The sequence below is a fragment of the Mariniphaga anaerophila genome (genome assembly GCF_900129025.1).
Taxonomy (GTDB): Bacteria; Bacteroidota; Bacteroidia; order Bacteroidales; family Prolixibacteraceae; genus Mariniphaga; species Mariniphaga anaerophila.
Window position 1 is genome coordinate 1 of the sequence record NZ_FQUM01000007.1, and the last position, 57,671, is coordinate 57,671.

Genomic DNA, 57,671 nt, shown 5'->3' on the forward strand with positions numbered 1-57,671 from the left:
GCTGGAACAGCCAGTTGACGACCTACTCGATCAAAATCAAAATGTCAATGAACTTAGTTTATTTTAAGAGTAAAAAATTTATTGCATCAGTAATAAATTAAGTTCAATTAAAAAAGAAATGCTATGAGAAAATCATTTACTTGGTTCTTGAGTTTAATGGTACTCCTTACCGCCTTTGCGACCCACGGGTATGCTCAGGAAACACAGGAGACTGTTGAGCTTTTTGCAGAAGGAAATGCCTCGTATTGTTACGATGAGGCGAACGATTACACGGTAACAATCTCAGTACGGGATTTTATTAATTTAAGCGAGTTCGATCTGAACCTGGAATTCAACGACGAAGTTTTTGAGTTTGAAGGGGCTACTGATGCTCACGCTTCTCTTGCTAGTGGAATTTCAGTTTCCGAAGCTGCGGGAGTTGTTAATATTACCTGGTCGGATGATGCTACCACTATAGGAGACAATGTAAGAACAGATGTACTTGTTCTTCATTTTTCTGTTTTGGGCTTTCCTGCTAATGTTGCTACTTCTTTTAGTAGTAATATGGCATGGGGCACAACCGAATTTTGGTATGATATTCCTGGAGATCAGGATTTAGTTAATACAGATATTTCAGTAGGTGGTTCTCTTACGGTTACTGTAGGAATGACCGGTATTGAAACTGTTGTTACTACAGAAACTTGTGCCGGAGGCGATGTTACTTTGTCTGTAACTGCACCTGATGCAGCATATTACCTGTTTAATGAAGATCCTAATCCTACAAACTGGACAGGTGCTTGGTCAACTTCACCTGATTATGATGTTGAAGCAGGAGACGTTGTTACTGTTCGCGTAAAAGACGCCAACGGTTGCATTTCTTTGCCTGTTTCGGTAAATGTTCCGGAAACAGTTGAGCCAGTATCTTTTACTGTTGAAACACAAAACCCGACATGCTACGGAGCAAAAGGTTCTGTTGTTTTCAGTGCAATGGGAGGAACTGCTCCTTATACTTATTATATATCTGAAAATGCTGACGGTTCTGACGCTGTAGAAAAATCTAATTTCCAGTTCAATCAGGAACCCGGAACTTATTACGTTGCAGTTCAGGATGCTAACGGTTGTGCTAATTTGGCCGACGTTGATTATTGGCAGGAAGTTACAATAACAGACGAAAATACAGTTATTACCGGAACTGTTACGGTTACAAATGTTGCTTGTAATGGTGACAATAATGGAGAAATTGACGTTGAAATTTTAGAAGACGGTAGTGCAGCAGTAGATGTATACCAGGTTTCTATTGACGGAGGAACTACTTGGGGAACTGCCGGAGACTATACATTTGAAGATCTTTCTGCAGATGATTATTCTGTATTTGTAAAAAATAGCAATGGTTGTGTTGTTGAAATCGACACAGATGTTGAAATAACAGAACCGGATGCTATAACATTCGATATGGAGATTACAGATACATCCTGTGGTGGTACTCCTGACGGGCAAATAGCTGTTACAAATATTGTAGGAGGAACTGCGCCATACTATGTAGCCATTGTAGAATCCGGAACCGGAATTGAAACTGGCTTGGGTGGTATTCCAACTGCCGGGATTACTTTTAGTGATCTTAACCCTACTTATTACAGCCTGACTATTACTGACGCAGCTGGCTGTGTTAAAGAATACGAAAACCCGAATTTGACAGGAAACGTCATTGCTGTGATGTCACCTGATAATATTCAGTTTAAAGTTGAAGTTACAGATCCTTTATGTGCCGACGGTGATGCAATGGTTGAAGTTGTTAACATAACTGGTGGAACTGGAAGTTATGAAATTCTGTTTAATGGTGTTGCTTCTACTGAAGATGAAGTAAACACCTTCGTTTGGGCATATCCTTATGATGCATTGACTGTTACTGTACAGAATACAGAAGGAGATGCTTGTCCTGTTCCTCAGGATTTTGATGCTGACGATGTTGAAAATCCGCTAGAATTGACTGCTTCAGTTTCAGATGTTTTTGCACCTACTTGTATCGAAGGAAATGATGGTAATATTTACCTGAACATTTCAGGGGGCACAGAACCATACTATTATTCAATTAATGGAAGTTCCTGGAAAGAAAATACAGATGGTCTTGCCATTATTCGCGTGGGAGTTGGAACTCACACCATTACAGTAAAGGATGCCAACAATTGTGAAATTGAACAAGAGATTTCACAGGAAGTTACTATGGAAGAAAATGTAATAGATGCAGTTTCTGATAGCAACATCGCTTGTTTTGGTGATAAAGAAGGAACAATTTCTGTAAACTTCACCAGCTGGGCTGATGGTTTGGATGGAATCGATCCTTTGCGCGGAGTTCAGTACTTTGTTGAAAACGAAGCTGGTCAGGTTAGTTCATTTGGCCCGTCCAATATCGTTGCTGCAGCTAATGTTACTAAGTTTAACGCAGGAACATACATTGTTTGGGTTGTTGATCAATATACATGTGAATCAAATCGCGTTGAAGTAGAAGTAACTGAAAATCCTGAATTGTTGATTGACGTTGTTTATACTACAGCTGCATCGTGCTTCAATACATTTGAAGGTACTATCACTGTTCACGCAACAGGTGGAAATGTTCCTGAAGGAACAATGCTTGAGTATGCTGTTGTAAATAATGAAGCTGCTCTCGGAAATATTGCAGACAATCTTTGGTTGGATTTTGAAACATATAATGATGTAGATTATGACCCGGCATTGAGCACTGTAAGTTTTAATGTTGATGGTGGAACATATTGGATTGCAGTTCGTGACGAAGATTGCGACGAAAAATGGTACGGCCCAATCGAAGTTGAAGGTTACAAAGAATTGTTGGTTGATGAAGATCAGATTACAACAACAGATCCTCTTTGCTTTGAAGGAGAAAACGGTTCTATTACTGTGCCAATGAGCGCAGTATCTGGTGGCGCTGGTTCTTATATGTTCACTCTTTTACAGTGGGTTGCCGACGAATGGGTTGCCTTGGAAGATTATACTGATCAGGCAACTGGTGAATTCTCTAATTTGCCTGCTGGTACTTACGCTGTAATGGTTGAAGATTCGGAAGAGTGCCCGTCTTACACAACTGAAGACGATATTGAATTGGTAGAACCTGATGAATTAGAATTTGCAACTGAGTTCCAGCACATGAGGTGTGAAGGAACTAACGATGGTTTAATTACTGTTACAGTTACAGGTGGTACTCCCGGATACAGTTACGCAATAAATAATACCAATTCATGGATTCCGTTTGGAAAAGATGCGCTTGGCGATGACTTAACTGTTAAAACTCACATTGCAACAGAAGTAGGTACATTTGATGTTTACATTAAAGATGCCAATGGATGTATGGCTGGGCCAACTACCGTAACCATTCGTCAGCCAGAAGCATTAGGTGTTAATTTCCTTGATAATATAGACGCTACTTGCTACGGAACTCCTAATGGAATAATTAATGTTGAAGGAACAGGCGGTTGGGAAGATTACACTTTCTACGGATTTAAAGTAGATGACGGCTCTTGGAGTTCTTCTACAACCTTTGGTGGCTTAGCCGCAGGTGAGCATACATTATATGTAGCTGATTTCTTTAATTACGATTCTGTTGATACTTTGCAAGACTTGAACTGTGAATATGCTATTCCGTTTGTAATCGGTTCTCCCGATCCAATAACTTACGACGTTGTAGTAGAAGACGTAAGTTGTAAAGACGGAGCCGATGGTTCATTAACTGTAACTGTTTTGAGTGGCGGAACTCCGTTTGTTGACGAAGATGGAGATGATGACGGATATCTTGTTCGTGTAACAGGTAATGCTTACGACGAAACAGTTTATACAGGAGAAGATTTTACACATACTTTTGCTGACCTTGCACATTCTCACTATACAGTTTACATTGAAGATGCAAACGGTTGTACTCTTGCTCCTACAGTTGGAGATAAAGAAAGTCCATATGTTACAATTGAATCATGGGAAGTTCAGGAACCTGCTACTTACCTGACTTTGGATCCGGAATGGGTATCAGACGTTACCTGCTTTGACGGAACCGATGGTAAGTTTGTACTTATCGCTGATGGCGGTACCGCTCCTTATAAATACTGGGCTGGTTTGTCAGTAGAACCTGACGGTCACGTTCTTGTTCCTGAAGCACCTGCTGAAGATTCAGAAGAATGGCAGGAAAGCAATGAATTTAATGTTGGCGCCGGTACCTGGGTAACCTGGGTAATGGATGCAAACGGATGTATCGTTGGCGGTGAATACGAAAATGGCGTTCCTGTTAACAAATGGCGTGTTAAAGTTAAACAGCCTGATGCAATCGAATGGGATTTCCTTGCTGGTGAAGGCGGCGTTATTTTCCAAGAACCTACTTGCTTCGGCGAATCAGATGGTAAAATCTATTTGACCAACATTTCTGGTGGTTCTGGTACATACAACGCACACGTTTGGGGTACTGATGCTGCCGGTGAAGATGTTGATATGACATTCATGGATATTGAGTCTGTAGAAGGTTTCTATATTTTGGCAGGTATCCCTGCAAGTGATGCGGCTGGATTCTCTGTTACTGTTACAGATGACAATGATTGTATCTCTGAAATTGACGAAATTGTTATTACTCAACCTGAACAGGTTACTGTAAGCCTCGAAATCGTAGACGGAACATCTTGCTACGGTTCAGTTGATGCAGTTATCGAAGCTGTTGCTAACGGCGGAACAGGAGCAGGAACATACGAATATCAGTTATTGAAAAATGGTGTTGTTCATACTCCATGGCAGGCTGTAGCCAGCTCTTTTATTGTTGAAGTTGGAAATACTTTCACCGTACAGGTTAGAGACGGAAACGGTTGCGAAGCTTCAGATGAAGAATATCTTGAAACTCCTGAAAAGGTAGAATTCACTTGGCAAAATCTGGCATGTGCAGGTACTGAGTTTGCAAAAGTAGGCTTTACTGCTACTGCAACAGAAGGACGCACACTGACTCTTTATTACAAAGAATACGAACAGGTAGATACTTATACTGCATATCCTGTTGCATTCGCCGGTGAAGACGTAATGACTCTTATCGTTGACGATGTTTTCCATTTCGATAACGAAGAACTGTTAGACAGACACTATGCAGTTTATGTTATGGATAGCGAAGGTTGTGTATCTGGAATGGATACTTTAACTATCGACGCAATTCAAAGTGAAGTTGCTGCAGACTTTGTCCTTACTGAAAGCACTGAATGCAGTGAAACATACACTGTAACTGTTTCTGGCGGTGTTGGGCCTTATATGCTTACAGCTGCTGATACTTTAGTTAGCGGATGGAGTAATGGAATGACTATTACATTGCCACGCGGACAGCACATGCTGAAAGCTATGGATTCACATATGTGTGCCGTAGATTTTAACCCTGAAGTTGTAGGCGAATATGTAACACGTCAGGTTGATGCTGAAGCGTTCATCGGTGGATACGAAACTCATTTCGTTGATGAAGAAGCCGGAGTTGACGAAATGTTGACTGCTAGTGAAGATCCTTACGTATATACATATATGTTCGGCGACTGTGAAAGAACATTGGAAGTAACAGTTGTTGAAGTTCCAAGACCGTTGACAATTGCTGAAGTACAGGGAACTGGTTCAGAATCTGAATGGATTGATGAAGTTATCACTGTTACTGGTACTGTTACCGGAGTTGTAGAAGGTGAAGGTTTCTTCATGCAGGATGCTAATGCTGCGTGGAGCGGTGTTTGGGTTGCATATGCTAATGCAGCAGACCTGGCCATCGGCGACGGTGTTGCAGTTGCAGGTACAGTTGGTGAAGTATCTTCTGTTACTACTATCTCTGCTTCTTCTGTTGAAATGGTTGATGCACCGATTGTTGTTGAAGCTGTTGAAGTTGATGCTCCAACCGATGTTGAAAACGAAATGTACGAAAGTGTACTCGTTAAAGTAGCTGGTGGCCGTGCTACCGCAGCAAACGAAGCTAACGGCGAATGGACAATTTACTACGAAGCTACAGACGACGTTGTTGTTAATGATTGGCTTTATGTATTTGTTCCTGCCGAAGGTACATACTACAACGTTACAGGTATTGTTAATACCCGTATGGAAGAATTCAAAATGGAACCAAGAATGGAATCTGATATCGTTGACCTCGGTCTGACACCGTCTCCAATTGTTCCTGATGGAGCTGTTGAATTCAGTGTTTACCCGAATCCGTTTAACGAAAGGATTTTCATTGATAATAATGAAAAAGTGGCCAGAGTTGTTATTAACAACATTGCTGGTCAGCAAGTAATGGACATCGAACATCCAAATCGTGAGATCCGTACTGCTAATCTGGTTAGCGGCGTTTACGTAATCAGTTTATATACTGAAGACGGCGTGAGGGCCAAATCAGTTAGGATTGTTAAAAGGTAATACCGAATTGATTGATTAAAAAAGGGGGGAAGCCACAGCTTTCCCCTTTTTTTATGCTTTTTTTTCGAGTAGAAGTAGTCTTAAGAGTTTTTCCAGACCACGAGTTTTGGTTAGTTTTGCTTTCAGTTACTTTTGAAAATAGATTATCATGGAATTATTAAATCAACACGCAAGTATCCGTAAATTTGAAGATCGAGCGGTAGATCCCAAAATTCTTGAAAGTATTGTTTATTCAGGGAGTCGTGCTTCTACAACCGGTAATATGCAGCTGTACAGCGTTGTGGCTACACAGGATAAAGAAAATAGGCAAAGGCTGGCTCCGCTCCACTTTAATCAAAAGGTGGCGTTAGAAGCTCCTGTATTGCTTACGTTTGTTGCCGATTTTAATCGGTTTTCTAAATGGTGCACGCAGAATTCGGCTGAGCCCGGATATTCCAATTTTCATTCCTTTTTTTCTGCGGCAATAGATGCTTTGCTTGTAGCACAAAATGCCTGTATTGCTGCTGAAAATTACGGCTTAGGTATTTGTTACCTGGGAACAACAACTTACAATGCTAAAGAGATTATTGATGTTTTAAAGCTTCCTAAGCTGACTTTCCCGGTAACTACTGTTGCGATAGGGTATCCGGCAGAAAAGCCCGAATTGACAGACAGAATTCCGCTGAAGGGAATACTGCATAACGAAACTTACCACGATTTTAACGAGGCTGAAATTGACGAGCTGTATGCGTACAAAGAAAACCTCGAATCGATGAAGCAGTTTGTTCTTGAAAATGGGAAAGAGACGTTAGCGCAGGTTTTTACAGATATTAGGTACAAAAAGTCTGATAACGAATTTTTTTCTGCAAAGATGTTGCAGACGATTAAGGAGCAGGGTTTTTCCTTTTGATTACATGTTTTCGCTAATGAATTCCATAAATTCCTGACGGTAGCTGCTTCCTATCGGCAGTCGTTTTTTGTTTACAACAACCGAATTCCCTTCAATGAGCTCAATATTATCCAGAGAAATAATGAATGATTTGTGAATTCGGTAAAACTTGTCGGCGGGTAGCATCTCAACTATTTTCTTCATGGAAAGGTTAGCCACTATTTTTTGGGAAGTAAGGTGTATCTGGATGTAATCGCCCAGACCTTCGATGAAGCAAATTTCAGCAAAATTGACTTTGTATGTTTTTTTATTCGATTTAATAAAAATGAAGTCAGGTGAATCAGCTTTCGTTAGCGCTGTCCCTTTTTCCAGATTTTTTAAGCGGAGCAGCTCTTCTGCTTTATAAAAAGCTTTGCAGAACCGTTCGAACCCAAATGGTTTTTTCAGGTAATCAACCGCGTCCAGTTCAAACCCTTCCAGCGCGTATTCTGAGTAAGCCGTTGTAAATATTACAAGTGGAGCATTTTTTAGATTTTTCAGAAATGAAATACCTGAAAGTTTAGGCATGTTAATGTCTAAAAAAATCAGGTCGATTTGTTGATTTTGCAACACCTGGTGCGCACAAATTGCGTCGTTGCATTTTGCTTCTACTTGTAAATTTGGCAATTTCTTTGCGTATTGTTCAATCACGTTCTGAGCCAGAGGTTCGTCATCCACAACTAAAGCTTTTATTTCCATTTTATTTCAGTTTTAAATGAAGCTTTACCGAATGTATCCGGTTTTGATGTTCGATATTGAGCTGGTAGTCGGACGAAGCATATAAATGCTTCAGTCGTTGTTTTACGTTCTCAAGCCCTATTCCACTGTTCCTGTTGTTTTTGTTGGGGACAGGTTCGTAGTTGTTCTTAATACTGAACGTTATCCAGTTATCCGACTTAAAATCGAAATTGATTTTTATAAAATCGTTGCCCTCTGTTCCGGGTAGTCCATGTTTGAAGGCATTATCAATAAACGGTTCAAAAATCAGGGGGGCGATTTTTCCGTTTGGTATGGCGCCGAGCGTGGTAATCTGAATGTCGACATCATCGGCAGCACGTATTTTCTGAAGCGCTATGAAGTTATTAACAAACTCGATTTCCTTGTCAAGTTCAATAAAATTCGCCCTCGATTCGTAAATAATGTGGCGCATTAAATCGGCCAGTTGTAATAGTAGCCCCGGCACTTTTTCTGAATTTGTTAGTGCAAGAGAGTAAATATTATTCAGGGAGTTAAAAAGAAAGTGTGGATTGAGCTGTCCTTTCAATGTTTTTAGCTCAGCTTCCAGTTTTTGTTGTTCAATTTTCGCGAGCTTCAGGTTTAAATCCTGCATGGTCAGCCAATCCTTAATAAACTTAAGAAATGATGTAGTTACCACGTAGATAAGTGTCGCCGAAAAAAAGGCGGCGTGCAGGTTCACATCAAATGAACTAAACCTGATTCCCACGTCCAGAATATTTCGAAGCGGGAATATTAACAGGAAATGGATAAACAGGCTCGAGAAAGAGAGCAATACAATCAACCAGAAAACGTAAAAAATGTAATTCTTTCGTTTTAGAAATTTCGGAATCAGTACCCAAAGGTTGACGTAAACAGCCAATGCAAAGCCTACGTTTGTTATGAATGCTTTTGAAAGAATAACCAAATCGAAATGAACCCTGTTTTCGTTGTAGTAAAACAACAACAGGGTCAGGAGCATACTCACAAACCAGAACCCAATATGAATTGCCGGTTTGATAAGTTTATTTCGTTTGGTATTCGGCATCAGATTCGGTCACGTTTGTGTATTAGTTTCCTGTAGTAATAAAGCAGCGGGTTAGTGTATTTTAAATTTTTCCACGGCCTGCTGGAGTGGGGCAGGTGAAGCACTTCTATTCCTTTTGCCAGGTAATTTATATATCCTGCCTTTTTCGATTGCCGGCTGATTGTTACATCAAACCAGTCTTTGTTTGCCGATAATTCTTTAAAACTGAATTTTTCCAGAAACTGCAGAGAAATGCACGTGCAGCAAAAACTCAGGCTATGTGAAGTCTCGATTGTTTTATCGCTTTTGGTTTTCTCAAAAGTATACGGAAAATTGTAGTTCCCTTGTTTGTCAACGGTAATTGCGCCCACCATGCCGGCATCTTTTTTCGTGTTAACCAACTGAATTAGCTGCCTCAGCGTATCTGGCTTTACAACAACGTCCGACTCTACAATAATCAGCGGTTTTCGTTTTTCGATGGCCATGGTTTGTGCCATTTCAAGCACCAGCTTATAGTTGGGCGAAGGCGTGTTGGTAATGTCCTCCAGGTGAATCAGGTTGAAGTTCAACTGTTGTTGCGCTTCAACCAGCATCTGCCTGGTTTCCTTCTGGCTAAAATCATTGTACACATAATACTCAATGTTGTAGTCCGACTGGCAAATTGCATCAATGGTTTCTATTGTGGTTGTCGGGGAGTCCTTTACCGGAGTTATTACAATTGCTTCTGTCATTTCAATTTATTCATGATTGCAAAGTTAGGCTGTCCTTCCGAATAATTTGATTTTTGCCCGATCTTTCTTGAAACGGCTTACGCTTTTCGATTGAAATCTCTCGAAAACGCCTGATCGGTAGGCATCACCAAAATGTCGTCAATGTTGACGTGTTTCGGGCGGGTAACCACAAACAGAATGGTGTCTGCGATATCCTTTGCCGCAAGTGGTGTAATTCCTTCGTAAACTTTATTTGCACGTTCGCTGTCGCCGGCAAACCGCACCAGCGAAAACTCAGTTTCTACAGCTCCTGGTGAAACCGAAGAAACTTTAATGCCGTGTTTCAGAAAGTCCAGCCGCATTCCTTTGGTAATTGCCTGCACCGCATGCTTTGTCGCACAGTAAACATTTCCCATGGGGTACGTTTCTCTTCCGGCAATCGACGAAATATTTACAATGTGGCCTTCTCCTTTTTCAATCATCCGGGCAGAAACCAGACGCGAAATGTACAGCAATCCTTTAATGTTTGTGTCAATCATGCGTTCCCAGTCATCAACGTTTCCGTTGTCGATTCCGCTTAGTCCGGCAGCAAGCCCTGCGTTGTTAATTAAAACATCAACCGTTTGCCATTCTTCCGGCAAGCTTTGAATCGCTTTTTCTGTCTCTTGCTGGTTCCTGATGTCAAAGTTCAAAACATGTACTTTGCTATCGGTTTCATTTTCAATTTTTTCTTTCAGGGCGTTCAGCCTTTCGTTTCTCCTTCCGGTAATTATCAGATTGAAATTGTTCTGAGCCAGCAGAGTTGAAGTGGCTTCGCCAATGCCGGATGTTGCGCCGGTAATTAATGCTGTTTTTTTCATTGTATTACGACTTTTTGTAGTTCCGCCGAAATTAAAAAAAATAGCTAATCTTATGGATAAATCACTTACTTAATTACCTTTGCTTTGGCTTTAATTACCAGAAAAACCATGTAAATATGAAAGAAGCGATGCAGCAAAAAGAGGAATTTACTTTAGACTCAATTCCTGAACCAACAGATATTGAGAATATTATTTATTCACTCATGGTTAACCCCAATTTGTCGAGCATTAATTATTTTAATGATTTTAGTGAAGCCGGGATTTCTCCCGAATCTATCGGAGACGGGGACAACGACGAGATTGGTTTGTTTGATATTGATAGCACCGGCACGAGTTTGGCCATGAGCACTCATGCGTTTCATCATCATCTTGAAAACGACCCGCAAAAAGCCACCGAAATTCTAATTGCCAGGGCGGCTCGCAAAATGCTTTGTCTGGGTGCGCAGCCAACTGCAGTGAGCGCTTTTTTATATCATATTGATTTTGCCGATCCAAACGGGCAGTACATTGCATCGGGAGCGAAAAAAGGGCTGGAGAATGCTGCAGAAAAATTTAACCTGAAAGTTTCTGATAAGAAAATACGTTTTGACCATTTTTCCGGGCATGGGCCGGTTCCGCCTACAATCATAATAAGCATGGTGGGCGTGGTTGAAGACAAAGAAAAGCTTACGACTCACGCATTTAAACAAAAAGGAGGAAATATATTTTTGATTGGCCGTTCGGTAGAAGATATTGGTTCGTCCGAGTACCTCGAGTTTTACCACGGCATTTCAGACTCTCCGCTGCCGGCTTTTAACATGGAAGATGAACTTAGAATTCAGGCGGCCATGCGCGAGTTGCATAAACTGGGCTTGTTGCAAAGCGCCAGTCCGGTCGGTAAAGGAGGTTTGTTTTTTACGCTTCTGCGTGCCGCCATTCCCAACGGACTTGGCTTTGATATTACCACCGATGCGGAAACACGAATGGATTCTTTTCTTTTTGGAGAAGCAATGGGCCGAATTTTGCTTGAGGTAGAGTCGGAAAAAGAGGACGATTTTGTGGATTTCATGACCGGAAAGAATATCCCGTTTTTTACGCTGGGGCACATAACTAAAGGGGAATTAAGAATCGACGACAATTCGTTAGGATACATCGATAAAATGACCCCGGGCGTGTAGTCGCACCCTCATAATTTATTCGCTTTTATGGCAGCTGTTCCCTATAAAAATTCCAACCTGAGCAAAAAAGTACAGGTTGAGGAAATGTTTGACCAAATCTCACACCGGTATGATTTGCTAAATCACCTTCTTTCTGTAAACATTGATAAAATTTGGCGTGGAAGGGCTATTAAAATGTTGCGCCCGCATCAACCCGAAACAATTTTGGATATTGCCACCGGAACTGCGGATTTTGCCGTGGCAGCAAAAAAGTTGAATCCGAAAAAAATTACAGGGATTGATCTTTCGGAGGGGATGCTGAAAATTGGCCGTCAGAAGGTGAAGAAGAAAGGATTGTCGTACATGATTGAACTGCAAAAAGCAGATTCAGAAGCGCTTCCTTTTGACAGCGAGTCGTTTGACGCTGCAACAGTTGGTTTTGGTGTCCGGAACTTTGAGAATCTCGAAAAAGGACTGGCAGAGATATACAGGGTGCTTCAGCCCGGAGGTGTATTTATTGTGCTGGAGTTTTCGTTGCCACGTAATAAAGTTTTTCGGAGTTTGTACTTTTTCTATTTTTTGAAAGTGCTGCCGTGGTTAGGCAGATTTGTTTCGAAAGACGAAAGGGCGTACACTTATCTTCCCGAATCGGTGCGGGAGTTTCCGTGCGGAGAAGACTTTGCCCGCATTTTGGAAAAAACAGGTTTCGAAAAATGTAAATGGGTGCCCCAAACCATGGGAATTGCCACCATTTATGAAGCGCAAAAACCTAAAATTTAGGAAAGAAAACAATAAAAAATCGCTTTATTTGTTTGTTTTATGAATTGAACGAAATCAGGTGAAAAAGAATTTTTTGATCATATTGATTGTCCTTATTTCTTTTCAGGCTTTTTCTCAAAAGCAGAAAGTTAATCACATGACCACTTTTGATGATAAACTCATTCATTTTGGTTTTTCGCTGGGCATTAATACACTTGATTTTGGAGTGACACATTATAATCCCATTGGAACTAATCCGGAGTTTTCTCCAACCACCTGGCCGTTGGACAAGAAACAGATTGCCGTAGGAGACTACGTTCGGGCAGATGTTTCGCAACTTATTCCGGGTTTTACCGTGGGGATAATTTCGAGCCTGCGACTGACAAAAGATCTGGATTTGCGCTTTCTTCCAGGGCTTTCGTTCGGGGAGCGTCAGCTATTTTACAATATTCCTGTTTGGGAAAAAGACAGTTATCAGCCTTTACAATACTATTCGATTAAATCTACCTTTTTGGATTTTCCGCTGTTGCTGAAATACAAAGCTCGCCGAATTAATAACGACCGGCCTTACATCGTTTTCGGACCTGCTTACAGACAGGATATCAGCCGGACTGGGAAAGAGGATTTGGTACGATTGAAAAACGGTGGTTTTTATGCAGAAATAGGAGCCGGCTGGGATCATTATTTTGCGTTTTTCCGGTTTTCGGTAGAAGCAAAAATGAGTCTCGGGCTGAATAATATTCTTGGAGATCCTCCGGGCGTAAGTCAGCGGCAGTACTATTCGCAAGCAATAAAAGAGTTACGGTCGAATATTTTTACCCTTAGTTTTCACTTCGAATAAAGAGCCTTATTCCGCGAAAATTCGCTGCAAATAATTCCTGATGTTACAGCCACATTTAGTGACTCGGCTTTCTCTTTTCCCTGTCCGAACGAAGGAATGTTTAATTTAAATGTTACGTGTTTGGCTACTTCCTCTCTAATTCCTTTTCCCTCGTTTCCTAAAATAATTATTGCGTTGCCTGGCAGGGGTGTACTGTAAATGTTCTCTCCTTCCAGAAACGTACCGAAAACCGGCAGTTGCTGTTCGTTTGCAAGTAGAGCAAGGGCATCGAACGGTGTGTAAATTACTTTAACCCTTGTGAACGACCCCATTGTTGCCTGAATTACTTTGGGGTTAAACACATCGGCAGTATCCGGAGAACAAAACAGGTATTTTACCCCAAACCAGTCGCAGGTTCTGATTATCGTCCCCAAATTTCCCGGGTCCTGCACCCCGTCTAAGAAAAAGCAAAAGCCATCAAGATTCTGCGGAAGCGTTGTTTGGTGCGGAAGCTCGCAAACAGCAAGGCAGTTTTGTGGCTGTTTTAACAAGCTTGCTTTTTTTATTTCGGCAGCACTGGTTTCGGTTACTTTTTCTGCCTTGGGCAAAAGACTTTTGTTTTCCGAAATGAACTCAGCGGTGGCAAATAACTCCTTTACCCGAAAATGCGATTTTAGCACTTCCCGGATATTTTTGTCTCCCTCCACCAGGAAACTTTCCTCCTTTAGCCTGAACTTTTTCTGGGTAAGCGATTTTATCTGCTTTATCTTATTTTTTCCAATCATTAAAATGGTTGTATTCTGAATAATAAATGTTTCAAATTTACTGTTTCCATCTAAAACACTTCATTATTTTTGTTGAAATTAAAAATGTGGCATTGATTAGAAGAGCAATTAAATACTTGATTAACTACCGGAAACTGACTGTTGTTGCACTTGCAGCCTTTTTATTTTCCTGTTCGCCAGTGAAGTTTGTTCCCGAGGACAGGTATTTATTGAATAAAGTAGAGGTTGAGGTTGATAATTCTACAATTAACAAAGAAGAAGCAAAACTGCAAATCAGGCAGAAAGAGAACTACAAAATTCTGGGTTTTGCCAAGTTTTATTTGTGGATGTATAATTTGTCTTCGAAAAAGAAAGCAAACAGTTGGCTGAAGAAAATAGGCGAACCGCCTGAAGTTTTTGACGAGTCGCTGGTTGGTGCATCGGAGGCTCGCTTGAAACAATACCTCGGAAACAAAGGTTTCTTCAGAGCCAATGTGAATACCGATGTGATGGTGAACGAAAATCGGAGGAAAGCAAATGTCAGGTATAAAGTTGAAACGGGAGAGCAATATAAAATCAGAAAGGTAAATTACCACATCAGCGATTCTACGCTCAAAGTGCTGTTTTTTAATGATTCAGCAAAAGCTTTTATCCGGCCGGGTACACCGTTCGATTTCAGCCTGCTGGAGCAGCAACGGTCAAAAATTGTCAATCTGTTTAAAAATGAGGGGTATTATTACTTTTCTAAAGACGAAGTAAGTTATTTGGCAGACAGTAGTTTGTACGAAAAAGAAGTTGTGCTCGACCTCTATATCGGCAGTTCGCCCGAACAAAGTTCTGAAAAGAAATTTGAGCCGTATTCTCTGAATCATTTTTATATTTCGGTGTTACCGGGGTCTGTGCCGGTTTCTGCTGAGTCGAGCAGGTTTTGGCAATTTTCCGATACCATTCGTTGGGAAAACCATACACTTTTTTCCAACCCTGAAATAAGGTACCGGCCCAGGCTTTTTGACAGTATGCTTCAAATGAAAAACGGCTCGCTCTATCGGCTCGACGATGCCCGCCATACTTTCGATGCATTCAACCGGTTGCGGCAATTCCGGTTTATTGATATTCAGTTTAGTGAGCCGGAAATGCCGGTAGACACAAATTTGCTCGATTGCCACATTCGGTTGGCTCCTCTGAGCAAACAGGCTGTTTCTTTTGATGTTGAAGGAACAAACACTTCGGGGAACCTGGGGATGGCCGGCAATGTGAATTTTCAGCACCGCAACATGTTTCGGGGTGCCGAAGTGTTGCAGTTGAACCTGAAAGGCGCCATTGAACGTCAACAGCGAACAAATAAAAATGTAACAGAATATTTTAATACGCGCGAGCTTGGTTCGGAAATGAGCCTTACAATCCCAAAAATTTTGGGAACCAGAAAGCTGGTCGATGCATTTTGGAATTTGCTTCCCAAAACAATTTTCACAGTGGGGTACAATTACCAGCGCCGGCCCGAATACACCCGTACAATTTCGAGTTTAAAGTTTGGGTACGACTGGATGACTTCGGAATACCGCAAACACACCTGGAATCTTCTTGATTTTAACATGGTCACCCTGTATCAGTTCGATCCAAGCTTTATCGAAATGATAAAAGATTTGTATATAAAAAGCAGTTTTACCGATCACCTTATTTTTGCGATGAACTATTCTTTTGTGCACAACACTCACAAACTGGGAACATTTCAGAATTACTTTTATTTGCGGTTCAACGTAGAGTCTGCCGGGAATTTACTCTATTTGCTTTCGGAAACATTAGACCGTAAGCAAACGCAGGTGGTCGATTCGTCCGGGCCCGGAACTTCGGAATTTTATACGCTTTTTAAAACGCGATTTGCGCAGTATATAAAGTCTGATTTGGAATTCCGTTACGGATACATTATCGATAAATACAATGCAATAGTAGGAAGGGCTTTTTTTGGGGCCGGGCTGCCATACGGAAATTTCGATGTTTTGCCTTTCGAGAAAAAGTACTTTACCGGAGGCGCTAACGGAATTAGGGCTTGGCAGGTTCGCGCGTTGGGCCCCGGAACATACAAGGCGCCCGAAAATGAATATCCCAACCAGTCGTCTGACATTAAACTGGAAGCCAATTTGGAGTACCGGTTTAAATTGATGAGCTTTTTAGAAGGCGCCCTGTTTTTTGACGCAGGTAACATTTGGGCAATTAACGAAAAAGATAATCGTCCGGGTGCACAGTTTAAGCTGAATGAGTTTTACAAGCAACTTGCGCTTGGCACAGGAACTGGATTCAGGTTCGATTTTAATTACTTTATTTTCCGGCTTGACTTGGGAATGAAACTGCGCGACCCTTCCCAGGAAGCTGATAATGGTTGGATTATTGGTCATCGAAAATATACCGGCGACGATTTTAATATTTCGTTTGCTATCGGCTATCCATTCTAGAATTTTTAGTTTTCATCCAATTTTTCCTTAATGTTGGATATTTTTTGCATTTTTAGCCCGGTTTTAGCGAGAGTTTGAAACGAAAAAGGAGCATTTGCAAACAATTTAATACCGCGTAATTTATGTCTGGACATAACACTGAACGTGATTCCTTTGGTTCAAGGTTTGGGGTAATCGCTGCTACGGCAGGTTCTGCAATCGGTCTTGGAAATATCTGGCGCTTCCCTTATGTGGCAGGAGAAAATGGAGGAGGAGCTTTTCTAATTATTTATCTGGGATTCATCCTTGTAATCGGCATTCCTGTTATGTTGTCCGAATTTGCGATAGGACGCAGTGCTCAGCGAAACGTTTTTCGGTCGTTCCGAATGCTGGCTCCAGGCAAGCATTGGTATCTGATCGGTTTAATGGGGGTTGGCGCGGCTTTTATGATTCTGGCCTTTTACACAGCTGTTGCCGGCTGGACACTTGAATATATTTTTCAATCGATAATTAATGGTTTCGACGGACTTAGTTCGCAGGAGTTAAACGAGATGTATTTTTCGTTTATCGGAAGTCCCTGGCGGCCGTTGCTTTGGTTCTTTGTTTTTATGGGACTAACCGCTGCTATTATTATGGCAGGCGTTCAAAAGGGAATCGAGAAGTACACGAAAATTCTGATGCCTATGTTGCTCGTGCTGCTGCTCGTTTTGGTAGTACGATCGGTTACTTTGCCCGGTGCAGAAAAAGGAATTTCGTTTTTGTTTAAGCCCGATTTTAGTAAAATTACTCCTTCTACTGTTCTAGAGGCGCTGGGACAGGCTTTTTTTTCGTTGAGTATCGGGATGGGAACGCTTATTACTTACGCATCCTATATTAAAAAAAGCGACAACCTAGGGATGACTTCGGTTTCGGTTGCTTTTGCCGATACTTTTATTGCAGTGCTTGCCGGGCTTGCCATTTTTCCTGCGGTTTTCGCGTTCAATATTGAACCCGGCTCCGGCGAAGGACTGGTTTATATTACACTTCCCAATATTTTTCAGCAGATGCCGGGAGGTTATTATTTCTCGTTGATGTTTTTCATCTTACTGGGGGTTGCGGCATTAACATCAACCATTTCGGTGCTGGAAGTAATTGTCGCTTTTTTTTCCGAAGAGTTGGGGCTAAAACGAAAAGCTGCTACCTGGCTTGCTACTTCTTCGGTTTCAATTTTAGGGGTTTTATGTGTGCTGTCGACCAGTTCGCTGGCAGATGCAAAATTGTTTGGATTTACTGTCTTCGGGTTGATGAACTTCACCTCTGCAAATATTTTGCTACCCCTCGGCGGGTTTTTTATCGTAATTTTTGTAGCATGGTTTCTCGGGCGCGATAAGGCAAAAGAAGAGTTGTCAAACAATGGCGAATTGAAGGTGAGGTATATCCCGTTTTTTATGTTTGTTGTGAAATTTCTTGCCCCGTTGGCAATCGCTTTTATTTTCCTGCAGGGAGTGGGGCTGATCAATTTTTCTTAATCCGAAAGTTGAGACGGATTTTTTGGTCTCCAGTCTGAATCTGTTTCAGTACAAAAGAGTAGAGTTGCATTTTTGGATGTAAAGCTTTATATTAAAGCTTGTTATTTCGGTACCCAAAAATGCAGCAAAATGACAGAACCCTTCAGACAAATACTAAGAGAGTATTTTAGCTTTTCGAAAAAAGACCGCCGGGCAATTTTGGCGCTCTGTGCAATTATTCTCTTTTTTATTTCTGGAAATTTGGTTCTTAAATACATCGAACCAAAGCCAGACTCTGCCTCTGCAGAAATTATTGCGGTTTTTGAAAAATGGGATGCGGAGTCTGAAAATACGTTAGGGTTTAAAAGCTTGTTTCATTTTAATCCGAATACGGTCTCTGCCCAAAAGTTTGACTCATTGGATTTGCCGGCGTTTGTCAAAAAGAATATGCTGAGTTATCGGGCAGCCGGGGGAAGTTTTAAGAATGCAGCAGCTGTTCGCAAAATATACGGGATGAATGACAGCATTTATGCCGCAATAGAAAAGTATATTGATATTCCTTCTGAAATAACAGCAGAGCCCAACGTACACTCCAAAAGTAAAGGAGAACGTGCTTTTAGGCATTTTGACCCAAACACTGCGGGCGCAGACGAATTGCTAAATCTTGGATTCAACTCGTTTCAGATTTCTAATCTGATTAAATACAGAAAAAGCGGCGGCACTTTTTCCGAAGCAAATGATTTGCTGAAGATTTATGGAATTGATTCGGCCTTTTTTAACTCCCTGAAAAATTACATTGAGATCGACGAGAAACCTGTTCAAGTTTCAGAAGAAGACGTTGAAGAACCAGCTCTGTTCGTAGTTGATATTAATACTGCCGACGCTACCGAGCTGCAAAAACTGAGGGGAATTGGAGCTGTTTTTTCCGGCCGTATAATTAAGTACCGAAATCTACTTGGCGGATTTTACGACAAGCACCAATTGCTCGAGGTTTACGGTTTCCCCGAAGAAACGTTTCATTCAATAAAAGGAAACATTGTTGCTGATTCACTACAAGTAAAAAAGTTGCGGTTGAATTTTGCAGACTATTCAGAGCTCCTTCGTCATCCTTATTTGAGAAAGGAGCAGGTTGAAGCAATATTAAATTATCGTGACGAGAACGGACCTTTTCGCTCGGTTGAATATCTACTCTCTGAAAACCTGCTGGATACTGCTTCTTTTAAGGCGTTAGTCCCCTATTTAACCTGCCGTTAAAATTGATTAAAAGGTTTGTTACAGGTAGGAATAATTATTTTTTTCCTTTAAATTTGATTTGCTGTGAATAATTTCTAAATTTGCGCCTCAATTTAAAATACGGTATCAAAATGATTGTTATTCCGGTAAAAGAAGGCGAAAATATAGAAAGGGCTTTAAAAAGATTCAAACGGAAGTTTGAAAAAACTGGCGTAGTTAAGGAATTGCGTGATCGTCAGAAGTTTACAAAACCTTCAATCAGAAGAAGGGAAGAAGTAAAAAAGGCCATTTACATTGAACAATTACAGCGCCAGGAAGACTGATGTAATTTGGTTCCTGGTGTTAGCAGGAAGATGAATGAACTATCAGGAATCGTTTGTTAATTATTTGAGGTATGAGAAGAGAGACTCTTCGCATACTGTGACAGCATACAGAAAAGACCTCGATCAATTCGTGCTATATTGCACAGAAATGATCGGGGAATTTGATGTTAAAAGGGTAGATGCAAAGTTGGTGAGGGGCTGGGTTATCGAACTGATGGAAGAGCATTACATGCCACAATCAGTAAATCGGAAAATTTCAACCCTAAAAGCCTTTTTTCGGTTTTTGATGAAGAATGAGGTTGTTGATAACAACCCGGCATTGAATATACCGCTGCCTAAAATCAGAAAAAAACTACCCGGTTTTGTCGAGGAAAATAGTTTGATTCATTTGCTTGACGACGGATTTTTTTCGAATGATTTTAGGGGAGTAAGGGATAAATTAATAATTACCTTATTATATGGTACCGGAATAAGGCTTGCAGAACTGTTGAACCTTAAGGAACGTGATTTCGATACCGCCGGTTGTTTAATAAAGGTGTTGGGCAAGCGGCAAAAAGAAAGAGTAATTCCTTATCCCAAAAACATAAATCAGCTATTGCAGCAGTATATCGAAATTAGAAACAGAGAAGTTGGAAACAGTCCGGATGTTTTGCTCGTAACAGAAAAAGGAAAGCCGGTTTACGAAAAATTAACATACAGGGTTGTGAAAAAATATCTGGAACAGGTAACTTCGCTGGAAAAGAAAAGCCCTCATGTTTTGAGGCACTCGTATGCTACCCACTTATTAAACCGGGGAGCAGACCTGAATGCGGTTAAAGAGTTGTTGGGGCATTCAAATTTGTCCGCAACTCAGATATATACGCACACAACATTTGAGAAATTGCAACGTGTTTATAAACAAGCCCACCCAAGGGGTTAACTATTAAAAAGTGTTACTATGGAAATTACAATTAATTCAGTTCATTTCACCGCAGACAAGAAGCTGGTGGATTTCGTTAATAAGAAAGTGAATAAGCTTGATACCTTTTTTGATGGTATTATTAATGCTGAAGTAACATTGAAAGTATTAAGGCCTGAAGCAGCGAAAAACAAAGTTTCAGAAATTAAGGTTTCCATCCCCGGCAACGACTATCTATTTGCAAAGAAAGAAGCCGATACATTTGAAGAAGCAACTGATTTAGCCATCGATGCACTGCGCAGACAACTCGTAAAATTTAAAGATAAACTCAAGAGTAAATAAAAATCTAAAAATTGATCATCAAATCCTAGATTTTTAAAATAATATTTTTACATTTGCACACCCTTTTTAGGGGCGTTCCAGAAACTGTTGAAATTAAAGTACTTTCACCTAGTTTATTGCTGTTGCAGCAGATTTAGGTGAATGAGTAGAAGAGTCATTTTGTTGTGAATTTTCTGCTAAATAAGAAAGAAAGGCTTTGAGCTTGTCTTCAGTTCTGATAAAATTTTGTAATTTTGCATCGCATTTTACGTGCAATATATTGCGGGAGTAGCTCAGTCGATAGAGCATTAGCCTTCCAAGCTAAGGGTCGCGGGTTTGAATCCCGTCTCCCGCTCAAAAACGAGACCAGAGTTTTAAGCAGAAGCTTTTAACTCTTGTCTCTTTGTGTGTTAATGGCCGGAGTAGCTCAGGGGTAGAGCGCATCCTTGGTAAGGATGAGGTCACGAGTTCAATTCTCGTCTTCGGCTCAATGAATTTAGATAATAATTAAAAATTTGGAGTTATGGCTAAACAAACATTTGTAAGGGACAAAGACCACGTCAATATTGGTACAATTGGCCACGTTGACCATGGTAAAACTACCCTGACAGCTGCTATCACAACTGTATTGGCCAAGAGAGGCCTTTCTGAAATTAAATCATTTGATTCAATTGATAATGCACCTGAAGAAAAAGAAAGGGGTATTACAATTAATACTTCTCACGTAGAGTATCAGACTGAAAAACGTCACTATGCTCACGTTGACTGTCCCGGTCACGCCGACTATGTTAAGAACATGGTTACTGGTGCTGCCCAGATGGACGGTGCAATTATCGTAGTAGCGGCAACTGATGGTCCTATGCCACAAACACGTGAGCATATTCTTTTGGCTCGTCAGGTAAACGTTCCTAGGCTTGTTGTTTTTATGAACAAAGTAGACATGGTTGACGACGAAGAGTTGTTGGAACTGGTTGAAATGGAAATTCGTGAATTGCTCGATTTCTATGACTTCGACGGTGACAATACTCCTGTTATCAAAGGTTCTGCATTGGGTGCATTGAATGGCGAACCACAATGGGAAGATAAAATTATGGAACTGATGGATGCAGTTGATACTTGGATTCCGCTGCCTCCCCGTGAAGTTGACAAACCATTCCTGATGCCTGTTGAAGACGTATTCTCTATTACAGGACGTGGAACAGTTGCTACCGGACGTATTGAAACCGGTATCGTTCATACTGGTGATGAATTGCAGTTGATTGGTTTGGGAGCTGAAGGACGTAAAACTGTTTGTACAGGTGTTGAAATGTTCCGTAAAATCCTCGACGAAGGTCAGGCAGGTGATAACGTAGGTTTGTTGCTTCGTGGTGTTGATAAAAAAGAAATCAAACGTGGACAGATTCTTGCGAAACCAGGTTCAATTACTCCTCATACTAAATTTAAAGCTGAGGTTTACGTATTGAAAAAAGAAGAAGGTGGTCGTCATACTCCGTTCCACAATAAATATCGTCCTCAATTCTACGTACGTACACTTGATGTAACCGGCGAAATTCAATTACCTGAAGGTCGCGAAATGGTTATGCCTGGTGATAACGTAACAATTGAAGTGGATTTGATTTACCCTGTTGCACTTAACATTGGTTTGCGTTTTGCAATCCGTGAAGGTGGTCGTACCGTAGGTGCAGGTCAGGTTACTGAAATTTTGAGTTAGTCTATTACAATCTTATATAAATAAGTTCCGGGCCATTGGCCCGGAACTGTTTACGGAAGAAACTCATCCAGGGAGTTTTGTTTTTGTGTAAGTTCGATTCTTACCTTCCGTTCGAAAATAACCACAGTTGAAATGAAGTTAAAAATCTATTTGCAGGAGGCTTACGATGAACTTATTCATAAGGTAACATGGCCTACCTGGAAAGAACTGCAAAGCAGTGCATTGGTTGTAATGGTTGCTTCCTTTATTATATCACTCTTAATCTTCGTTATGGATCTGTCATTCAGAAACATAATGAGTTTTATTTATGGATTATTTTATTAATTGAAATCCTTGGGTCAGAAAATGAGCGACAATACAAAAAAATGGTATGTTCTTCGAGCTATAGGAGGTAAGGAGAAGAAAGCGAAAGAATATATCGAAAACGAAATCGCAGTTGGAGATCTGAAGGGTTTTGTTGAACAGGTTTTAATACCTACGGAAAAGGTATATCAAATCCGAAACGGTAAAAAAATCAGTAAGGAACGAAACTTTTTCCCAGGCTATGTGCTCATTGAAGCAACGTTGGTAGGAGAGGTAGCACATATTCTTAGGAATGTGCCGAACATTATTGGATTTCTTGGCGACACCAAAGGTGGGGATCCTGTACCAATGAGGCAAAATGAAGTCAATAGAATTTTGGGAAGGGTGGATGAACTTGCTGAAACTGATGAGGAATTGAACAACCCATTCGTGGTTGGAGAAACCGTGAAAGTGATCGACGGACCATTTAACGGCTTTAACGGAACCATTGAGGCAATCAATGAAGAGAAGAAGAAGCTGCAGGTAATGGTGAAGATTTTTGGACGTAAAACGCCTTTGGAACTTAGCTTCATGCAGGTTGAAAAGGAATAGTAACGCTTTATTATTTTATTATGGCGAAAGAAGTTGCTGGATTAATTAAATTACAAATCAAAGGTGGGGCGGCAAACCCGTCACCGCCGGTGGGACCAGCATTAGGTGCCAAGGGAGTTAATATAATGCAGTTCTGCAAACAGTTTAATGCGCGTACTCAAGACCAAGCAGGTAAAGTATTGCCGGTAATTATAACTGTTTACGGCGACAAGTCGTTTGACTTCATTATTAAACAACCTCCCGTAGCCGTTCAGTTGCTCGAAGCAGCAAAAGTAAAGAAAGGTTCAGCAGAACCACATGTCAGCAAAGTAGCCGCTATCTCCTGGGATCAGGTAAAACAGATAGCTGAAGGCAAAATGGTTGACCTGAATTGCTTTACTGTTGAATCGGCGATGAGAATGGTAGCTGGAACTGCCAGAAGTATGGGAATCACTGTAAAAGGTGCTTCACCATTCAAATAACAAAAATTAAATCTTTTAAGATGGGCAGAATTACGAAAAATAAAAAAGCTTCTCTTGGTAAACTCGAAAAAGGAAAAGCTTACTCAATTGATGAAGCAGCTCAACTGGTAAAAGAAGTTACTTATACCAAGTTCGATGCTTCAATTGATATTGATGTGAGGTTAGGAGTTGACCCGAGAAAAGCTAACCAGATGGTTAGAGGCGTAGTTTCTTTACCCCATGGAACAGGAAAAGAGATTCGTGTGCTCGCATTGGTTACTCCCGATAGGGAAGAAGAAGCCAAAGCAGCCGGAGCGGATTATGTAGGTTTAGATGAATATATCGACAAAATCAAAGGCGGTTGGACTGACATTGACGTAATAATTACCATGCCTCCAGTAATGGGGAAAGTTGGCCAGTTAGGACGTATATTAGGTCCCCGTGGTTTAATGCCAAACCCAAAAAGCGGCACTGTTACCATGGAAGTGGGAAAAGCAGTGAGCGAAGTTAAACAGGGTAAAATTGATTTTAAGGTTGACAAATTTGGGATCGTTCATACTTCAATAGGTAAGGTATCCTTTACTCCAGAAAAGATAAGGGATAACGCTGTTGAGTTCATGAAAACAATTCTAAAATTAAAGCCAATAGCCGCAAAAGGTACATATGTAAAGAGCATTTATCTGTCCAGTACCATGAGCCCTGGTATTAAAGTTGAACTAAAGTCAGTTGCTGACAAAACAGAGTAGAAATGAAAAGTACAGAAAAGAAAGTTATTATAGATAACCTAAAGGATCAGATTGATTCGTACAGCCATTTTTACCTTACTGACATTAGTGGTTTAAATGCTGAAGATACCAGTAGTTTAAGAAGACTATGTTTTAAGCAAGACGTAAAACTGGTTGTTGCGAAAAACACCCTTCTGCGTAAAGCACTTGAAGGTTCTTCCAAGAACGCCGAAGAGCTTTACGATGCACTCAAGGGAAATACATCAATAATGTTTACAGAAACTGGTAACGTTCCTGCAAAACTGATTAAAGACTTCAGCAAAAAATATAAAAAGCCAGTATTGAAGGCTGCTTATGTTGAAGAATCAGTTTACATGGGCGAAAACCAGCTCGATGCGCTAATTGCAGTGAAATCGAAAAACGAACTTATTGGCGATGTTGTTGCCTTGTTACAATCACCAATGCAAACATTACTCTCACAATTGCAATCAGGTGGTAATACAATACACGGTGTTCTTGAAACACTGAAAGAGAGAGAATAATTTTTTTTAGAAATCTTTAATAAAAACAAATAGAAATGGCAGATTTAAAACAGCTTGCAGAAGAGTTGGTAAACTTAACTGTTAAAGAGGTTAACGAATTAGCTGGAATTCTTAAAGAAGAATACGGTATTGAACCAGCCGCAGCTGCAGTAGCAGTAGCAGGTCCGGCTGCAGGTGGCGCAGAAGGCGAAGCCGCAGCAGAACAGACTGAATTCGACGTAATTCTGAAGGCTGCTGGTCAGTCTAAACTGGCAGTAGTTAAACTCGTAAAAGAATTGACCGGTCTTGGTCTGAAAGAAGCCAAAGCAGTGGTTGATGAAGCTCCGAAAGCAATTAAAGAAAAAATTTCCAAGGATGAAGCAGAATCGCTTAAAAGTCAGTTGGAAGAAGCAGGAGCCGAAGTTGAAGTTAAATAATCGCAATTCAGACCTTATTAAATAGAGGTTGTATGGTTTAGAGTCTTGTCAGGCAGGATTCTAAACCTTTTTGTGTATTTATATTTTATATAATTAACCTGTATAAATACATGTCAGTAAATACAAAAATCGAGAGGATAAATTTTTCCTCAACACAAACCAGGTTTGATTACCCTGACTTCCTAGAAGTACAAATTAAATCATTCAAAGAATTTTTTCAGTTAGACTCTACGCCCGAAAAGCGGAAGGAGGAAGGACTGTGGCGTGTATTCGAAGAGAATTTCCCGATTACGGACACTCGGAACAATTTCGTTCTTGAGTTTCTCGACTATCAGGTAGATCCGCCCAGGTATTCCATTCCGGAATGTATTGAGCGTGGATTAACTTTTAGCGTGCCGGTAAAAGCAAGGTTGAAACTCTACTGTACCGACCCTGAGCACGAAGATTTCGACACCGTGGTTCAGGACGTGTATTTAGGTACAGTTCCGTACATGACCGGGAAAGGAACCTTCATCATTAACGGGGCCGAAAGGGTTATTGTTTCTCAATTGCACAGGTCGCCTGGCGTTTTCTTCGGGCAAAGTTTGCATGCCAATGGTACCAAACTTTATTCCGCAAGAATTATCCCTTTTAAAGGGTCATGGATCGAATTTGCAACAGACATTAACAGTGTCATGTTCGCTTATATCGACCGTAAGAAAAAATTGCCGGTTACCACACTGCTGAGAGCTATTGGTTACGAAAGTGATAAAGAGATCCTCGGTATTTTTGATTTGGCCGATGAAATCAAAGTTTCAAAAACAGGCCTCAAAAAACTAGTTGGTCGCAAGCTGGCAGCCCGCGTGTTAAAATCGTGGGTTGAAGACTTTGTTGATGAAGATACCGGTGAAGTAGTTTCTATTGAGCGTAACGAAGTTATTATAGACAGGGAGACTGTTCTGGAGGAAGATCATATAGAGGAAATTCTCGATTCGGGAGTAAAAACTATCTTGATTCACAAAGACGATCAGAGACAGCAGGATTTTGCGATTATTTACAACACGCTCCAGAAAGATCCATGTAACTCTGAAAAAGAAGCAGTTCTTCACATTTATCGTCAGCTAAGGAATGCCGAACCGCCAGATGAAGCTACCGCACGCGACGTGATTGATAAACTGTTTTTCTCTGATAAACGATACGATCTGGGTGAAGTTGGCCGCTACAGGATCAACAAAAAACTTGGCCTCGAGGTGGATGCCGAAAATCGTGTTCTTACTAAAGAAGACATTATCGAAATTATCCGGTATCTTATTCAGTTGGTAAACTCTAAAACCGACGTGGATGATATCGACCACCTGAGCAACCGTCGTGTTCGTACAGTTGGAGAACAAATGTACAACCAATTTGGTATAGGATTGGCTCGTATGGCACGTACTATTCGTGAACGAATGAATGTGCGCGACAACGAAGTATTTACGCCAATCGACCTGATTAACTCCAAAACACTATCCTCGGTTATTAATTCATTTTTTGGAACCAATGCATTATCGCAGTTCATGGATCAGACCAACCCGTTGGCCGAAATGACCCATAAACGTCGTATGTCTGCTTTGGGACCAGGAGGTTTGTCTCGGGAAAGGGCAGGGTTCGAAGTACGTGACGTACACTATACCCACTACGGAAGGTTGTGTCCGATTGAAACACCGGAAGGACCAAACATCGGTTTGATTTCTTCGCTGTGTGTTTTTGCAAAAATTACTGACCTTGGATTTATTTCAACTCCTTATAGAAAGGTTGCCGACGGAAAAGTTGACCTTTCGGATGAAGGAGCAGTTTATCTGACTGCAGAAGAAGAAGAAGGGAAAGTTATAGCGCAGGCCAACGCACCAATCGATGCGGATGGTTATTTCTTAAACCAGAAGGTAAAATCGAGACTGGATGGTGATTATCCGTTGGTAGATAAAGAAGAAGTAAATTTGATGGACGTTGGTCCGAACCAGATTGCTTCGCTTGCTGCTTCTCTTATTACCTTTTTGGAACACGATGATGCCAACCGTGCTTTGATGGGATCAAACATGATGCGTCAGGCAGTTCCGTTGCTTCGTCCCGAAGCCCCAATTGTGGGAACCGGGTTGGAGGCAAGAGCTGCTGCCGACTCTAATGTGCTTGTTCAGGCAGAAGCCGACGGCGTTATTGAATTTGTTGATGCTACACAAATTATAGTTCGGTACGACGTTACTGAAGACGAACGTTTTGTTAGCTTCGACCCCGAGGTAGTAACTTATCCGCTTCAAAAATATACGAAAACCAACCAGGGAACTACCGTCGATTTAAAACCGATTGTTCGCAAAGGGCAGAGGGTTAAAAAAGGCGAAATTCTTTCGGAAGGTTACGGTACAGAAAATGGAGAACTGGCACTCGGAAGAAACCTGAAGGTGGCATTTATGCCATGGCAGGGATACAACTACGAGGATGCCATCGTTATTTCAGAACGAATAGTTCGTGAAGATATTTTCACTTCTGTTCATGTTGATGAATACAGTCTCGAAGTTCGTGATACAAAACGCGGGCTTGAAGAGTTTACTTCTGATATTCCGAACGTAAGCGAGGAAGCAACTAAAAATCTGGATGAAAACGGGCTTATCCGAATTGGCGCCGATGTTAAACCTGGTGATATTCTTATTGGTAAGATTACACCGAAGGGCGAATCGGATCCTTCTCCGGAAGAAAAATTGCTTCGTGCTATTTTTGGTGACAAAGCTGGCGATGTAAAAGATGCTTCTCTAAAAGCTTCTCCATCACTGTCAGGCGTTGTTATCGATAAAAAGCTATTCTCTAGAGTTGCCAAAGACAAAAAAGGCAAAACAGCTACAAAAACTCTTCTCGATCAAATTGATGAAAATTTTGACCGCGAAGTGGCTGCGTTGCGCGCACGTTTGGAAGATAAACTTTTTACACTTGTAAGTGGAAAAACTTCGCAGGGCGTAAAAGATTATTACGGAACAGAAGTTATAGCAAAAGGTGTCAAATTCACCTTGAAACAGCTTCAGGAAATCGATTATCTCTCGGTTAATCCGTCAAAATGGACAACCGATAAAGATAAAAACGATCTGATTTTTAAAGTAATTAATAATTACATTATAAAGCACAAAGAAGCGGAAGCTTTTGCTAGGCGCGAAAGATATAATGTTACCATTGGTGATGAACTGCCTGCAGGTATTATTCAGCTGGCAAAAATATTTATCGCCAAAAAACGTAAGCTGCAGATTGGTGATAAAATGGCCGGACGTCACGGAAACAAAGGGATTGTTTCAAGGGTTGTCCGTGCAGAAGATATGCCATTCCTTGCTGACGGAACACCTGTTGACATCGTGCTTAACCCGCTGGGGGTACCATCCAGGATGAACCTGGGACAGATTTACGAAACTGTTCTTGCTTGGGCAGGAAAAGAACTGGGAGTTAAATTTGCTACTCCGATTTTTGATGGTGCCGAGCTTGAAGAAATCGCTGAATATACCGATAAAGCAGGTATTCCTCGTTTCGGGAAATCAACACTTTACGATGGGGAAACCGGTGTGCCGTTCGACCAGCAGGCAACAGTTGGAATCATTTACATGATGAAACTGGGTCACATGGTTGAAGACAAAATGCACGCTCGTTCCATTGGGCCATATTCACTTATTACGCAGCAGCCTTTGGGTGGTAAAGCTCAGTTTGGTGGTCAGCGTTTTGGGGAAATGGAAGTTTGGGCGCTCGAAGCATTTGGTGCATCTCATATACTTCAGGAAATCCTTACCGTGAAGTCTGACGACGTAATGGGAAGGGCAAAAGCATACGAATCTATAGTGAAAGGTGAACCGATGCCGCAACCAGGTATCCCGGAATCGCTCAATGTGTTGTTGCACGAACTGAGAGGTCTTGGCCTCAGCATCAAGATGGAGTAGTACTCCATCTTCCTGTATTTTGGTTCTGTTATAATGATTTTTAATTCAGATTATGGCATTCAGAAAAGATAACAAAGCAAAAGGAGGTTTTTCAAAAATTTCAATCAGTCTTTCTTCTCCCGAAGAAATTCTGGAAAGATCGTATGGTGAAGTTTTGAAACCTGAAACAATAAACTACAGAACTTATAAACCTGAGCGGGATGGCTTGTTTTGCGAGCGTATTTTCGGACCTGTGAAAGATTACGAATGCCATTGCGGTAAATACAAACGAATTCGTTACAAAGGAATTGTTTGCGACCGCTGTGGAGTTGAAGTAACCGAGAAGAAAGTACGTCGCGAACGCATGGGACATATCGCTTTGGTTGTTCCGGTCGCACATATCTGGTACTTCCGTTCATTGCCAAATAAAATTGGATATTTGTTGGGACTACCAACAAAGAAGCTTGATTCCATTATTTATTACGAACGTTATGTCGTAATTAATCCTGGAATAAAAGCAACCGACGGAATAAAAGAACTCGATTTCCTTACTGAGGAAGAATACCTGGATATTGTTGATACTTTGCCTAAAGAAAATCAGTTCCTTGACGATGAAGATCCAAATAAATTCATCGCAAAAATGGGAGCTGAAGCTTTATACGAAATTTTGAGCCGGCTCGATTTGGATGACTTGTCATATACTTTAAGGCATAAGGCAAACACCGAAACATCGCAGCAGCGTAAAAATGAAGCATTGAAGCGTTTGCAGGTGGTAGAAGCATTCAGGGCAAGTAAAAACCTCAATCGTCCTGAATGGATGATTGTTCGGGTTGTTCCGGTAATTCCTCCCGATTTACGGCCACTTGTTCCATTGGATGGCGGGCGTTTTGCCACCTCCGACCTGAATGATCTTTACCGCAGGGTAATCATTCGGAACAATAGGTTGAAGAGACTTATCGAAATCAAAGCTCCTGAAGTAATTCTTCGTAATGAAAAACGAATGCTACAGGAAGCTGTTGACTCGCTTTTCGATAACTCAAGGAAATCAAATGCGGTTAAAACAGAAAATAACCGCGCACTCAAATCGCTTTCAGACAGTTTGAAAGGAAAGCAGGGACGTTTCCGTCAGAACCTGCTCGGTAAACGTGTTGACTATTCTGCCCGTTCGGTTATTGTGGTTGGCCCTAAACTCAAAATTCATGAGTGTGGTCTTCCTAAAGGTATGGCTGCAGAGCTTTACAAACCTTTTATAATCAGGAAATTGATTGAACGAGGAATTGTGAAGACTGTAAAATCGGCTAAAAAGATCGTCGACAGGAAAGACCCAGTGGTATGGGAAATCCTTGAGAATGTATTGAAAGGACACCCTGTTATGCTAAACCGTGCGCCCACACTGCATAGATTGTCAATTCAGGCATTTCAGCCTGTGTTGATTGAAGGGAAAGCTATTCAACTCCACCCGCTGGTGTGTACCGGGTTTAATGCTGACTTTGACGGTGACCAGATGGCGGTTCACCTACCGTTAGGAAATGCTGCTGTTCTGGAAGCTCAGTTGTTGATGCTTGCCTCGCATAACCTGTTGAACCCTGCGAATGGAGCACCTATTCAGGTTCCTTCTCAGGATATGGTTCTTGGCTTGTATTATATGACAAAAGCCCGCAAAGGCTCAAAAGGTGAAGGGATGACGTTCTATTCACCTGAAGAAGTTACAATTGCATACGAAGAAAAAGCGCTTAGTTTACATGCTGTTATTAAAGTAAAAGTAGAGGATGTAGATGAAAATGGCGAAATCTTCAAACATATTATAGAAACAACGACCGGTCGTGTGATGTTTAATGAATTTGTACCTCGCAAGGTAGGATACATTAACCAGATTCTGACCAAAAAGTCGTTGCGTACCATTATCTCAACTGTTTTCAAAGTATGTGGAAATGCCGACACCGTTGCTTTCCTTGATGACATCAAAAACCTTGGTTACCGTATGGCATACCGGGGCGGATTGTCTTTCAACATCGACGATGTAATTATCCCGAAGGATAAGGAAACAATTGTTGGCGCTGCTTACGAAGAAGTTGAAGAGGTAATTTCCAACTATAACATGGGTTTTATTACCAACAACGAGAGGTACAACCAGGTTATTGACATCTGGACACATGCCAACTCGAAATTGACACAATCGGTAATGAAAACCATTAGTTCGGACGACCAGGGGTTCAACTCAATTTATATGATGCTTGACTCCGGAGCTCGTGGTTCTAAAGAACAGATTCGTCAGTTGTGTGGTATGAGGGGATTGATGGCAAAACCGCAGAAATCCGGTTCTACCGGTTCCCAGATTATTGAGAACCCTATTTTGGCGAACTTTAAAGAAGGACTTTCCGTACTTGAGTACTTTATTTCTACCCACGGTGCACGTAAAGGTTTGGCGGATACAGCGCTTAAAACTGCTGACGCCGGATACCTTACCCGTCGTTTGGTTGACGTATCTCAGGATGTTATTATTCAGGAAGAAGATTGCGGAACTTTGCGTGGTATTGTAGCTACAGCAATTAAAAACAACGAAGAAATTGTTGCATCGCTCTTCGAACGTATTGTTGGACGTACTTCGGTTCACGATATCTATCATCCGCTTAACGGAGAATTGATTATCAAATCGGGCGATACCATTACAGAAGAAATTGCACAGAAAATTGAAGATTCTCCGCTGGAAAGCGTAGAAATTCGTTCGGTGCTTACCTGTGAATCAAAAGTTGGAGTTTGTGCAAAATGTTACGGACGTAACCTTGCCTCCGGATACATGGTTCAGAAGGGAGAAGCTGTTGGTGTTATCGCTGCACAATCGATTGGAGAGCCGGGAACACAGCTTACTCTGCGTACCTTCCACGTTGGGGGTATCGCCGGTAACATTTCCGCGCAATCGAGAGTTGAAGCACGTTACGACGGGTATGTCGAAATTGAAGAACTACGTTCGGTTGAATACAAAGGAGAAGACGGAAATCCTGTTGAGATAGTTGTGAGCCGGTTAGCCGAACTCAAAATTATCGATAAAAATACCAAGATACAGCTTTCAAATCACGCCATTCCATACGGTTCTAAATTGTATGTAAATAATGGTGACGAGATTAGAAAAGGTACTCTAATTTGTGAATGGGACCCGTTCAATGGAGTTATTATTACTGAATTTGATGGTAAAATCGAATTCGAAAATCTTATTGACGGTATTACTTTCCGTGAAGAATCGGATGAACAAACCGGTTATAGCGAAAAAGTAATTATTGAAACCAGGGACAAAACCAAAAACCCGACGCTGAAAGTCATGGACAAAGATGGCTCGATGATTCGGTCGTACAACTTACCTGTGGGTGGGCACATTGCCGTATCGCAGGGACAGACGGTGAAAGCCGGTACAGTTTTGGTTAAAATACCGAGGGCTGCTGGAAAAGCAGGCGATATCACCGGTGGTTTGCCGCGTGTTACCGAACTGTTCGAAGCACGTAACCCTTCTAATCCTGCTGTTGTTTCTGAAATCGACGGAGAAATTTCTCTGGGTAAAATTAAACGTGGTAACCGCGAAATTATCGTTACAACTAAAACAGGTGACGTTAAGAAATACCTGGTGCCGCTTTCAAGGCAGATTTTGGTTCAGGAAAACGACTATATCAGGGCAGGTACATCGCTTTCTGATGGGGCTATTACTCCCCGCGATATTCTGGCAATTAAAGGGCCTACTGCTGTTCAGGAATATATTTTGAACGAAGTCCAGGACGTTTACCGGATGCAGGGCGTAAAAATCAACGATAAACACTTTGAAGTTATCATTCGTCAAATGATGCGTAAAGTGGAAATTGATGACCCGGGTGATACACGTTTCCTCGAAAAACAGATTGTTGACAAGAATGAATTCCTGTCGGAAAACGACTGGATTTGGAACAAGAAAGTGGTTATTGATGCGGGTGATGCAGATGGTTTAAAAGCTGGTCAGATTATTTCTTCGCGCAGGCTCAGAGATGAAAATTCTCAGTTGAGGCGGAAAGATAAAAAGCTGGTGGAATCAAGAGACGCAATTCCAGCAACATCAAGCCAGATTCTGCAGGGGATTACACGTGCGTCACTGCAAACCAGAAGTTGGTTATCAGCTGCATCGTTCCAGGAAACTACAAAAGTGTTGAACGAAGCTGCCATCAATGGTAAAGTTGATTACCTCGACGGACTGAAGGAAAATGTGATTTGTGGTCACCTGATTCCTGCCGGTACCGGATTGAAGGAATACAAAAACCTGATTGTTGGTTCCAAAGAAGAATACGACAGGTTAATTGATATGAAGAAAAACGCTTAAGTCTGATAAACATGGATGATAAAAAACAAAAACAACAACAGTTGAATATTGAATTGAGTGAAGAAGTTGCACAGGGTATTTACTCAAACCTTGCAATTATTACTCATTCCAGTTCTGAATTTGTAGTTGATTTTGTTCGGATAATGCCCGGAATTCCTAAGGCAAATGTGAAATCAAGAGTAATTCTTACTCCTGAACATGCCAAACGGTTATTGCTTGCTTTGCAAGACAATATTAAAAAGTTTGAGGCTATTAACGGGCCAATCAAGAATGTAAAACCGGGTTCCGACCCGGGAATACCCCCCATGGGATTTGGAGGGCCGACGGCTCAGGCGTAAACAAAATTATAACAAACGAAAAAGAGGGATCAGGTGTCTGATTCCTCTTTTCGTTTTATAGCCGAATAATGTTTTTAGAACAATCCTTCAACTGAAAGATAGCGCTCGCCAAGGTCGTATGCAAAGGTTAAAATGCGGGAGCCTTTCGGAATTTCTTTAATTTTTTTAGCGACAGCTGCCAGCGAGGCACCCGACGAGATTCCCACAAGCATGCCTTCGAGTTTAGCTGCTTTTTGGGCGTATTCAAATGCTTCCTCCTTTGTAACAGATATTGTTCCGTCTAACAGTTCGGTTTTGAGGTTGTCGGGAATAAAACCAGCTCCAATTCCCTGTATCTGATGCGGCCCCGGTTGCCCGCCGCTAATTACGGGGCTGTCTGACGGTTCAACGGCAAATACCTGCATCTTGGGAAACTCCTTTTTTAGCACTTCGGCAACACCGCTGATATGGCCGCCTGTTCCTACGCCTGTAATCAGGTAATCTATCCCCTGCGGAAAATCATTTAGGATTTCTATTGCCGTATTTTTCCGGTGGGCATCAATGTTGGCCGGGTTAGAAAACTGAAACGGTATCCATGCATTTTGGATTTCTTTGGCCAGTTCTTCTGCTTTAGCAATTGACCCTTTCATGCCTGTTCCTTTGGGCGTTAATACCAGTTCAGCGCCAAGTGCATGCAGCACCTGCCTCCGTTCGAGCGACATCGACTCGGGCATGGTTAATATCAATCGGTATCCTTTAGCCGCAGCAACCAGCGCCAGTCCAATGCCGGTATTTCCGGAAGTCGGCTCAATTATAACAGAACCTTCGGTCAAAATGCCTTTCTTTTCTGCATCTTCTACCATTGAAAGGGCAACACGGTCTTTGATGCTCCCTCCCGGGTTGGTTTTCTCCAGCTTAACCCAAACTTCGAAATCGTCGGGGTAAAGGTGGTTTACTTTTACATGTGGTGTATTTCCAATGGTTTGCAGAATGTTTTGTACTTTCATAACGAGTTAATTTTAAAAACGGTTAAAAAAAAGGCTCTCCTGGATATCCCGGAAAGCCTTATACTGTAAAATAAAATTTATCTGATTTTTTTAACAACACACGCCTTCTCGGGATAGATTACCCCAACAACAAACAAATATGTGGCATGTCATGTTTCTCATATTGTGATGCAAGTTAAGCAAAAATCAATAAATCAGACTGAAAAGTATGTATTATTTGAATAAATTTAATTTTTGTACCGTAACCATTTAATCAACTCTTTCAGATTTACTTTTTTGCCATACATGAGCAGTCCTGTTTTATAAATTTTGGCAGCTACCCATATTGCACCAACAGTTGTCAGAATAAGCAAAAACATTGAAAGCAGCAGTTCCCACACCGGCACTCCGTATGGCACACGTGCAAGCATTGCTACGGGCGATGTAAGCGGGATAATAGAGCCCCAAAAAGCAATTGGGCCTTCGGGATTTCGGGCAATGGGGAACAGCAGCATAATGGAAAGAATAAGCGGAAAAGTAATGGGAAACACCATTTGCTGGGAATCTTCATCGTTATCAACAGCAGCACCCACAGCTCCGAGCAACGAGCTATACATCAGGTAACCGGCCAGGAAATAAAAAACAAAAGCGAACAAAATAAGCGGAATGTTCAGGTTGTTGATGAGCCCAATGATTTCGGTAACCTGACTCTCTCCGGCCGAAATGTTGGCTCCCATGGTTTGCTGGCTCTCCATGAGGCTCTGTCCCATTTGCTGTGCAGATTCAGGGCTGAAGAAGCTTTGCGCAATTGTGAGGCCTACTATGCCAACCAGCACCCAAATTGCTACCTGGGTAAGTCCAACCAGCGCCGTCCCGATTATTTTGCCGGCCATAAGCTGAAACGGTTTTACCGATGATATAATTACCTCAACAATTCTGTTCTTTTTTTCTTCCATAACGCTGCGCATAACCATGGAGCCGTACATGAAAACAAAGAAATAGATGATGAATCCCATGGCGTAACTGGTAATAAATGCTACTTCAGAAGAGCTTTTTTTCGCCTCCCCGGTTTCTGAAACTTTAAGCGTATTCAGCTTTACCGATGTTCGCGTTGATGAAAGCTGTTCTTCCAGATTGGGAATTCCCGTTTCTGCAATTATTTTTTGGCGCTTGTCATTTTCGATAAACCGGCTCAGCCTCCGTTCAACCTGCTGAATAAGATCCATCGGTAACTGCTTTTCCGAAATCATTTGAGCGGAGTTGTTCGAGTAAATATTTTCAGGGATGTAAAGCAGGGCGTAAAATTCCGATTCTTTTATATTCGATTTTAAACGCTCGTACTCGTCTTTCGGAATAAAATGGTACCTGGTGTACCCTTCCTGTTCTAACGCGCCCAGAAAAAGCGTTGATTCATCGTAGACGGCAATTGTTCGTTCCTGCTTGTCGTTATTTACCGACAGAAAAATAATGAGGGCGAACATGCCGACAAAAAGTAGCGGAACGAGCAGGGTAAGAACAATGAATGATTTCTTTTTTACCCTTTTTAAATATTCCTGCTGAAGTATAAGTATTGTTTTATTCATTGTTTACTTGTTTAAGTTGTTGGATTCCTGAACTGCTTTAATAAATACATCGTTCATACTCGGAATAATCTCTTCAAATGAAAGAATTTCGGCAGCCGGCATCAGGGCTTTTAGCAACTCGTTATTTGAATTCCCGTTCAGATACTGCACCTGTAGCCGGTTTGCTTTGTCCGATTCTGTGTGCTCTAGTACTTCGAAATTAGTTCCCAGCGCATTGTTAACTTCGCTGAAGTCTCCTTTGTATGTTATTTCAAAAATGTTCGATTTATACTTCTGACGTATTTCGTCGGTAGGACCGTCAACTATTTTTTTTGATTTGTTTATGAGCGCAATATGGTCGCAAAGCTCTTCAACCGAACCCATGTTGTGTGTGGAGAAAATAATTGTTGACCCTTCTTCTTTTAGCTGAAGAATCTCCCTTTTCAGCAGGTTGGCATTAATAGGGTCGAATCCACTGAACGGTTCATCAAAAATCAGGAGCTTTGGTTTGTGAACTACCGTGGTAACAAACTGTACTTTTTGCTGCATCCCTTTCGACAGTTCTTCCACTTTTTTATTCCACCAACCGCCCATTTCAAAACGTTCAAACCAGTGTTTCAGGTTCTGAATGGCATCTTTCCTGCTCATCCCTTTTAACTGAGCCAGGTAAATGGCCTGTTCGCCCACTTTCATTTTTTTGTAAAGGCCGCGTTCTTCGGGAAGATAGCCAATATGAGCAACATCAGACTGTCGCATTTTTCTGCCGTCCAGAAGAAGTTCTCCTTCGTCAGGCGCGGTAATCTGATTGATAATACGAATCAACGTGGTTTTCCCTGCTCCGTTTGGCCCAAGCAATCCGAATATGGTTTGCTCCTTTACCGAAATGCTCACGTCCGATAAAGCCCGGGTGGTCGAGAATACTTTGGTTACATTATTTGCACTGAAAAATTCCATTCTAATTTTTTTTAATGGGTATGAGTTAGCAACTGCAAATTACAGGTTTATTCTTAATTTGCAGGAAAAATAATCGCGTTTATCCCCAAAAATAATAATATGGTTTTTCTTCGTCAGCGCAATATTACAACCACTTTTAACTCTGTTTTAAATCGTTTTTTTTGCGAAGAGCGCAAAGTTTTCAAGCCTGAAAAACTTTATTCAGGAAAACATAGTCAACCAGCCCCAGTATCCAGAAAAATAGAAATCGCTATCCAAATTGTTTGTCAGTTGCAATTTTAATATCGTATAAATGCTTGATTTTGTGTGGAGATATTGACTACTCGATTGGCTGCGCTTGCAAGTGGCGGATGTAGTTGACCAACTGCCACGTGTCGTCAACAGATAACTGCGGTCCGTGGGCGCCCATCACACCAAACCCGATTCTGATGTTATGAAATAATTGTCCGTCGGTTTTCTCCATGGCCCGCTCGGCATGATAATTTGCCGGGGGAATCGGGTATTTCCCGCTGGTGAAAAGGTGCCCTTTGCCATCACCTTTTTCTCCATGGCAAACAATGCAGTATTGTTCGTATTTAAGTTGCGCACGTTCACGATTAAAATCATTTGCCACGGGATTTGTTAACGAGGCAGCTTTAAGCTCATCTTCAGGGGTTCTGACAAAACCGAAAGCATGTTCGTGAATTGCAACTGTCCCTTCCACAGGCCCGGTCATTGTTTTTCCTTCAGGGAGATTCGGGTTTTCGCTCCACGTTTCGTAGGCCTGCGAATGTTCCATGTCGTTAAAGAAACTCCAGCCGGGCTCGTTGCGGTTGTTATCGCATGACGAGAAAAGTATAACTATCCCGAAAAATCCAATCCAGTGTATTATGCTAAATGTTTTCATAACTCGAACTTTCAATAAAATAAGGATGATTGGCCGGCACCGGCTTCGCTTTTTCGAAAAACGTAAAAAACAGCGCCATAAAAGCAGCCAGGTAGAAAAGTGGTAATCCGATTTCCAGCAACCCGATGGACGTATTTTCGTGTCCTACTGCTCCCGGCATAATGGCCAGGTACAAATCGAGGTAGTGCCCGAATAATACAATTATGGCCACAATGGCGAGGTAAAGCGGCTGGCGTTTTGCTCCGCGGGTCATCAGTGCCAAAAATGGAAAAAGGAAATTGACAATAACATTTACATAGAATAACGTCCCGAAATTTTTTGTGCGTTCAACAAAATAGATTGTTTCCTCCGGAATGTTACTGTACCAAATGAGCAGGAACTGGCTCAACCACAAATAGGCCCAAAAAATGCTGAATCCGAAAAGGTATTTTCCCAGATCGTGCAAGTGTTCTGAATTCACATTTGGGAGAATGCCGAAGTGTTTGAACGCAGCTGCAATTATAATTATTACTGCCAGCGCCGAAACAAACATACCCGAGAAAATATACCATCCGTAAAGTGTACTGAACCAGTGAGCGTCGATTGACATGAGCCAGTCCCAGGCAGCGGTGGAACTGGTTATGGCAAAGAAAACAATAAACCACCCGGAAGTGGCACGTAAGCGGGCAAGGTATTTTTCCTGCGGCTCGAAATCATTTTTAACCGACATCTTACGCAAATAGATGGCAAAGAAACTCCACAATGCAAAGTAAAACGCAAAGCGAAGCATCCAGAACGGAAGGTTAAGATAACCTGTCTTCTTTTGCAAAAGGTCGTCGAGATGCTCTGTGTGTGTCCATTCAAACAGATCTTTCAGCCCTGGAAAAGCAGCAATAAAAAAGATGATTGCGAAAGGAATCGTCAGTCCCATTGATTCCATAATTCGCTGAATATTGATTTGCCAGGTAGATTCGCCCAATGTATTCACCGTCCAGAAGAAGAGTGCACCTAATCCTAAAAACACAAACATAAGCGCATTCATCCACAAATTAGCCCAAATGCGTTCGGATGGCAGTTGCTGAAAAAAAACAGCAATAAGAAGCGCAATTAGACCAATGCCGGCAGCAATGCCTAAATATATTTTTAGCTTATTCCCGAATTTGAATGGAACAGGTTCCGGTATATTTTGTTTTTCCATCATGTTGTTGCGTTTACTTGTTTTACATCAATTGCTCCGGCAGCTTCCAATGCTTCAGCCAGCTCAATTTCAGAAAGGTTATTGTTTTTGGCTGCAAGAATTACCTGAAAATGATCGTTGGTAACGTCATCATCTAAAATATTCGGAATTTTTCCGGGCCCCAGGTTAGAGCGCAAAAGGAAAGCAATTCCCATGGCAAATGCAGCAAAAAGAACAGTTAGCTCAAATGTTACCGGGATAAAAGAAGGAATTGACAAGTAGGGTTTCCCCCCGAAGTTAAGCGGCCATCCTTTTGTAAAAACCCATATCTGGAAAAGCAATCCCAGCGAGCCTCCAATTAGTCCGGCAGCAAAAGCAATTTTGGGCAGATGGGAACGCGGGTATTTTAGTGCCGTGTCCAACCCGTGAACAGGAAAAGGAGTGCGCACGTCGGCAATATGTATTTTTTTGTTTTTGAGTTCTTTTACTGCATTCAGTAAATCGAGCTCATCGGTAAAATGTCCGTAAACTATTGCTCCCATAATTACTGTTTTTCAGGTTTTTGTTTTTGCGTTGGTTTTCCCAGAAATTTACGTGCAGAAGAGCGCGCAACCGATTTTACCTCTGCAATGGCAATTACCGGGAATACCCTGATGAAAATGAAGAACAGCGTAAAAAATAAGCCGAAAGTTCCCAGGTAAATAGCTACTTCCACAAAAGTCGGTTTGTACATCGACCAGCTGGAAGGGAGGTAGTCGCGATGCAATGAAGTAACCACAATAACAAAACGTTCAAACCACATTCCGATGTTAATGAATATCGATAAAATGAACGTGAAAGTAAGGTTCCTGCGCAGTTTTTTTATCCAGAGTAATTGCGGGGAAATTACGTTGCAGGTCATCATAATCCAATACGCCCATGCATACGGGCCAAGAGCCCTGTTCATGAACGCGTACCGTTCATATTCCACACCACTGTACCATGCCATAAAAAGTTCTGTGATGTACGCAATTCCTACAATAGAACCGGTTGCAATAATTACTTTATTCATTGATTCAACGTGCCCCACTGTAATGTACTGCTGAAGGTTCAGTGCCCGTCGGGTTACAATCATCAGGGTAAGCACCATGGCGAAACCTGAGAACACTGCTCCCGATACAAAATAGGGTGGAAATATGGTGGTGTGCCAGCCGGGAATTACAGAAGTGGCAAAGTCGAAACTAACAATGGTGTGTACCGAAAGTACAAGAGGGGCAGCCAGTCCGGCCAGAATGAGGCTCATCGATTCGTGGCGTTGCCAGTGGCGTGCCGAGCCCTGCCATCCAAAACTCAGAAAGTTGTATACTTTTTTCTTCCATAATGTTTTCATCCGGTCGCGTATGGTTCCCAGGTCAGGAATAAGCCCCATGTACCAGAACAGAAGCGAAACCAGCAGGTAGGTAGAAATAGCGAAAACGTCCCATAACAACGGAGAGTTAAAGTTTACCCATAATTCTCTGGTGTTTGGATAGGGAAAAATGAAGAACCCCAGAGGCAGTCGTCCCATGTGGATGAGGGGAAACAGCCCGGCGCACATAACTGCGAAAATGGTCATTGCTTCTGCTGCGCGGTTAATACTGGTACGCCATTTTTGCCGAAACAGCAGCAAAATAGCGGAAATGAAGGTTCCGGCATGTCCGATACCTACCCACCAAACAAAGTTGGTAATACTCCATCCCCAGCCGATAGTCCGGTTAACACCCCAGGTTCCAATTCCGAACCATATCGTGTAGCCAATCATGGCAAACCCTACTAGCATCAGAATTGAAGATATGGTCAACCCTGCAAACCATAGTTTTCCAGGTTTGGCTTTGATGGGAGCCATAACATCATTGGTAATGTCACTGTAACTTTTTTCTCCGTTAATTAGTGGCTCTCTTACCGGTGAAACGTGCATCATGTGGTTAGTTTTAGCTTTTATTCCTAATTTTTGTCAAATATCCTACGCTTGGTAAAGTATGTAGTTCTTCAAGTAAATGGTAGTTTCTTGGGTCCTCCATCATTTTTGAAACTTTGCTGTTCGGGTCATTCAAGTCTCCAAAAACAATGGCGTCGGCCGGGCATGCCTGTTGACAAGCCGGTTGCAGTTCTCCATCCAGCAACTGGCGCCCTTCATTTTTTGCAGTAAGTTTTTTCTCCTGAATGCGCTGAACGCAGAACGAACACTTTTCGATTACGCCTTTTGCCCTGACTGTCACATCCGGGTTGTGGCGCATCCTGCTCAGGTCAACGGTCATGTTGGCCGGGTCGTATCGGTTGTTCGGAATGGCATCTGCGCCGGTGTAATCCATCCAGTTGAAACGGCGTACTTTGTAGGGGCAGTTGTTGTTGCAGTACCTTGTTCCGATACAGCGGTTGTATGCCATTTGGTTCAGCCCCTCGCTGGAATGGTTGGTGGCAGCTACCGGGCAAACATTTTCGCACGGAGCATTGTCGCAATGCTGGCACATAACCGGTTGCCTTACCACTTCCGGATTTTCTTCGTCGCCATTGTAATAACGGTCGATTCTTATCCAGTGCATTTCGTGTGCCCGGGCGGTTTCTTTTTTTCCTACTACCGGAATATTGTTTTCTGTATTGCATGCCAGAACGCATGCGCTGCATCCAATACATTTATTCAGGTCGATGGCCATTCCCCACTTGTGCCCTTTGTACTCGTGTTTCTGGTACAACGTGGTGTGGTGGTGTTTTATTTGTTCGTGCAGCTCGTTTCCTGCTGCCGGGTTTTCCTTCCATTTGTCCAGTGTCGATTCACGAACAATCGGACGGCCTTCCATCGACTGGTGCCCCTGCACCAACGCCATTTGCTCGAATCCACCTGTTTTTGTGATGTCGAATCCGGAAACGGCAAATTGCCTGAATCCATTTTCAACTGTCGCCAGCGGATAGGCGTTAACTCCTGTTATTAATTCTTCAGGAATACCTTTTATCCGGCCGTAACCGAGAGCGATGCTGATGGTTTTATCTGCCTGCCCGGGTTGCACAAACGCCGGAATAGTGAGTGTGCCGAGCTGAATAACATCCCCGTTTTTGATGCCCATTTGCCGGGCAACCGCAGGCGATATGGAAGCGTAATTGTCCCAGGCAATCCGGGTAACCGGATCGGGAACTTCCTGCAGCCATGGATTTAACGGCCCGTGGCCGGTTCCTATGTTAATGTTTTCGAACAATTCTACCGTAAAATCTTCCGTAGGTTTTTCGTTGCTTATTTGTTGGAGCGATTTTTCAACTTCATTTTGATTGTACCCGACTGACACCGGATTTGAGCTTGTTACAAATTCTCCTCTTTTCAGCATTTCAATCCAAAAACGTTCCGGATCGTTTTGTTCTGTTTGCTTTGGAAAATAGCTCGCAGCCCAATTGCTTTTTATGGTATCGCGCCAGTTTGTGTCATCTTTGAGCCATGTCAGAACCGTTTCCTGCGCCTGACGCGAATCGAACAGCTTGTGCAGTGTCGGTTGTAAAATGGAAACAACTCCGTCTTTATATTCCGCATCATCCCAGCATTCCAGATACCCGGGAGATGGAAGAATGTATTCGCAAAGCGCTGTTGTTTCATCGGGCAAAGAACTTAAGGCAACCGAAAGTGGCGCTTTTTCAATAGCCGCTTTTATTTTTTCAGATTCCGGATGATTGTACACCGGATTAACATCCCAAACAACTACTGCCCCCGGATTTGAATTCAGCAGTTTTTCGATGCCTTTTTCATTTCCCCGGTAATGGTTGTATGTGCGTTCAAACTGAATGGTACGTCCTACGTTGCCAAGCATTTGGTTGATGCTGTTTACTATCACCTGATAGTCGGGGTTGTTGTCTCCGCAAATCACCAGCGAGTTTCCTTCATTGGCAAGTAAATCGTTTATTGCCAAATCGAGTTTTTCTGCGACAGCTTGCGGGGGAGCTGGCAGTTCGGTTGCCGGAACTCCTTTTTTTGCGGCCAGCTTGTTGCGCAGGTACGCTAAAATGCGACCGTAATCATTCCGTTCAGCACGAATACGTAGGTCGGCGTTGGAACCGGTTAACGACATGCCTGCTTCTATCTGGTAGTGTTTGTTTAAATTTCCATCTCCGTTATGCAAATCACGGCGTTTGGCATATTGCCCTGAAAATTCTACAGGAGAAAGCCAAGTCCCCAAAAAGTCGCATCCCACAGAAACAATGCAATCCGCTTTTTCAAAATGGTATTCGGGAATGGCATCTGTTCCGAAAGATTTTCTGTTGGCTTCGCGGTATCCGTCCATGGGAATGGCGTCGTACTGGTGCCACTCGGCATTGTATGCTGCCACAAATTCACTAATGAGCTTCTTTGTTGACGGGCTTATTATGGTTGGCGTAAACAGTAAAATTGGTTGCCCTGAATCAGCCAGTTGGCGAAGCCTTTCCATTATTTCGCTGTCGGCTGCTTCCCATTGAATGCTTTCACCGTTTTTTAGAGGGTGTTGGTACCGGTTGATGTTGTACACATCGAGCACAGAAGCCTGCACTCGGCCGCTGGTTCCGTTGGGCGTTATTACCGATTTCGGGTTGGGCTCCAGTTTGATGGGCCGGTTATCGCGTACTTTTACCAGAACATTCCCAAATTCGTTTTGGTTGAAATACGACGACGCGTAATACGCAGCTTTCCCCGGAGTGATTTCATCGGGTTTGATGAAATAGGGAATAGCCTTTTCTACAGGCCTTTTGCACGAAGCAATCAGTGCCGCTGAGGCTGTTCCTAATCCCAGAACTTTCAGGAAATTTCTTCTCGACGAAGGGCTGATTACTTCCTCACGGCCTTTGGGCATCCGTGCGTCTTTTATTGGCTCAAATTCTTCCAGAATATGCCAGTATTTGTTCTCTTCGCTCATCATTTATATTTTGAACCGTGACAGAATTAACTCATTAAATTAATAGTGACATTTGGCACAATCGTTGGCTCCAATATCGGCAGCAACAATGGAATCCTTTTTCCCGCTTGCCAACTCTTTGTGCAGAGCTTCGAATGTTTTGTAATATTCGTTGTCAACAAAATCGACCTGTGTTTCGCGGTGGCACTCCAGGCACCAACCCATGGAAAGATCGTTTTCCTGTTTAACAATGTGCATTTCTTCCACTGCCCCATGGCATTGGGTACAATCAAGTTTTCCGGCGCCAACATGCTGGGCATGCGAAAAGAAAACGTGGTCGGGCAGCTTATGAATCCGTACCCATTCTACCGAGCGCCCTTGTTCGTGTGCCTGAACAAGTTTGTCGATTTCGAATCGTCCCGAGTGCGTTCCTTCGCGCACCACAATGTGGCAGTTCATGCATAATTCGGTGGAAGGAATATTTGCTGTTTTCGACTCTGTTGCTGTGTGGTGGCAGTACATACAATCAATTTGGTTGTCGGTAGCGTGTACTTTATGCGAGAATTTTATGGGTTGGTCGGGTTGGTATTCCTGGCTTCTGCCAAGTTTTACCGCTTCTTCGTACAACATGCCAAGCTGGTAGCCGAATGCTCCGATAAATACGAGGGCTGGAATGAATTTGTATTTTACCTTTTTGAAGAAAATAAGGTCGAGCAATGCCCAGGTAATCAGAATGCCCAGAAGCAGAAACAGCAGAAGGCGATTAATACTCGGCTTTGGTATTCCCGGGCCGGTAATTGCCAGTTGATCGAGGTAAACTTTTATGGTTTGAATATCTGCATCGCTGATGTCGAAATTCTGATGAGCCGCTGTCATCACTTTGCCTGACGGTTCCATAATTACCTGTCGGAAAGAAGCCGAATCCTTCCCTGCATATTTCAATGCAATATCCATGGCAGATGGATTCCAGTTAAGTGTATCTGTTGCTGTTAAATTATGACAGGAAACGCACGATTGGTGTTTGCTTTCGAAAGGTAAAAGTCCCATAAAAAAACGTTTCCCCCGGTTGATGTCTTCTTTGGAGTGTCCTCCTGAAATAACCGTTTGGGATGTTTCGGCAAATGTTAAAGCGGGATAGGAAATAGAACAGAAAAAAGCAAAAATGAAAATAGTAAATCGGATTAAAAGCGTGCATCCGGCAGGCTCAAAATTTTTTTTCATTCTGATCAGTTTAGTATGATAACAATTAAGCTTGTTTTTTTTAGTTATAAGACCTAACAAAATTCAACTTTAAAGGTTTCTGATATTTTGAAAATTTTTTTGTGATTCGGTTTTATTCTTCTTTTTCGAGGTTTTCTGTAAGTTTTCGTACCAATTTCATATTTACAAAAAACTCTTTGGCAACTACGCGTACAATTGTATAAGCGGGAATTGCCAAAAACATTCCCAGTACTCCGGCCAAACTTCCTGCTGCAATAATTACAAGAAATATTTCGAGCGGATGCGCTTTTACACTGCTTGAGTAAATAAGGGGTTGAAACAGTACGTTATCAATTACCTGAACAGAAATAAATACAATGGTCATTAAGCCGAGAAGCGGAAGAGTTTCTGCCACAAAATCGGCATGAATATTCAGCGCCGCACCAATGAGCAGCCCCAAAGCTGCTCCCATCCACGGGCCGAGGTACGGTATAACATTAAAAAGTCCGCAGAAAAATCCAATGATTACGGCGTGGTTGAAGCTTAATCCGACCAACGAAAGGCCCACGGTATCGAGAAGCATAACCATGAAGACTTCAAGGATGATTCCGACAAAATACCTTCTCAGCAGGTACGAAATTGAATCGAGAATATGGGAAACTTTGCTTTCAATTTCTGTGGGAACAAGTAGCAAAATGCTTTCGCGAGCCATGCTTTTTTCCTTCAAAAAGAAGAATGTAATAAAGGAAACCGAGAAAAAACCGATTAATAGTTCTCCGATTGTCCCGGCCACAGAAGCAAAAAAATTAGGGAGCTGAGAAAAATTAATCTTTGCAGTGAGCTGTTCAACCACTATGTCGTAAAAGCTTTTGTCTTCTACCAGCATCGGGTCGTTGCCCGATATTCTCATCAATTTCATTACGGGTTCTTCAATGGAATTGAAAAATGCTTTGAGGTCGATTTCCGACAGCGTTTCCAGTTCCTTAACCAGTAGCGGAATAATAAAGCGAAAGAATGAGATGAAAATGAACCAAATGGCGACTAACGTAATAAAAGCTGCAATGCCTTTGGATATCCTGAACTTTTTGTATTCTACCATAGACAACCACCTGACCAGCGGTCTGCCAATAAACGACAAAACCAGCGATATCAGTATATAGGTAACAATAGCGCTGAAATACCAAAGCAGGAAAATCAGGAAAATTCCTCCGGCAATCAGGAGAACATTGCGTGCCCAGCCTTTTAGTTGTACCATTTGATTGGTTTTTAACAAATATAACTGAAAAATGGGAACTATTGCAACGTCATTCCCACGCGAAATTAATTCCCGCTAACAGGGCTGTTTTTTTTTGAGAAGCTGTAAATACCATTGCATAATATAACTGTTGTAGGCGTTGGGCCTCAGCGGGTGTTTGTATTTGAACGACTTTTCTGAATCCATTAAAGCTTGCGTTATTTCCCGGTAAAAAATGGGGTCTTCCATGGTGTAGTACCATTTTTTTAAAAAGTATGGTGCAACTTTTAATGCGCGTTTTTTTATTGTTCCGTTTTGGCGCGCGTAGGCATCCGCTGGTTTCAAATCGAAATCAACACCGTGTGTTTTGAAAAATGAGTTTTCCAGCGTTTTGTTGTATAGTTTTGTGCCAAGCTTCTGTTCAAATGGAATTTTATGTGAAAACCGCACCAGCTCCGAATCAAAAAAAGGCAGTAAATAGTCAACTCCAAAAAACGGGAAAACAAGTGAAGAGTTGCAAATAAATTTGCTTTGTCGTTCCAGGTAATCCCATTTTTCAAAAGCCTGCCAGGGCCTAATGTTTTTGTCATTGAAAAAATTGTCGGCAATGCTTTTTTTAATAAGGTTTTCATCTGTTTTCCGATGAGGGTAAGTTGAGCCGTAGCCAGAAAATATTTTTGAAATAATGCATTCTACATCACCTTTTTGCATGTTGTTGTCGAGGTGGCTGCCCATAATAAAATCGCCCGAGTGCCCCGGAAGAGCCACCGTCTGAGAATCGATAATTTTGTTGTTCTTTAAAAATTGAACGGCAAAATAATCCTGCAAAAAAGGCATGGACGACAAATGCCCGGCGTATTTAATATAACGTTCGAATTGTTCTGACGCCGTAAAGTTGTTAATGGTTTTGTTGTTGTATTCAATAAAAGTATGCTTGTATCCCAGTTGCCGGGCCACCTTTTGTGCAGTAGGATATTCAGAAATATTTTTTCTTCCCCATGTGGCACATACTACATTGTTGTGCCCATATTCTTTTAACAAACAAGCAATAAGGCGCGAGTCGTACCCACGGGTGAGCGGCAAAAGCACCTGCTTGTTTTTAAGGTGTTCGTAATATTTGCTGAAAGAACTTAACAGAACATGCTGTAAATCTTTTTCCTGAACATTTTTTTCAATGTTTGCGCGGGTTGAAAAAAGCTTCCGGGAGTCTTTTCCCTGTTTCCCAAAACGAATGCATTCTCCGGGCATTACCTGAAAAATGTTTTTGAATAAAGTCGTTCCGGGCGGGGTAAAACCAAATGTCAGAAAATACATTTCAGAAAATACGTCCAATTCAGGCACCTCTCCGTTTAAAAAAGACAGGTAAGGTGCATCGCTCAGAATTACTTTCCCGTTTTGCAGCATGTAAAAAAGGGGAAAACTACAGGTGTTGTTGCAGAACACCCATTTCTCTTCTTCCTTTTTTATTGCAATGGAAAACTGCCCGTTAAGTTGTTCAGCAAAACTTTTAAACTGCTCAAATGAATTTGTGTTGGCGTCTACCCGGGTTAAAAAGGCTTCGCCCGAAATGTAGTTTTCGTTTTCCCATATAAAACCGGTAACAGCTATTTTTTGGTTTGTTGTCCAGTTGAACTTGGTAAATCTGTCGTTTAATTCAATACCCATAGTTTTATCAGAATTAACGGGAAAACGGTTATTACAGTCGCTTTTGCAACAAACAGTGCCATGTCAGCTATTTTTACGCCGGCCAGTTTCATGCTCCATGCTCCCAAAGCAGCAAAGAAAACAAAACCGGTGAGGCTGTACAAACCGATGGCCCAAACAATGTCATGAAATACAAAGCCGCCAATTGCCAGGCTCACTATTCTTGTTACCAGTAAAATGATGTTGTAGTTCATTGAGAACTTCTGTTTCTCAAAAATAATAAGAACTGATGACAGCGGAGAACTCAGCATTACAAGAAAAAGCCAGGGCGAAAGCAGTTGTGCCAGGTATCCCGAAAATTCCCATTCGCTGCCAAACAATACCCCGAAAATTTCGGCGCCCCACAATCCCAAAATCGTAAAAGGGAAAATTCCCATCCAGAATTGCTTTTTAAATAGCGAAAAAGTAAGTGCACTTAATTCGTTTAAATTATTTTTTAGCGACTGGGCTTTTTGAATGTAAACCCTGGAAATGGAAATACTAACCAGCTGAATTGGCACACTAATGTAGCGGTGCGAAAACGAATACAATCCCAGCATGGTTTCTCCGAAAAATGGTTTTACCATAAAAACCGGGAGCTGGCTGCTGATGAAATTGAAAAATTCGGAAGCAACCGAGTATTTCGGAAAGTTGATATACCGTCTGGCCAGTTCCTTTTCTTTGGTTGAAAAACGCACAGGTTTAAACCCGGACGACTCGGGCAGCCTTTGCGAGTACCATACATAAATGAATAGTTGCGAGCAAACAGCTCCGAGAAATAGTCCTAAAACAGGGAATACAAAAAGAGCACATTGCAAAATTCCGGTGATTACCGCTCTGATAACTTCCAGTATTGAAAGCGTTTTAAAACTTTTGCGTGCAATAAGAATGTTTCGGATAAGCTGCACTGCCCCCAGGGAAAAAGAGTAAAACGGAATTAACAGTAGCATGATAATCCGTCCAAAGTCGGAAATTCTAAATATGAGAATGTAGAGCAACAAAACTGCCAGTGCAACAAGATTAACGGCTGTGTTAATTTTCTGGGAAAGCCAAAAAATGTGTTTTCGTTCATCAGGCGATTCTGCCAGAAACAATGCACTTTCGTATTTTCCCGTTGCAACAATTGATATTGCAGAGGCAATGGTGAGGTACAAAACAAAAATCCCAAAGTTCTCGGGCGTGTAAATGCGTACTATTATCAATGCGAAAAGCGCAGGGAACAACCTGGCAAAAAACATCCCGGAAAAGAGTTTGAGAATGTCCCGGTAGAAATCACTTTTTATCAGATTTTTTATTGAGTTACGAATTCCTGGCATGTTCATGATTGATAATCCGAAGTAAAAATAGAAAATTGCGCCGCACAATGGGGAAAATTGAAACTGATTTAATTCTTATTTTTGCAAAAATACCAATCTAAATAACATGGAATTTATTTTAGATAGTCAGGAGACAGAAAAAGATTTTCAGCAATTGCTGCATCAGGTGAAACTGCGGAAGAATGGAGAAATTTCTGATTCGATGAAACGGCAGGGAATTGAATACAAACTCAACTGGGGCGCTTCAATTATCGATCTGCGCGAATTGGCGAAGCAAGTTGCTCCCAGTCATTTGCTGGCGTTGAAGCTTTGGAACAAGCAGTGGCGCGAAACCATGATTTTGGCCACGTTAGTGGACGAGCCCGATGAAGTGACCGAAGAACAAATGGATTTTTGGACAAAAAGTTTCGAAAACCGCGAAATTGCCGAGCAGGCTTCTGCAAACCTCTGGGTGAAAACCAAGTTTGCTTTTGTGAAAGCCATTGAATGGAGCCGGGGGAAAAAACATCTGGTGCGGTTTACCGGAGTTCATCTGATGGGGCGCTTAGCGCTTGTTCAAAAAAATGCCATCGACGAAATGTTTGAGCCATTTTTTGAAGAACTGGCTGTTTTAGGAAGAGATCGCCGGCTGAGTACCGTTATCTACCGCACTGTAATTGTGCTGGGAACACGTTCTGAAAATTTGAACAAGCAGGCTATTGAACTGGCAAAAGCTTTTCAGTTGGGAGAGGAGGAAGATACCGCAAAACTGGGCGAAATGCTTTTCGAAGAATTAACAGCTGATTACATTTCTTTTCGAAACTAATACATGGCGATGGTTAAAAAAGTTATTCAATATTTTTTGCAGGGAATTTTGCTGGTGGCCCCGGTTGTTATCGTTATTTATATTCTTTACTCCCTGTTTATTACTGTTGATGGCTGGTTAAACCGTCAGATTTCGCCACTGCTGGGTTTTTCTTTGCCCGGCCTCGGCATAGTATTTCTTTTTGTTTCGCTCACATTACTGGGTTTTCTGGGGCAAACAGCATTTCTTCGTCCGCTAAAACGAATAGCAGCAAATTTTATCCGGAGAATACCTCTGCTAAATTTGTTGTACTCTTCTATTAACGATTTGTTTTCGGCATTTGTAGGGAAGGAGAAGAAGTTTAATGTCCCGGTAAAAGTGCTGTTCAACGCAGAAAACAATTTGTGGAAGCTGGGTTTTGTTACCAAAGAAACAATGGATATTATTGGGAGCGGAGAGTTGGCCGCTGTTTATTTTCCGCACTCCTATAATTTTTCGGGAGAATTGTACCTGGTTCCTGCCGAAAGAATTCGGCATTTGGATATCACTCCGGCAGAGGCCATGAAGTTTATTGTGTCGGGCGGCGTTACCCGGTTTGATAATACTGAAAGCAATATAAATGATGAACTGGAAAAAGAAGAAAACTATAATGCAGAAAATTAATTTGTCATCTTTCGAAGCCGTCATTTTTGACATGGACGGAGTTTTGGTTAATTCCGAACCTTTTTATGTGGAGGTGGAACAATCCAATTTCAGAAAATTGGGGCTGAATATTTCTGAGCAGGAACACCAAACCTACCAGGGAACTGCCACCGACCGCATGTGGAAGTTAATAAAAGAACGCCACGGTATTGGGCATCCGGTGGATGAGTTGGTGGAGATGACCAACAACCTGGTGACTCCTTATTTTAATTCGCTGGAAGAAATTGAGCCGATGCCCGGGGTGGAACTTTTGCTGAAAAAGCTGAAAGCGGAAGGAATTCCGCTGGCGCTGGCATCGTCTTCTTATCGCGATGTAATTGAAATAATCCTCCGGAAAACCGGATTGAAAAAATATTTTGAGGTTGTGGTGGACAGTCGGTTAGCCGGCTCCAGCAAACCCGAACCGGACATTTTTCTGTTGGCTGCCAAAGAGCTAGGTGTGTTGCCGGAGAGGTGTGCTGTTATTGAAGATTCTACCAACGGAATAAAAGCGGCCAAAACAGCCGGAATGTACTGCATTGCATTTGCCGGCCCCGGTTCGGAACTGCAGGATCAAACCCGGGCCGATTTGATTATTTCGGATTTTAGCGAGCTGGGTTTCTAAAAAAGATCACCCGGCTTTTCCTTGGTGAAATATTTATTAGTAAACGTTAACGAGTTCTTCAACAGTATTTTATTCTCCTAAAAAGTATTCAAAAAAACGGTAAATCTGTTCGTTTGATTCTTCGTTGGGGGAGTGTTCCGGGCGATTGGTCATGGCCACGCGGTTGGAATACCCCAGCAGTTTGTTTACAGCGATGGTGTGGTTCAGCGCTTCCCAACGTTCCGGCGGGTCAGATGAACCACCAGAAACCAAAAACGGCCGCGGTGCCATTAATGCGTGGAGTTCGTGTAAATTGTATCCTCCTTTTATCAATTTTGGGTAGAGGCCTTTTGCTTCTTCTACCATCCCCTTTTTTCTCCAGATGTTGGTCCATGGCGGCTGGAAATACCCCAGGTACCAGGGCTCCCAGTAATTAACTCCCGAACCTTTTGTTTCGTCAAAAACAATTCCTGGATCCGACCAGGCTGCGCAGGCAAACTTTTCGTACAGACAGGACGCAAACATTGCCCATTTTCCGCCGTAGGAATGTCCGAGAATTCCAATTCGTGTAGAATCAATCCCATTCACTTTCGCCAGCACATTCCACGCGTTGGCAGCTGCATACGCCAGTGTTGAGAGCGGTTGCACGCTGGCGTTTTCAATTGACGGATAATAGAGCGAATAGGTTTTTGCCTGCGTGGTTTCGGTGGTGCCAAGAGATAAAACAACGAATCCGCGTTTGGCGAGCTGGTAAGCGAAATCGCGATGAGGTTTGCCCATTCCAATGGCTGTTTCCGGTTCATAAAAAACTGTAATTACAGCCGGCTTTGCCCCTTTGCCGTTCGGAATCAAAAGATAGCCTTCGGTTTGTTCTTCGGGCAACCAGTAGAATCTGACTTTGTGTTGCGTGAAGTTTTCCCGCTGTATTGTTTCCGTAATCTCCAATTTTTGATTGGAAATAATTGGTGGCCAGGATCCCATCATTTCATGCCAGCGCTGAGCAATTTCTTCCCGTCTTCGTCTCCACTCTTCTGCTGATTGTACAGTATCGCCATTGTAAAATTTCAGGGGAGAACGAAAATTCCCAAGGGCGTTGCGAAACGCTTCGGGAGGCGAGAAATACTGTTCTATTTGTTCCCACAATACTTCTTTTTCCTGATTTTTTACGCACTGCGAAAAGACAGGAGTTGCCCTGAAAGTTAAAATGATGATTGCTGTAATCAGAGAAAGCTTCATAACGAAAATATCAAAGTACGCTAAAATATTTGTTGGCAAATTGTATAAACTGCTGCCAGTCGTAGGGAGTCATGTTGTGTTTTCCTTCTCGGTTGTGAAAGCTCATGTGCGGACAAATAACTTGTTGGTTGACCGCCGGCATTTCTGTTGGCAGACAGTTTTTTATTCCGTAGAGACTGAAGGCGGGCTGGGCTTCGGTAAGAGCAAGGTACTGCCCTTTGGGGTCGGCCCACAAATCTTCGGCAGCACTTGCAACGTAAACGGCGCGTGGCGCAATTAAGGCAAGCAGCATGTGTTGATCTACCGGAAGTTCATCTTCTTTTCCGGCGAATTTTTGGTAGTTGGGGCAAAACCAGTAAGGAAAATTTTTTGTGATGCGTTCCACGGTTTCGCCAAAAATTCTGCGGGAGAGAGCAGCGCCCGAATTTCCCGATTCGTTGGAGATGGTAATGGCTACCCGTTTGTCCTGCGCGCCAAACCAGAGTGAGGACTTTCCTCCGCGCGAATGCCCAACTGAAATTATTTTTGTTGCATCAACCGATTTGTCGTTTTCAAAATAGTCGATTGCCCGGCTGGCGCCCCAGCCCCACGCACCCAATCCACGCATACCGTTTTCCATTTGAAGTTGCTCGGGATAAAGCTGCTCCAAAATGCCGTTTTTAAACTTAACTTTATCGTCGGGAGAAACGTCAATTACATCAAACCCCGAAATTCCGTAGCCGGCGTCGATAACTTCCTCGGCAGACCAAAAGCCATCTTTGTTCTGGCGGGTAACGTCCATTGTTTTCAGCCCCCGGTGATTTATTACCAGAAACATAGGGACCGGCTTTTTCGCTTTATTGGGCGTAAACACGATCAGGTTCATGGTTACTGATTTTTGGTTCCGGGTAACGGTAACGGCCACTTCTTTTAGAGTCGTTTTACCGCCCATCGCTTTTTTGTCGTGTTTGGTTATTTCAAATTGAATGTCGTCAAAGTCTTTGGGCACCTGTCCGTAAACGTTGTCTTCAAAAAGCTTTAGAATTTCCGGACGGCGAATTTTTTCCCATTGTTCAGTAGTGGAAATCGTTTCTCCGCTTTCGGTAACCAAAAGTTCCGGAAGTTGGTAGCTCCCAACTTTTGATTCATCGTAATTTTGAGCGAAAACAGCTTGAACCGTAAAAAGAAGGGAAAGCAAAAAGAAGGTCGTTTTATTGATGTTCATAGTTTGTAATTGGTTGATTTCTATGCCTGATTTTTATTAATCATTGAGTTAGTTTGAGCCGATTTGTAAATATCCAAAATTAAAGCTACAGATTTTTTGGCTTCTTCGCCGTCAATTTCAAATGGCCGGTTTTCTTCCACGGACTGAATAAATGCAGCCAGGTTTTTTGCATGATTTTCAAACGAAATGGCAGCCGGATCGGCAACACCTCCACCTCCTTCAATTTTGCCGTACTGCTGAATTATTTTTTCATCATCTTCGGTCATTTCAGCAAACTGCCAAACCTGCAAACTGTTTTCCACCAAAACAATGGAGCCTTTTGTTCCGGTTATTTCCAACCTGCGGAATTGCCCGGGATAAGAAGCGGTAGTTCCGTAGATTACTCCGAGCGCTTTGTTTTCGAATTGAAGCACACTAACCGCAGTGTCTTCTGCTTCTATTTGTGGATGCCCGATGTTTGATGTGAACGCTCCCAACTTACTCACCGGGCCCATAAGGTATTGCAGCAAATCTATCATGTGAATGGCCTGGTTCATTAAAGCGCCGCCGCCATCGAGGCTCCAGGTGCCGTGCCAGCCTTCGTAGTAGGCATTGTTGCGCCACCACGGAACATGCACTGCTGCATAAGTAATTGTGCCCAGCCGTTTATCGTCGATGGCTTTTTTCATAATACGGGTGGTTTCGTTGTATCTGAGGTTGAAAATTCCACCCAGCCGGGTTCCTGCTTTCTGGTGCGCTTCAATCATACGGTCTATCCGGGCGGTTTCAATTTCCAGCGGCTTTTCGCAAAGCACATGTTTCCCGCATTTGGCCGCTTCAATTACAGGTTCCATGTGGGCGCCGCTCGGAGTAGCAATCATTACCATATCCACCTCGTCCGATTTTAGCATACTTTGGTAAGTGTCCCAGTATTTTACGCTGTACTTTTCTGCCATCTTTTTTGCTTTTCCGCTTCGGATGTTGCTAAAACCGGCGAGCCGGGCATTGGGTAAAGACTGAATTGATTTTGCATGAAAATCCGCTATCATGCCAGTTCCGATTATTCCGATATTCCAGGTTTTCATTTGTTTATATTTTTACTTTTTGTGGCAACAGGTGGAATTCGCGTGAGATTTTAATCATCTCGGCCGGTGTAAATTCCATTCTCATGCCCATTCTATTGGTTCCGATTTTGCACTTACGTTGTTGCAACTTTAAAAATGTAAAAATCTTCTGAAAGATTATAATTCAACTCGAAAATGTTTACTCTGCAACTGCTAAAAGTTTCTTCTCATGCAGGGTGAAAACCAATTTGCCAGGGGAAAGTGAGTTTGAAAGCGGGTAGGAAGTTTGCTTGTTTGTTTTTGCCGATCAGCGAATTGATTCGAAAGATTGAAACGTGTCGTTTTTTGTTTTTCCAGTGTTTTCGAGATTATTCTCTGACTTGAGAAAATCAAATGCAAACAGTAAAAAAAAGAAAAGAAGAAGGTTGCGTCTCTTGTGGAAAAGATGCAGTCAACCTTCTTCAATGGATATTATTTAAGTTTTGATGCTGCTCCTTTATCCAGGAACAATATAGTTTCCGGGTGTTTCCGCAAAATAGTTGCCGGGCATGCCGTCGAAATTTCTGCATTCAGCGTATTGTACACGGCCTCTGCTTTTCGTTCGTCGGGAACTACGCAACTGATGGCTTTACAACTCATAATTTGAGGAATGGTGAGCGAAAGCGCGTGGGTTGGCACATCGTCGAAAGTCGGAAACCAGCCTTCTCCCAGTTGCTGTTTTCTGCAAGCGTCGTCGAGCTCAACTATTTTTACCAGTTTCGGGTCGTTAAAGTCGGCTACCGGCGGATCGTTAAAAGCGATGTGCCCGTTTTCTCCAATGCCGATGCAGGCTATATCGATGGGATGTTCTTTCAGCAGGTTTTCGTAGCGCAAAACTTCGGCTTCCACATCGGGAGCATCAGCGTTGAGGTAGTACACCTGTTTGGGCTGAACCTTGTCGAGTATCCGTTCTTTTAAGTATTTGCGGAAACTGGCCGGGTGAGTGATGGGCATTCCTTTGTATTCATCGAGATGAAAAACCGTTATTTTTTTCCAGTCGATGGCGTGTTTTTGCAGATTTTCCAAAAACTGGAACTGCGAAGCACCTGTGGCCAGAATCAGGTTAGCAAATCCTTTTTCTGAAATGGCAGCGTTTAATTTTTCTGCAACAAAAAGTGCTGCTGCCTGTCCCATTTCATCGGGAGCATCAAAGATTTCTACTTTCAGGTTATCTTTCTGTAAGTCAATTTTTTTCATTTTTTTAAATTATTAAAAGAGTTCAGTAATAGCAAAGTAGGTAGTTACAAACGAGAAGAGCACTACTGCCCATATTCCTATATTTTCGCGAAGGCTTGCTTTGTTTGTCCCCATCAGTTTTTTGCGGTTAATGAGCAATAGTATTGGTATTGCCACGGCCGGCAGAATAACTGCCTGAAAAGCCTGTGAAAAAATCATCAGGGCAGGCGGGCGTTGCTTCAGAAATACTGAGCCAAACGCAAATACCAGTGCCCCCAAAATGAGAATCCGCGATTGGGTGGAATGAATATTTCGTGGTTTGCCCGTGTAATCGGCAATTAACCAGGGAGCAATTAATACAATGGGAAAGATGGTGGAAAGTCCGGCTCCGACTATCCCCAAAATTAGAATGAAAGCTGCGGCATCGCCACCAATTGGTTCAAACAGGGCAATCATTTCAACTGTGTTTTCCAATTTCAGTCCCATTACATGAAGCGTTCCTGCTGCTACAGCCATAATTACACCGCTCAGAAACAGCATCATTGCTGCCGATACAAAAGCGTCTTTCTTTTCATCTTTCAGGTTTTTAATGCCCCAGCCTTTTTCTGCCACAACCGTACTGCGCATAATAAATACAGCAGCCGAACAGGTTGTTCCGGCAATAGCAGCTACAAGTCCCATTGCTCCGGGTGTGTCCGGGATTCCCGGAACCAGGCCTTTTGCAATAACCGAGAAATTGGGACTTACCATGAAAAATACCACGATGAATGATAATCCCATGAAGATTACAAAAACGGTGAGTACCTTTTCGAACGTTTTGTACTGGCCAAACCACAACAGGAAATATAATCCGACCACAAGTATCAAAATGATCCAAAAACGGCTGACAAAGGCATCGTTAAACAACAGCCGGATTGCCTCTTGCAAGAGGTCGGCAACAATTCCCATGACGCCCATAAGCGCCAGAAGCTCACCTATAATCAGGGCAATTAAGATGTAAA

Annotated in this window: 46 protein-coding genes and 2 tRNA genes (1 of these 48 running past the window's edge); 26 read left to right on the forward strand and 22 right to left on the reverse strand. The window is 42.2% G+C overall.

The window, feature by feature from the left end; all coding sequences use genetic code 11:
• Positions 1-123 precede the first annotated feature (123 nt).
• Both BUB08_RS14500 and BUB08_RS14505 read left to right on the forward strand, forming a co-directional pair.
• On the forward strand, positions 124-6,390 hold the full coding sequence (locus BUB08_RS14500) for a T9SS type A sorting domain-containing protein (protein WP_083570782.1): 6,267 nt from the start codon (positions 124-126) through the stop codon (positions 6,388-6,390).
• Between the two features lie 148 nt (positions 6,391-6,538).
• A complete protein-coding gene (locus BUB08_RS14505) occupies positions 6,539-7,279 on the forward strand; it encodes a nitroreductase family protein (RefSeq protein WP_073002635.1) in 741 nt (246 codons plus the stop codon).
• On the opposite strand, the gene BUB08_RS14510 is transcribed toward BUB08_RS14505, so the two are convergent.
• The 4 genes from BUB08_RS14510 to BUB08_RS14525 form a co-directional block, all read right to left on the reverse strand.
• Entirely contained in the window at positions 7,280-7,996 is a 717-nt protein-coding gene (locus BUB08_RS14510) for a LytR/AlgR family response regulator transcription factor (RefSeq protein WP_073002636.1), read from the reverse strand. It lies immediately after the preceding gene.
• A gap of 1 nt (position 7,997) precedes the next feature.
• Entirely contained in the window at positions 7,998-9,059 is a 1,062-nt protein-coding gene (locus BUB08_RS14515) for a sensor histidine kinase (protein WP_073002637.1), read from the reverse strand.
• Positions 9,059-9,769, reverse strand: coding sequence for a glycosyltransferase (locus tag BUB08_RS14520; protein WP_073002638.1), 711 nt, complete (start codon positions 9,767-9,769; stop codon positions 9,059-9,061). Before BUB08_RS14520 ends, BUB08_RS14515 begins: the two co-directional genes overlap by 1 nt.
• A 77-nt stretch (positions 9,770-9,846) precedes the next feature.
• Positions 9,847-10,608, reverse strand: coding sequence for an SDR family NAD(P)-dependent oxidoreductase (locus BUB08_RS14525; protein WP_073002639.1), 762 nt, complete (start codon positions 10,606-10,608; stop codon positions 9,847-9,849).
• 116 nt (positions 10,609-10,724) lie between these two features.
• On the opposite strand from BUB08_RS14525, the gene BUB08_RS14530 reads away from it, so the two are divergent.
• From BUB08_RS14530 to porT, 3 genes are read left to right on the forward strand one after another with little or no spacing between them, the layout of a single operon-like run.
• Entirely contained in the window at positions 10,725-11,765 is a 1,041-nt protein-coding gene (locus tag BUB08_RS14530; RefSeq protein ID WP_073002640.1) for an AIR synthase-related protein, read from the forward strand.
• Positions 11,766-11,792: 27 nt separating this feature from the next.
• Positions 11,793-12,524 carry a bifunctional demethylmenaquinone methyltransferase/2-methoxy-6-polyprenyl-1,4-benzoquinol methylase UbiE gene (ubiE, locus tag BUB08_RS14535; RefSeq protein ID WP_073002641.1) on the forward strand — a complete coding sequence of 244 codons (732 nt, stop codon included), beginning with the start codon at positions 11,793-11,795 and terminating at the stop codon, positions 12,522-12,524.
• Positions 12,525-12,582: 58 nt separating this feature from the next.
• Positions 12,583-13,344, forward strand: a complete 762-nt coding sequence (porT, locus tag BUB08_RS14540) for a type IX secretion/gliding motility protein PorT/SprT (protein WP_083570783.1) — start codon at positions 12,583-12,585, stop codon at positions 13,342-13,344.
• Here the strand turns inward: porT and BUB08_RS14545 are convergent.
• Positions 13,332-14,108, reverse strand: a complete 777-nt coding sequence (locus BUB08_RS14545) for a TrmH family RNA methyltransferase (RefSeq protein WP_175550017.1) — start codon at positions 14,106-14,108, stop codon at positions 13,332-13,334. The two genes, porT and BUB08_RS14545, sit on opposite strands and share 13 nt — an antisense overlap.
• Positions 14,109-14,200: 92 nt before the next feature.
• Here BUB08_RS14545 and tamL point away from each other — a divergent pair, with 92 nt between their 5' ends.
• The 18 genes from tamL to BUB08_RS14635 all read left to right on the forward strand — a co-directional run bounded on the left by tamL (position 14,201) and on the right by BUB08_RS14635 (position 34,082).
• Entirely contained in the window at positions 14,201-16,537 is a 2,337-nt protein-coding gene (gene tamL, locus BUB08_RS14550; protein ID WP_175550018.1) for a translocation and assembly module lipoprotein TamL, read from the forward strand.
• 122 nt (positions 16,538-16,659) lie between these two features.
• Positions 16,660-18,024 (forward strand): sodium-dependent transporter, encoded by a 1,365-nt coding sequence (locus tag BUB08_RS14555; protein WP_073002644.1) that lies wholly within the window; start codon positions 16,660-16,662, stop codon positions 18,022-18,024.
• Between the two features lie 129 nt (positions 18,025-18,153).
• On the forward strand, positions 18,154-19,257 hold the full coding sequence (locus tag BUB08_RS14560) for a helix-hairpin-helix domain-containing protein (protein WP_073002645.1): 1,104 nt from the start codon (positions 18,154-18,156) through the stop codon (positions 19,255-19,257).
• Positions 19,258-19,367: 110 nt separating this feature from the next.
• Complete coding sequence (gene rpsU, locus BUB08_RS14565) at positions 19,368-19,559, forward strand: 30S ribosomal protein S21 (RefSeq protein WP_073002646.1); 192 nt, start codon at positions 19,368-19,370, stop codon at positions 19,557-19,559.
• A gap of 34 nt (positions 19,560-19,593) precedes the next feature.
• The gene (locus BUB08_RS14570) at positions 19,594-20,478 is read left to right on the forward strand and encodes a tyrosine-type recombinase/integrase (RefSeq protein WP_073002647.1); all 885 of its coding nucleotides are present in this window, start codon (positions 19,594-19,596) and stop codon (positions 20,476-20,478) included.
• An 18-nt stretch (positions 20,479-20,496) separates the two neighbouring features.
• Positions 20,497-20,799 (forward strand): ribosome hibernation-promoting factor, HPF/YfiA family, encoded by a 303-nt coding sequence (gene hpf, locus BUB08_RS14575; protein ID WP_073002648.1) that lies wholly within the window; start codon positions 20,497-20,499, stop codon positions 20,797-20,799.
• A 261-nt stretch (positions 20,800-21,060) separates the two neighbouring features.
• Positions 21,061-21,133, forward strand: a tRNA-Gly gene (locus tag BUB08_RS14580).
• A 61-nt stretch (positions 21,134-21,194) separates the two neighbouring features.
• Positions 21,195-21,266, forward strand: a tRNA-Thr gene (locus tag BUB08_RS14585).
• A 35-nt stretch (positions 21,267-21,301) separates the two neighbouring features.
• Positions 21,302-22,489, forward strand: a complete 1,188-nt coding sequence (gene tuf / locus BUB08_RS14590) for an elongation factor Tu (protein ID WP_073002649.1) — start codon at positions 21,302-21,304, stop codon at positions 22,487-22,489.
• Positions 22,490-22,621: 132 nt separating this feature from the next.
• Entirely contained in the window at positions 22,622-22,813 is a 192-nt protein-coding gene (secE, locus tag BUB08_RS14595) for a preprotein translocase subunit SecE (RefSeq protein WP_073002650.1), read from the forward strand.
• Between the two features lie 21 nt (positions 22,814-22,834).
• Positions 22,835-23,383 carry a transcription termination/antitermination protein NusG gene (gene nusG / locus BUB08_RS14600; protein ID WP_073002813.1) on the forward strand — a complete coding sequence of 183 codons (549 nt, stop codon included), beginning with the start codon at positions 22,835-22,837 and terminating at the stop codon, positions 23,381-23,383.
• A 20-nt stretch (positions 23,384-23,403) separates the two neighbouring features.
• The gene (rplK, locus tag BUB08_RS14605) at positions 23,404-23,844 is read left to right on the forward strand and encodes a 50S ribosomal protein L11 (protein WP_073002651.1); all 441 of its coding nucleotides are present in this window, start codon (positions 23,404-23,406) and stop codon (positions 23,842-23,844) included.
• A gap of 20 nt (positions 23,845-23,864) precedes the next feature.
• Positions 23,865-24,569 carry a 50S ribosomal protein L1 gene (rplA, locus tag BUB08_RS14610; RefSeq protein WP_073002652.1) on the forward strand — a complete coding sequence of 235 codons (705 nt, stop codon included), beginning with the start codon at positions 23,865-23,867 and terminating at the stop codon, positions 24,567-24,569.
• 2 nt (positions 24,570-24,571) lie between these two features.
• Positions 24,572-25,090: a 50S ribosomal protein L10 gene (rplJ, locus tag BUB08_RS14615; protein ID WP_073002653.1), complete on the forward strand. Its 519-nt coding sequence runs from the start codon at positions 24,572-24,574 to the stop codon at positions 25,088-25,090.
• Positions 25,091-25,125: 35 nt separating this feature from the next.
• Entirely contained in the window at positions 25,126-25,506 is a 381-nt protein-coding gene (rplL, locus tag BUB08_RS14620; RefSeq protein ID WP_073002654.1) for a 50S ribosomal protein L7/L12, read from the forward strand.
• 110 nt (positions 25,507-25,616) lie between these two features.
• On the forward strand, positions 25,617-29,429 hold the full coding sequence (rpoB, locus tag BUB08_RS14625; RefSeq protein ID WP_073002655.1) for a DNA-directed RNA polymerase subunit beta: 3,813 nt from the start codon (positions 25,617-25,619) through the stop codon (positions 29,427-29,429).
• 52 nt (positions 29,430-29,481) lie between these two features.
• Positions 29,482-33,744 carry a DNA-directed RNA polymerase subunit beta' gene (rpoC, locus tag BUB08_RS14630; RefSeq protein ID WP_073002656.1) on the forward strand — a complete coding sequence of 1,421 codons (4,263 nt, stop codon included), beginning with the start codon at positions 29,482-29,484 and terminating at the stop codon, positions 33,742-33,744.
• 11 nt (positions 33,745-33,755) lie between these two features.
• A complete protein-coding gene (locus BUB08_RS14635; RefSeq protein WP_073002657.1) occupies positions 33,756-34,082 on the forward strand; it encodes a DUF3467 domain-containing protein in 327 nt (108 codons plus the stop codon).
• A 74-nt stretch (positions 34,083-34,156) separates the two neighbouring features.
• On the opposite strand, the gene cysK is transcribed toward BUB08_RS14635, so the two are convergent.
• From cysK to BUB08_RS14695, 12 genes are all read right to left on the reverse strand, one after another.
• Entirely contained in the window at positions 34,157-35,068 is a 912-nt protein-coding gene (cysK, locus tag BUB08_RS14640; protein WP_073002658.1) for a cysteine synthase A, read from the reverse strand.
• Positions 35,069-35,295: 227 nt separating this feature from the next.
• A complete protein-coding gene (locus tag BUB08_RS14645; RefSeq protein WP_073002659.1) occupies positions 35,296-36,630 on the reverse strand; it encodes an ABC transporter permease in 1,335 nt (444 codons plus the stop codon).
• Positions 36,631-36,633: 3 nt separating this feature from the next.
• A complete protein-coding gene (locus tag BUB08_RS14650; protein WP_073002660.1) occupies positions 36,634-37,563 on the reverse strand; it encodes an ABC transporter ATP-binding protein in 930 nt (309 codons plus the stop codon).
• A gap of 319 nt (positions 37,564-37,882) precedes the next feature.
• Complete coding sequence (locus BUB08_RS14655) at positions 37,883-38,449, reverse strand: c-type cytochrome (RefSeq protein ID WP_073002661.1); 567 nt, start codon at positions 38,447-38,449, stop codon at positions 37,883-37,885.
• Positions 38,436-39,629 carry a hypothetical protein gene (locus BUB08_RS14660; protein ID WP_073002662.1) on the reverse strand — a complete coding sequence of 398 codons (1,194 nt, stop codon included), beginning with the start codon at positions 39,627-39,629 and terminating at the stop codon, positions 38,436-38,438. Before BUB08_RS14660 ends, BUB08_RS14655 begins: the two co-directional genes overlap by 14 nt.
• On the reverse strand, positions 39,626-40,147 hold the full coding sequence (locus BUB08_RS14665; protein ID WP_073002663.1) for a DUF3341 domain-containing protein: 522 nt from the start codon (positions 40,145-40,147) through the stop codon (positions 39,626-39,628). The genes BUB08_RS14660 and BUB08_RS14665 overlap by 4 nt, the downstream gene beginning before the upstream one ends.
• 2 nt (positions 40,148-40,149) lie before the next feature.
• The gene (gene nrfD / locus BUB08_RS14670; protein ID WP_073002664.1) at positions 40,150-41,544 is read right to left on the reverse strand and encodes an NrfD/PsrC family molybdoenzyme membrane anchor subunit; all 1,395 of its coding nucleotides are present in this window, start codon (positions 41,542-41,544) and stop codon (positions 40,150-40,152) included.
• Positions 41,545-41,554: 10 nt separating this feature from the next.
• A complete protein-coding gene (locus BUB08_RS14675) occupies positions 41,555-44,494 on the reverse strand; it encodes a 4Fe-4S dicluster domain-containing protein (protein ID WP_073002665.1) in 2,940 nt (979 codons plus the stop codon).
• Between the two features lie 36 nt (positions 44,495-44,530).
• On the reverse strand, positions 44,531-45,691 hold the full coding sequence (locus BUB08_RS14680; protein WP_073002666.1) for a cytochrome c3 family protein: 1,161 nt from the start codon (positions 45,689-45,691) through the stop codon (positions 44,531-44,533).
• Positions 45,692-45,803: 112 nt separating this feature from the next.
• Positions 45,804-46,925 carry an AI-2E family transporter gene (locus tag BUB08_RS14685; protein ID WP_073002667.1) on the reverse strand — a complete coding sequence of 374 codons (1,122 nt, stop codon included), beginning with the start codon at positions 46,923-46,925 and terminating at the stop codon, positions 45,804-45,806.
• A gap of 75 nt (positions 46,926-47,000) precedes the next feature.
• The gene (locus BUB08_RS14690; protein WP_073002668.1) at positions 47,001-48,569 is read right to left on the reverse strand and encodes an asparagine synthase-related protein; all 1,569 of its coding nucleotides are present in this window, start codon (positions 48,567-48,569) and stop codon (positions 47,001-47,003) included.
• Positions 48,554-49,903 (reverse strand): oligosaccharide flippase family protein, encoded by a 1,350-nt coding sequence (locus BUB08_RS14695; RefSeq protein WP_217651628.1) that lies wholly within the window; start codon positions 49,901-49,903, stop codon positions 48,554-48,556. Before BUB08_RS14695 ends, BUB08_RS14690 begins: the two co-directional genes overlap by 16 nt.
• A gap of 106 nt (positions 49,904-50,009) precedes the next feature.
• Between BUB08_RS14695 and BUB08_RS14700 the strand changes: the two genes are divergently transcribed.
• The 3 genes from BUB08_RS14700 to BUB08_RS14710 are packed head-to-tail and all read left to right on the forward strand — an operon-like array spanning position 50,010 to position 51,993.
• Positions 50,010-50,708: a DNA alkylation repair protein gene (locus tag BUB08_RS14700; RefSeq protein ID WP_073002670.1), complete on the forward strand. Its 699-nt coding sequence runs from the start codon at positions 50,010-50,012 to the stop codon at positions 50,706-50,708.
• Positions 50,709-50,717: 9 nt separating this feature from the next.
• Positions 50,718-51,350: a DUF502 domain-containing protein gene (locus BUB08_RS14705; protein WP_073002671.1), complete on the forward strand. Its 633-nt coding sequence runs from the start codon at positions 50,718-50,720 to the stop codon at positions 51,348-51,350.
• Positions 51,337-51,993 carry an HAD family hydrolase gene (locus BUB08_RS14710; RefSeq protein ID WP_073002814.1) on the forward strand — a complete coding sequence of 219 codons (657 nt, stop codon included), beginning with the start codon at positions 51,337-51,339 and terminating at the stop codon, positions 51,991-51,993. Before BUB08_RS14705 ends, BUB08_RS14710 begins: the two co-directional genes overlap by 14 nt.
• A gap of 69 nt (positions 51,994-52,062) precedes the next feature.
• Here BUB08_RS14710 and BUB08_RS14715 read toward each other — a convergent pair whose 3' ends face one another.
• From BUB08_RS14715 to BUB08_RS14735, 5 genes are all read right to left on the reverse strand, one after another.
• Complete coding sequence (locus BUB08_RS14715; RefSeq protein WP_073002672.1) at positions 52,063-53,208, reverse strand: prolyl oligopeptidase family serine peptidase; 1,146 nt, start codon at positions 53,206-53,208, stop codon at positions 52,063-52,065.
• Between the two features lie 10 nt (positions 53,209-53,218).
• Positions 53,219-54,412, reverse strand: a complete 1,194-nt coding sequence (locus BUB08_RS14720; RefSeq protein ID WP_073002673.1) for a glucuronyl esterase domain-containing protein — start codon at positions 54,410-54,412, stop codon at positions 53,219-53,221.
• Positions 54,413-54,432: 20 nt separating this feature from the next.
• Positions 54,433-55,476 (reverse strand): Gfo/Idh/MocA family protein, encoded by a 1,044-nt coding sequence (locus BUB08_RS14725; protein ID WP_073002674.1) that lies wholly within the window; start codon positions 55,474-55,476, stop codon positions 54,433-54,435.
• Positions 55,477-55,926: 450 nt separating this feature from the next.
• A complete protein-coding gene (locus BUB08_RS14730) occupies positions 55,927-56,691 on the reverse strand; it encodes a glucosamine-6-phosphate deaminase (protein ID WP_083570788.1) in 765 nt (254 codons plus the stop codon).
• Positions 56,692-56,703: 12 nt separating this feature from the next.
• Positions 56,704-57,671 carry the 3' portion of an Nramp family divalent metal transporter gene (locus tag BUB08_RS14735; protein WP_073002675.1) on the reverse strand. Its footprint extends 268 nt past the window's final position, so the window shows 968 of its 1,236 coding nt (coding positions 269-1,236); its start codon lies off the right edge, out of view; the stop codon is at positions 56,704-56,706.

Bases quoted from the DNA above. Each gene is read 5' to 3' on its own strand.
- rplK (WP_073002651.1), top strand. From the start codon at position 23,404: ATGGCGAAAGAAGTTGCTGGATTAATTAAATTACAAATCAAAGGTGGG.
- BUB08_RS14560 (WP_073002645.1), top strand. From the start codon at position 18,154: ATGACAGAACCCTTCAGACAAATACTAAGAGAGTATTTTAGCTTTTCG.
- BUB08_RS14505 (WP_073002635.1), top strand. From the start codon at position 6,539: ATGGAATTATTAAATCAACACGCAAGTATCCGTAAATTTGAAGATCGA.
- BUB08_RS14730 (WP_083570788.1), bottom strand. From the start codon at position 56,691: ATGAAAAAAATTGACTTACAGAAAGATAACCTGAAAGTAGAAATCTTT.
- BUB08_RS14715 (WP_073002672.1), bottom strand. From the start codon at position 53,208: ATGAAGCTTTCTCTGATTACAGCAATCATCATTTTAACTTTCAGGGCA.
- rplJ (WP_073002653.1), top strand. From the start codon at position 24,572: ATGAAAAGTACAGAAAAGAAAGTTATTATAGATAACCTAAAGGATCAG.
- BUB08_RS14510 (WP_073002636.1), bottom strand. From the start codon at position 7,996: ATGGAAATAAAAGCTTTAGTTGTGGATGACGAACCTCTGGCTCAGAAC.
- BUB08_RS14710 (WP_073002814.1), top strand. From the start codon at position 51,337: ATGCAGAAAATTAATTTGTCATCTTTCGAAGCCGTCATTTTTGACATG.
- BUB08_RS14675 (WP_073002665.1), bottom strand. From the start codon at position 44,494: ATGATGAGCGAAGAGAACAAATACTGGCATATTCTGGAAGAATTTGAG.
- BUB08_RS14705 (WP_073002671.1), top strand. From the start codon at position 50,718: ATGGTTAAAAAAGTTATTCAATATTTTTTGCAGGGAATTTTGCTGGTG.
- BUB08_RS14685 (WP_073002667.1), bottom strand. From the start codon at position 46,925: ATGGTACAACTAAAAGGCTGGGCACGCAATGTTCTCCTGATTGCCGGA.
- tuf (WP_073002649.1), top strand. From the start codon at position 21,302: ATGGCTAAACAAACATTTGTAAGGGACAAAGACCACGTCAATATTGGT.
- BUB08_RS14650 (WP_073002660.1), bottom strand. From the start codon at position 37,563: ATGGAATTTTTCAGTGCAAATAATGTAACCAAAGTATTCTCGACCACC.
- rpoB (WP_073002655.1), top strand. From the start codon at position 25,617: ATGTCAGTAAATACAAAAATCGAGAGGATAAATTTTTCCTCAACACAA.
- BUB08_RS14645 (WP_073002659.1), bottom strand. From the start codon at position 36,630: ATGAATAAAACAATACTTATACTTCAGCAGGAATATTTAAAAAGGGTA.
- BUB08_RS14635 (WP_073002657.1), top strand. From the start codon at position 33,756: ATGGATGATAAAAAACAAAAACAACAACAGTTGAATATTGAATTGAGT.
- rpoC (WP_073002656.1), top strand. From the start codon at position 29,482: ATGGCATTCAGAAAAGATAACAAAGCAAAAGGAGGTTTTTCAAAAATT.
- BUB08_RS14525 (WP_073002639.1), bottom strand. From the start codon at position 10,608: ATGAAAAAAACAGCATTAATTACCGGCGCAACATCCGGCATTGGCGAA.
- BUB08_RS14700 (WP_073002670.1), top strand. From the start codon at position 50,010: ATGGAATTTATTTTAGATAGTCAGGAGACAGAAAAAGATTTTCAGCAA.
- BUB08_RS14520 (WP_073002638.1), bottom strand. From the start codon at position 9,769: ATGACAGAAGCAATTGTAATAACTCCGGTAAAGGACTCCCCGACAACC.
- BUB08_RS14680 (WP_073002666.1), bottom strand. From the start codon at position 45,691: ATGAAAAAAAATTTTGAGCCTGCCGGATGCACGCTTTTAATCCGATTT.
- hpf (WP_073002648.1), top strand. From the start codon at position 20,497: ATGGAAATTACAATTAATTCAGTTCATTTCACCGCAGACAAGAAGCTG.
- rpsU (WP_073002646.1), top strand. From the start codon at position 19,368: ATGATTGTTATTCCGGTAAAAGAAGGCGAAAATATAGAAAGGGCTTTA.
- BUB08_RS14500 (WP_083570782.1), top strand. From the start codon at position 124: ATGAGAAAATCATTTACTTGGTTCTTGAGTTTAATGGTACTCCTTACC.
- ubiE (WP_073002641.1), top strand. From the start codon at position 11,793: ATGGCAGCTGTTCCCTATAAAAATTCCAACCTGAGCAAAAAAGTACAG.
- BUB08_RS14665 (WP_073002663.1), bottom strand. From the start codon at position 40,147: ATGGGAGCAATAGTTTACGGACATTTTACCGATGAGCTCGATTTACTG.
- rplA (WP_073002652.1), top strand. From the start codon at position 23,865: ATGGGCAGAATTACGAAAAATAAAAAAGCTTCTCTTGGTAAACTCGAA.
- BUB08_RS14720 (WP_073002673.1), bottom strand. From the start codon at position 54,412: ATGAACATCAATAAAACGACCTTCTTTTTGCTTTCCCTTCTTTTTACG.
- BUB08_RS14555 (WP_073002644.1), top strand. From the start codon at position 16,660: ATGTCTGGACATAACACTGAACGTGATTCCTTTGGTTCAAGGTTTGGG.
- BUB08_RS14660 (WP_073002662.1), bottom strand. From the start codon at position 39,629: ATGATGGAAAAACAAAATATACCGGAACCTGTTCCATTCAAATTCGGG.
- cysK (WP_073002658.1), bottom strand. From the start codon at position 35,068: ATGAAAGTACAAAACATTCTGCAAACCATTGGAAATACACCACATGTA.
- secE (WP_073002650.1), top strand. From the start codon at position 22,622: ATGAAGTTAAAAATCTATTTGCAGGAGGCTTACGATGAACTTATTCAT.
- BUB08_RS14570 (WP_073002647.1), top strand. From the start codon at position 19,594: ATGAACTATCAGGAATCGTTTGTTAATTATTTGAGGTATGAGAAGAGA.
- BUB08_RS14655 (WP_073002661.1), bottom strand. From the start codon at position 38,449: ATGAAAACATTTAGCATAATACACTGGATTGGATTTTTCGGGATAGTT.
- BUB08_RS14690 (WP_073002668.1), bottom strand. From the start codon at position 48,569: ATGGGTATTGAATTAAACGACAGATTTACCAAGTTCAACTGGACAACA.
- BUB08_RS14695 (WP_217651628.1), bottom strand. From the start codon at position 49,903: ATGCCAGGAATTCGTAACTCAATAAAAAATCTGATAAAAAGTGATTTC.
- rplL (WP_073002654.1), top strand. From the start codon at position 25,126: ATGGCAGATTTAAAACAGCTTGCAGAAGAGTTGGTAAACTTAACTGTT.
- nusG (WP_073002813.1), top strand. From the start codon at position 22,835: ATGAGCGACAATACAAAAAAATGGTATGTTCTTCGAGCTATAGGAGGT.
- BUB08_RS14515 (WP_073002637.1), bottom strand. From the start codon at position 9,059: ATGCCGAATACCAAACGAAATAAACTTATCAAACCGGCAATTCATATT.
- BUB08_RS14530 (WP_073002640.1), top strand. From the start codon at position 10,725: ATGAAAGAAGCGATGCAGCAAAAAGAGGAATTTACTTTAGACTCAATT.
- BUB08_RS14725 (WP_073002674.1), bottom strand. From the start codon at position 55,476: ATGAAAACCTGGAATATCGGAATAATCGGAACTGGCATGATAGCGGAT.
- BUB08_RS14545 (WP_175550017.1), bottom strand. From the start codon at position 14,108: ATGATTGGAAAAAATAAGATAAAGCAGATAAAATCGCTTACCCAGAAA.
- nrfD (WP_073002664.1), bottom strand. From the start codon at position 41,544: ATGATGCACGTTTCACCGGTAAGAGAGCCACTAATTAACGGAGAAAAA.